Consider the following 45,561-nt stretch of genomic DNA (forward strand, 5'->3'; position numbering starts at 1 on the left):
AAAACTTATAGCTTTATAGCCATGCTTTTTGATTTTTATATTTTGAACTTTTGGGTGATAATGAATTCCTAAACTTCTACATAACCCGTATGCTATGCTTACGCACGCAATTAATTTTTTGAGCTTAGTAATTGATTGTAAATGTGTACTTTCCAAGTTAAATCCTCGTCCTTTAAACGACTGAGAAACAGTTTCTATCGTCCAGCGTTTTCGATAAAGTTGTCCCATAAATTCAGCGTTTACGGTTCCTATTAAAAACAACAAATGATACAACACTTGTAATTTCTTTGCTGAGCCGTTGGTTCATAGGAAGTGATGTGTTTTTAAAGTTTGGTCGCTACAAAAATCTCACTTCCTTTTATTTTTAACAATTTTAGCTGGGTCGAGTACCCATTACCTTTAATTATATTAATAAAGTTGATACAGTCTTAGTTAGATAGACCCTTCACATAAAAATATGTTTTTTACTTCGGTAATGGTAAGTAAACAGAGTCTTATGTTAAATGAAAAATAAAAATTTAATTTTCCCAACCTTAGGGTTTGTAGGAATATTGATCTTTAAATTTGTAATAGAGCCAATAGCTATAAAGTCTGCAAACGATACATTTATTAATGACTCCTATTTGTACCTACTTATTTCAAAGCCAAATGAAGATGAAGGAGACAAAGGGACTTATACATATCAATGTTTAGATTTAGACAAAAAATCACATTGGTATAAAAAAAGATTCGATCCCGAAATAAGTGGTAGAAAATTATATAATGCAGTAATAGTAGGAGATACCATCCAGAAGGACAAAGGGTCACCATTTATATTGCTTAAAAGAAAGAAATTAATATTAAACATACCTGCTGATGACTTTAATAGAGATGTAGATACAGTTTCGGTTAGATAGATACTGTAATGAAAGCCAGTACTAGCTGGGGGGAAGCTTACAATTCTATTGCTGGAATCGAGGATAAAATCCTTAGAAAATTTGAGTGCTGGCTTGGAAGCCAGCACTAGTGGGCAGGACAATACACTCGGAAATTTATCAGCACCGTAGGTGCGACAGTTTGGTAGCAAAGATTTAATAAGAGAGAATTAAAAAGCGCCGTAGGTGCGACAGAATATGGTTTGTTTTCTGTCGCACCTATGGCGCTTAAATGATTATAATTCATAACGATAATACTACCAAACTTTCGCTTCTGTGTCGCTTCATCAATATAAATTTATCCTAGTAAACTATTTTCAAATGATTTAATTTTTTGAAATTAGGATAGAATCCTTAGAAAATTTGAGTACTGGCTAGGAAGCCAGCACTAGCGAGGATAGATTACTAGTTCAAGACTTCGTCTTGAACTCATTTTTTTATACAGTTTGAAACTGAAGCAAAAGTTAGTCCGAGACTAAGTCTCGAACTAGTCAATAATGCAATCTTATTTTGTTTATCTGTCGTACCTTGGCGCTTTATCAATATAAATCCATCCTTGAGATTTATATGCAAATGATTCAACTTTGTGAAATTAGGATAGAATCCTTAGAAAATTGAGTACTGGCTTGGAAGCCAGCACTAGCGGGAATCCTTAGAAAATGTGAGTGCTAAGTTGGAAACAAATGATTGCAGCGGAAAACTATTCAATCAATTTATTCACTTTTTCAACAAGCTTATCTATTCTACCAAGTATGAAATTATCAAAATCCAAATCTAATGATGTTGCAGGGCATAATGCACTTTCCAATATATCGTCAATGGATGTCACCGGTAAAAGGTCTTTATACAAATTTGGAGCTTTGTCTTTTATACGTTGATTATCCGCGTTATTTAAAAAACAAAAGTTAGCTAAACAGTTTATTTTTTTTCGATCAACCCCTAATCTCTCCAAATATTTTTTCGGAAATATATGATGAAATTCATTTCTATTTACTGTTTTTAATACATCTCCTAATCTAACATTAGCTCCGGAAATAAATGACTTTGGATTGCTATTTGCCAACATTAATACAAAAGTTTTAGTATTTACAGTTCCAACATTAAAAATACTTTCAGAAAAATATTGTCTATCTATTATGCAACTAAACTCAGCAATCAAGGTATTTTCATCTCCTGCGAGAGCTTTCATTAGTGAAATATCTGTTTTATGCCTATCTTGAATAGCGGAATTATAACGTCTTGCAAAGTTTGACTTCCAAAACCATTTAATTAGCTGCTTTCTTTGAATATCATTGTAAGCCTTTCCACTTACTCTATCAGTAGCAAAAAATGTAGATAGAGACACAATCATTGATGGATACGGCAGCCAATCCAGTGATTCAACTTTTAATTGGTCTTTTAAAAATTCAATTGCACCTTTTATCCCACTTCTAATCCTTTCGAAATTAGCTCTAACTTCCTCTCCTGTTAAACTCATTATTACCGCAGGTGAAGTTTCACCACGAATTATTCCACTACAACATTTCAATTGCAAATCTTTATCTTGAGCTAAATTACCGAATCCATACGGTTTCAGTTCTTCAGCTAATTCAGAAAACTCCTCCTGTAAATCAAAGTTAGCACTCCAACTCCATGCAGTCAAAAGTTGATATGTGTTTAATGGTGTACCTGCTCTGTTTATTCTCTCAAACACAATTGCGATGCTTTCTTTACTATCTGTTTCAAATTCTTGTGCAGGTAACGAATACTCTTGAAACCTTTGCTGAACTCTCAAAATTATATCTCTTCTTGCTTGGTCAAGCTTACTTACTTCTCCGTAAAACTTTCCTGCATCAAAAATCACAGACATTGGAAAATGCTGATTTTCAACTACTTCAAAATTTGATAGGGCTACAAACTTACTTTCTTGTATATCATCGCTTGCGTCAAAATCAAAATAAATATCAAGCCATTCATAATTATTTGAAGGTAATAGCTCGGTTTGAAAGACACTAAACAATGATGTTAGTCTTTGTTGTCCATCTAAGACATAATACACAGGATGCTCTTTTCTTGGATCAGGAATTGTAAAATTGCCCAACTCTTTCTCCGATTCAAGTCTTGTACTTGTTTTCCATAAAAAAACTGTCCCAATTGGGAAATTCTTATAAATACTATCTAAAAGAAAACTAACTTGTTGTGGTGTCCATACCCAATCTCTTTGAAACGCAGGTATTCTAATTTCTCCAGAAATTACTCTGTCAATTACCCTTCTTATTGTTAATGATTCTGCCATTATACTTTAACTGTTATTGAACGAACATATTCTTATCCAAAAACTCATCTTTTATAAACCCAATCTACTCAATTATGTAGATTTTTCACAAAAAAAGTGCTACAAAATCTCCTTTCAAAAAACTGAAAGATTCCCGAAGGGAGATTCTATAGCACTTTAATTTATATTTAGCCAGAGGCTAAGGGTCGGTTACCGACTTCTTATTTCACTTCTTCAAATGGAACGTCTTCTGCTTGTGAAGAACCACCACCTGCATTAGCTGATTGACCTGCATCGCCAGTTGGTTGAGCTGCGTCACCACCTTGAGCGTACATTTCTTGAGATGCTGCCATCCAAGCGTTGTTCAATTTTTCTAATGAAGCATCGATAGAAGCAATATCACGTGAAGCGTGTGCTGTACGTAATTCTGCCAAAGCACCTTCAATTGCAGTTTTGTTACCTTCTGAAAGTTTTTCACCGTACTCTTTCAATTGTTTTTCTGTTTGGAAAATCAATGAGTCTGCTTGGTTAACTTTCTCGATTTTTTCTTTTTCTGCTTTATCTGCTGCCTCGTTTGCTTTCGCTTCTTGACGCATTCTTTCGATTTCTGCATCTGTCAAACCGCTTGATGCTTCGATACGGATATTGTTTTCTTTACCTGTACCTTTATCTTTCGCTGATACATGCAAGATACCGTTGGCATCGATATCGAAAATTACTTCGATTTGAGGAACACCACGTGGTGCTGGTGGAATACCGTCTAAGTGGAAACGACCTAATGAACGGTTGTTAGCTGCCATTGGACGCTCACCTTGTAAGATATTCAATTCCACAGATGGCTGGCTATCAGATGCCGTTGAGAATACCTCAGACTTACGAGTTGGGATTGTAGTGTTTGCTTCAATCAATTTAGTGAACACGCCACCCATAGTCTCGATACCTAATGACAAAGGAATAACGTCTAGCAACAATACATCTTTTACTTCACCTGTCAATACACCACCTTGTACTGCTGCACCGATTGCTACTGCTTCGTCAGGGTTAACGCCTTTAGATGCTTTCTTACCCCAGAATTTCTCTACTTCTTCAACTACACGTGGGATACGAGTCGAACCACCTACCAAGATAACTTCATCGATATCAGAGTTGCTGTAGCCAGAGTTTTTCATAGCACGACGGCAAGGCTCCAACATTCTTTGAATCAAAGTATCAGCCAATTGCTCAAATTTAGCACGTGACAATGAACGTACTAAGTGCTTAGGCATACCATTTACTGGGAAGATATATGGCAAGTTGATTTCTGTAGATGCTCCAGACGACAACTCGATTTTAGCTTTTTCAGCTGCTTCTTTCAAACGTTGCAATGCCATTGGGTCTTGACGCAAATCAACACCTTCGTCATTTTTAAATTCGTCTGCCAACCAGTTGATGATTACTTGGTCGAAGTCATCACCACCTAAGTGAGTATCACCGTCGGTTGATTTTACTTCGAATACACCGTCACCTAATTCCAAAATTGAAATATCGAAAGTACCACCACCAAGGTCAAATACTGCGATTTTCATATCTTTACCACCTTTGTCCAAACCGTAAGCCAAAGCAGCAGCAGTTGGTTCGTTGATGATACGTTTTACTTCCAAACCAGCGATTGCACCAGCTTCTTTTGTAGCCTGACGCTCAGCATCGTTGAAGTATGCAGGAACTGTAATAACCGCTTCAGTAACAGTTTGACCTAAATAATCTTCAGCAGTTTGCTTCATTTTAGTCAAAATCTGCGCTGAGATTTCTTGAGGCGTATATAAACGGTCACCGATACGTACACGTGGCGTATCGTTTGAACCTTGTTCTACTGTGTAAGCAATTGTTTTAAGCTCGCTACCTACTTCAGAATAGCGCTTACCCATAAAACGTTTGATAGATGAAATTGTGTTTGTTGGATTTGTAATTGCCTGACGTTTTGCTGGATCTCCTACTTTACGTTCTCCGTTTCCGTTATCCAAAAATGCTACGATTGAAGGTGTAGTACGACGACCTTCTGAGTTGGCGATTACGACTGGCTCGTTACCTTCCATAACTGCAACACAAGAGTTGGTTGTGCCTAAGTCAATACCGATAATTTTTCCCATTGCTAGAGTGAATTAATTATTGTTAAATATCTTGTTTTCTTTTTAGGTCAAATGTTAAGATTGGTTTATTCCACCGTTCGGACTGTGCCTTTCATATCTTTTTTTCATCTGACGACGTAAAGTATTTAACAATCTTAATGCCAACCGAAAATTTAGTTAATTTTGCTGACAATCTGTCAGTATGCCAAAATAGCCCATTTTTAATGTCTGACAAAAGATTAGGCACTATGACAGGAATGGCAGATTCTTCGGAGTGATGAGTTTTGAGTTTTGAGTAGGTTTAAAAAAATTCTGATTTGGGATTGCTGATTTCGGAGATAAAGAAAAATACCTTTGTTTTTACAAAAAGAAGAAGATTGCACTTCCGATATCTGAAATAAATGGTTTTTATAATCCTTTGTGCAATACAAATTTGGGATAGCTGTTTAACGATGTAGACGCAACCCTTGCGGTTGCCATTCCAAATGTAGCAACCGCAAGGGTTGCGTCTACATCCTCAAAAACAAAAAAGACACTCAAAGTGTATTTAATGAAATGTAGTTTTAGAACTAAAAGCTTGAAAGAATAATGATTTTTTTTAGTCGGTGAATAAATTCACCGACTAAAAAAAACGAATACGCCACTTTTTAAATAACAAATACACAAATAACATGTAACACATATAAAGACCGTTAAGTAGAATTCCACCTACTATATACTTTTGCGAAAAATAGATTTCATCGTATTTATGCTCAAATTATTATTAGTGTTAGCTTGAATATTCATTATAGCTGGAAAATATATCTATAAACTGTTTATATTCTTCTGATTGTAATTTTATACAGATAACTGAGTAATCGTGCAAAAAAATATTTAATCAATTGAAAATGTAAGATATTGATAATTAAAATTTTACATTCACAATTCATAACTCACAATTCAGCACTAATACTTGATATACTGTTAACATTTTACTTCCATTAACTTATCTCGAAATGAAAATTTATATCCACACTTTACTCAACGATGCTGAAAAGCAATTATTAATCAACGCTTTACCTCCAGAAAAAGGTTATCAACTCAGTTTTGGTGATACGCTATTACCCGAAAATCGTAAAGAGACATTCTTGGAGGCAAGCGTATGCATGGGTAATGTACCCTTAGACTGGGCAGAGGAAAGCACAAAACTACAATGGCTACAGCTGCATTCTGCTGGCTTGGACCCCTATCAGCAATTATCACATAGTCGTTTCCCAATCACTCATCTCAAAGGTTTTTTTGGTCAGTCAGTGGCCGAAACTGCAGTAGCTGGTATCATGGCAGTATATCGTGGTATCGACCGATTGTCTGTGCTACAACCGCAAAAACAGTGGGTGGGTGGTAGTATTCGCCCTTCTTTACATTTATTATTCAGAAAAAAGGTCGGAATTTTAGGCAATGGAGCGATTGGTCAAACAGTAGCAAAAATCTTAAATGGTTTTGACTGTGATATTAAAATCTTTTCAAGAACTGCCATCGAAGGACAAGTTTGGTCTTGGTCGGACATTGGAGCTTATTTGCCTGAATTAGATATTTTAGTCGCCTGTTTGCCAGAAACTACCGAAACAATCGGTTTGATAGATGAAGCTTTTCTAAATCAAATGAAAAAGGAAGCGTTGTTTGTCAACGTAGGTCGTGGCTCGGCAGTGAACGAACCAGTATTAATTGAAAAGTTACAAGCTGGCGCCATCGCAGGGGCAGTGTTAGATGTTACAGCGGTAGAGCCACTTCCTCTAAATCATGTCTTATGGAGTATGCCAAACGTGCTTTTGACACAACACTCATCAGGGGGCTGGGCAGAAGAAAACGCCGATAAAGTCAAGGTATTTTTAAAAAATCTGAAAAGATTCGAAAATAATGAACCCTTAGAAAATATCGCAGATTTGGCGAAAGGATACTAGGGAGTGATGAGTTTGGAGTGCGGAGTTATCCGCATTCCAAACCCTGTAGAGACGTAATATTTTACGTCTCCAAACCTCATAGCTAACACCCAATCAATTACAAATTGTGTAGAAATATCTAAATTACTAGTTCAAGACTTAGTCTTGGACTTATTTTTTTAAGCAGTTTATAAACTGTAGAAAATGCTAGTCCGAGACAAAGTCTCGAACTAGGTATTGAAATCAACATCATATTCCTAATTTGGACATCAATTTTGCTCCCATGCTGTTTTTGTTAGAAATATATCGCACACTCGCACCAATATATGGCGCAGTGCCAGGATGATACGTTTGTAGATTTTCAACCGCTGAATTAAAGATTTTGTCCTGTCTGAAAGTAACTATTCCACCTTCTAATGAAAAATTGAATACCTTCAGTACATGTGCATTGGCTGAAACTGTAAACTTTACTTGCTGATAATTTTCCTTTCGAGCTAGCTTTTCTCCTGTACCCAACTCCTGAAAACCTCCGCTATAGCCTCCTAAAGCAATATTTCCTCCCAAATTAAACCATTCTGTTATTTTACGAGTACCAGTCACTTGGAAAGGCAAAATCCCAGAAATACGCCAATCTTCATTAATCCGTTTGTTGAAACCAAAAATCGGAATAATTTTAAATTTTTGATTGAACACCACCGCTGTGCCGTACATAATTTGGGTGTTTAGCCCCAAAACTCGTACACGAGCTGCACCTCCCCATAAAAAAGGTTGGGGCGAAAAAAATGTCTCATTAGATTCCGTGATGCCTAATCCACCTCCGTATAACCAAAATTTGTCTCGCAAACTTGCCTTCAATTGGAAAACTCCAGCCGAAAGAGTTTTATAACCGCCTGACGGAGTTTCTTTTCCAGAAATAGTGGGGTTTATCTGACTTAAATTTGCGACTAAAAAGGTATGCTTCGCCTGAATATCAAACTTTTTTCCAAAACCAATACCTACGTTAAAATCCGTAGAAAGTGGCACAAAACCAAGTGTTGAGGTTCGAGTAAGTCCAAAGTCTTTTCCATCGCCCATATTAGCTGACGGAATTGCTTCGGTTTTGATCGTAATATTAGGGTAAAATATTTGAGAGATTGAGTTGTTTTGGGCTTGGGCATATAATCCTAGCGCCATAAGAGAAATTGTAAAGCTGAATCTTTTGAACATATTATCAAAGGTTATATGCGGTTTTAACGAAAATACACCAAAAATAGTATGATAGTGATGCAACCCCTACTCGCACTGCTACGTCTATACGAGTATCTCATAAATCTATTCATTTACTAAATATCTTCTTATCATGAAAATCATTACTTACACCCTAGTCCTGTTGGCGAGTATTGCCTTATTTAGTTCTTGCAACCACTTCTCCAAATGCGAAGGTTATGCTTGTGTCTCTCCTCCCCCAATTCCTAGGTTTTCTATTTTTAATGCTTCTGGAAAAAACATTACAGATTCTACTAGTTTTTATATTCGAAGCGCTGGCGATGACACCAAGTATAAAGGTACTGTGGTAGCCACGCCTACAGCAGTTATTTACTGGGATATATTATTTACCAAAGCTGGCAATGGTGTCAAAGATTTTGAGCTGTATATTAATGATACCAAGTTAGGAAACCTCCTCTATGAAACCTCGGTGGTAAAATCAGAATGCTGTTCTAATTCGGTGATTAAAACCTTGAATTTCAATGGCAATTCTATATTGGCTTCTCAAAATCAATTTGGCGTTTACGAATTGAAATTAAAATGATTCAAAGATTTTTTTAGCTTTTCAAAAGAACTTTTTCGAATATTCAAAGGGATAAGAATAGGAAGTAATTCAAGCACTTATTTTTGTGTGATTGGGTAAACTTAACTTCAAATTTACCACTGCTTGAAGCGATAATTTGGTTCAAGCCATCACAATTCATACTTATTTTTATCCCTTATGAAATATAAAATGTTGGTATTGGACATGGACGACACTTTGTTGACCGATGACCACCGTATCTCAGAAAAGAATAAATCTGCCATAGCTCAAGCACAAGAAGCAGGCGTAAAAGTGGTTTTAGCCTCTGGTAGACCCACTCCTGCCATGTTGAGCTACGCCAAAGAACTAGGCTTGCATCAAAATAACTCTTATATCTTGGCTTACAATGGAGCCGTGATATTGGATATGACCACAGAAGAGGTACTTTTTGAACAAAGTATTAGCAAAGAAGATATCCATGCCTTGTATGATTTTAGCCAAGAAAACGGCGTGCATATCATTACGTATTTAGATGGAAATATTATTGCCTCCTCAGAATCGCCTTATATCGATATTGAAACCCATATTACTGGAATGCCTCTTATCAAAGTGGATGATTTTAAAAAGGCGGTAGACCGTGATTCTGTAAAATGTATTATGCTTGATGAGCCAGAGCGTTTGGTTGAAGTGATGGCAAAACTCAAGGCGCAGGTAAATCACAAAAGTATTACTACGTCGAAACCTTTCTTCTTAGAAATCATGCAATTGGGTATCGACAAAGCTGCGAGTTTGGATAGATTAGCTCAAAAATTAGGTATTTCATCCGACGAAATTATTGCTGTTGGGAATGCGAGCAACGACCTATCGATGATTCAATACGCTGGTTTGGGTGTTTGGGTCGACAATGTGGAAGATGCCCTACGTCATCATGCAGATGTCGTTGTTGCTTCGAATAATGAAGATGGTGTTGCCGAGGTAATTGAAAGATTTATTTTGGAAGAAACATTGGTGTAAATAAGATTTATTCTAACAAATGTTCATCAAAAAAATGAGTCAGTCCGAGTTTTTAGGATTGGGATCATTCTCCAAGTTTTTATCAAATATGAGTCATCCCTAATTTAGTGATTTAGCGAGTGATTATGTAAAAATTTGTATTCCACCTCTTAAGACGCAATCATTGCGTCTTAAGAGGTGGAATTCTGAAAAATAATATCGAAGCTGTTTAAACTTGGTTATTTTGAGGAAAAAAAGATGCTTGTATTAAGGCTTAACAGGTATTCAGTGTTACAATTTAACTAGATGTCCAGCTATTGACTGAAGATTCCTATTAGTGGATGAATTTATTCACTCGTGACAAAAAGATAAAATACAATTTTTATAATAATCACTCATTCACTCAATCTCAATTCACTCAATTAGGAATGCCCCATGCTTCCTATGGCATTTTTTTGAAGCCTTCCCATTTCACCTTCCATTGTCCGTTAGTAGGAAATGAGGTTTTACCTGTGGGTAAATCGTCTCTGCTACACATCATGGCTATCGTGGCTAGCAAACCGCCATTTCCTGGCAAATACAAGCGCAAACGTTCGTCTTGAAAGTTGTGACCATTTGGCAAATAGGTATTGGTTCTGATATTCATCATCAAGCCATCAACCGCTTTTTCTGGACGTCCTAGTCGTGCGGCAGTCATAGCGACCATCGGAAAATCCCAGCCCCATGTATCATGCCATTGCCATACATCCCAAACCTTGTCGAAAGTTCGTTGCATCGTTGACATATCGACCATTGGTGTTGGTGGAAGCATACCCAAAGCTCCCAAAACTGATGGGTGGTCTGTCAAAAACTTGGGATTAGTATAAGAATCCTGAGCCGATTCTGTAGCTAGATATACACCATCTTTTACTGGCAGTTTTGATAAATTTTGAAGGATTTTATCATACTTTTCATTAGGTTTCAAGCCCATGGCTTTGCGCCAATCTTGCGCAACTTTCAATGCCCAATGCCAATACACTAATTCGTAGGTAGGATTGAAAGTTTCTTCTGGATTAAATCGTTCTTGCGCTGGAATAAGCCCTTTGCCAAGGATATAGCGCTTGTTTTCTTCATCCCAATGCGGGTAAGATGCCATGAAATCTGCGGTGGCAAATACCAACTTACTGTATTTTTGCAAGGTAGCCTTGGTTGGTTTTTGACGACGAACCAGCTCTGCAAAATAGATAAAATGAGGTTGTTGCCAAATCAAAAATGCTCCTACAGAAGAGGGTGATTCTTCCCCTGCTGGATCAGTCATTTTTTGCCATCTTGCACCTTCGTAGCCCTGTCGTTTGGCTATGCCAACGGCATTAGGATATACTTTTGCATACCAATCCAAGCTTTTTTCTAGTAAATCAACTCTTCCCCATAAGGCAAAATGTATTCCGTGCCACCAGTGCATTTCGAGGTGAGGTTTTCCATACCATGAGTTATACGTCAAACCTGTTTCTTGAGGAGGCTGTTCGTTGGCACATTGTATTTTTGTGAGATACTGAGAAAGTACAATTCTTCTTTCCAATTCTTTTGCACGGACATCTGTACTTCCTTCAAAGTCAATGGCGCCACCACTGTTCCAGAAGTTTTTCCAAGCTAACAAATTACGTTGATTGATTGCTGAAAAGTTGCTTGTAGTTACAGGATTTTTTTCTGAAAAATTAGCCGAAAATTCCCACGAACCATCTTCAATTTTTGGTGTCAGAATAAACTCATGAGTCTTATTTTGGATGATAGTACCCTTTTTACTCCAGTCAAATCTAACGAAATATTGGTCTGCATCTAACTGATGCTTGATAATCGCTGATTGAGTTTGAGAAGAAACAATGGCAGACTGATGCTGGTCTGGATTTTTGTAGTTAGTGCCGCTATCCAAAAATTGATTACTTGGAAATGGAAATTTCAAGAAAACCTGAATTTGCCCTGTTTTCAATAAATTTGATTGAATATTTACTGAAACAACATCTTGATTAGGGTCGCAAATAGTCACTACCGTTACGGGCTGACTTTCCAAAGAAAAACGACTGGTGATTTGTCCTGTGTATGGATTTAATTGCTGGTTTTGAACGACAATATCCGTGATTTGGGCAGTACTGCCGTCTTTTTTCTTGAAAATAAATCCAAGATTTCCAAGTTGTAAGCGATGTGGATTTTCTCTATAATAATCGATAGCTTCTTTACTTTTAGCATTTTTTGCACCTTGCACGCTATAAGTAACCTTTCGTCCATTGAGATTATATTCCTTTAATGTTTCCTCAAATTTGACATTTTCTTTATTTGGAAAAGAATGCCAACCCCAAACAGATTGCGTCCCGAGCGGTACACCGTTGGTATAATAATTGGGAAAACTCTGAAGACCTGTAGCGTCGACAGTAAAGGCAAATCGACCATTTCCGACTGATAGTGAGGCTAATGTGTCAAATGAAGCAACAGAAACCGTGTGTCGTTCGACAACAGCTTTGCGATTGATTTTCTGTGCATAAGAAGAGAGGTAAGTCATTCCTAGTAAACCTAGGAGTAATAATTGTTTTTTCATCATCCTTCAATATTAGATCTAGTTTTTCTCAAAAGAGCGTTTTACTAGATTTATACTGAAAGAGGGGTTAGGGGTGAGGGGGAGTTAAAAGATAATCTTAATAGAAAATATCGCCGAATGCCAATAGCTGATAGCCTAAACCCTAACCCCTGACCCCTCATAACCTATTTCGCTTCCTTATTTTTGACAAAATTATCAACCCATTTCATCAAAATAACAGAAATAATCATACTTGCGATTACGGTATATCCCAACCAATCATAGCGTTCTAAATGCCCATCTGGAGCTTTTACAACAATTGCACCTGCCAACAAGGAAGCCAAGCCACCCGAAATTTGCTGAATAGATGAGTTAACACTCATAAAAGCGCCCCTATCTTCAAGGTTTGGCACCGAAGTCATTAAGGCAGAAGCCGAAATCATACGAGAAGAAATCCCTGCGAACATAATCACATTGATAACCATAATGATTTGTAGGGGAGTTGTTCCAAGATTACAGAAAATACCCACTAATAATGAGCTGATTAATGAGCCAATGACAAACATATTGTATTTGCCAAAACGGTCGCTTAACTTACCAATCATTGGGCCGAAAAATAGTGCTGCAACGCCAGTAACTGCATATAATACAGGGAGTTGTTCGAGCGTAAGTCCTAGGTTTTTTGTGCTAAATGCACTACCAAATGGCATTAACATAAAGCCGCCTGTCGCTAGTAAAACGGTACTTGAAAAGGCTCTTAAATAATTAGGTTTTGATACCGTATGGAATAGGTGTACAAAAGGGTTGCCATCTTTTTGATAAGCTAAATGTTGTGTTAGAGGCTGCATTTTTAGCAAAATAATAATACCAACTAGAACGCCTACCATCACAATCATCCAAAAAGGAGCATGCCAATCAAACATATTAGCAAGTTGCAATCCAATAGGCAAACCTAATACCTGACTCGCCGCAAATGACATTTGCACAAATCCCATAACACGCCCACGAACTTCAGGTTTGAAAATATCAGAGATAACGGCAACCGATACGGAGCCAATTACACCGCCAAAAATACCTGTAAAAATACGAGCAGTCATCAATAACTCATACGTTGGAGCCATCGCACAAAAGGCAGTACCAATTAAAAAGCCAACGTAGAAAAATAAAAGAAACTTTTTACGGTCAAACTTATCGGCAAAACCCGCTGCTAACAACCCTGAAGCACCAGCGCTAAAGGCATAGGCCGAAACCACCAAACCAAATTGTTGAGGAGTAATATGAAGTTCTGGCATGAGGATAGCACCTAAAGGAGATAATACCATAAAGTCCAGAACGACAGTGAATTGAATAAAAGATAAAACCGCTATCATAAATTTTTGATAGGGTGTAAAGATTTGTGTTTGTTCCATGGAGATAGATAATTTTATAAAGAGAAATATTAGGGTTTAAGAGATTTGATGACTTGATTAAAAGTCATTCGCATGATTTCCTCCGTAAGCACGAATGGTTCGCCTGCCATATTATGACCATCTTGGGCAAAATGAATTAATTGATAGAGAGGAGCAAATGCCAATGTCCAGAAAACTTCTTTGGGTAAAGGGATTAATTCACCTTTTTCAATAGCTCTTTTCAAGAATTTGGTCATATTGTTTCTAAATTCTTGAAAGTACTCATCCCCAAGTTTTTTCTTGTAAGGTGAGTTTCTGAATTGCTCGATAAACGCGGCAGCTATTGGATTTTCAAGTACATATTTCGCACGATTTTTCCATTGCATCCATAGACCATCCTCAAAACTTGCTTCGTAATCAAATCCTTCAAAAGTAACCACATGAATCTTTAGACCGACTTCAATACCTAATTGTACAATTAGATCTTCCTTATTTTGGAAATAGATATACAATGTAGCGGGAGAGACATTGGCAGCCTTGGCAAGTTTGTGCATACTAAAACCATTAAAGCCTTCTTCAACCAATAGCTCAAGGGCTTTTGTTCTGACCAATTGTTCTTTTTGTTCATCTCTTAATCTCATAGTACAAATATAAATGAACATTTGTTTATTTATAAATTTAAATGACAAATTTTCATATACATCCTAACATCAGCTTCAAATTGCTCCCTTATTTTGATTAAAACCATTCCGTTCTAATAGATTTTTGTATTTTTCCTGCTCATTTTCATTTTATCGTAAATTCCTATTTAAATACATTTCTATGATTCATTCTTTGGTTGCTGGATGCTTTACTATATTGGCGTTTATAGTTCTTATAAATCCTCCTGCACACAATACAAAAGCAAAATATTGGTTTAGCGGATTTCTGCTATGTGTGGGTTTAGGCTTGGCAGAAAGAGATTTGTACCAACAAAATCCTGATTTTGTCGTTGTAAGTGAATGTAGTCGTTTCTTAATTGCCCCTTTTTTATACTTTAGCATTGTTTATTTCACCAAACCGAAATTCGTGTTTTCAATTTATAGTTCCCTTCATTTTATTCCATTTGTCATCTTTAGTTTTTTTGCCATTGTCTTTTTGATTCAACATGAATATCCTCTTAGTTTGCCTAAGCCAATAAGTAGATACTTTGGTCTTTTTCTATCACTTTCTCTAAAGCTTCAGATTTTAATTTATTGGGTTTATTCCTTCTTGTTATTAAAAAAACATAGAAAAAATGTTCAGTTGTTTTCTACTGAAACGAACCAAGTAAATCTCAATTGGCTAATGAATTTGTTGTATATAATTTTAGTCATTATTGTGATAGCTATATTAAGTGTAGGATTTAGCCATTTGCTCATATTTCCTTATCTACCAATCATTTACTGTTTATGCTCAGGATTTATCGCTTACTATATTATTCCTCAGAAAGAAATCTATCCATTTCCAGAAACGGTTAAAACCGAAATTCAAGAAATTATTGAAGTTACATCGTCCAAAAAAAGCCCGATAGCCCGTTTAAGTGAAGCTGAAATGGCATTTTTGAAAACGAAGTTGGAGTTAATAATGGAGCAAGATAAACCGTATCTCCAAAGTGATATTAACTTATTCCAACTAGCCGAATACCTTAATATTTCTACCCATGACCTATCTTTTTTACTCAATACAGGGTTATCCATCAATTTCAATGATTATATCAATAATTATAGAATCAATGAAGCTAAAAGGCTTTTGAAATCTCCTAAACATACCCATTTAAGTATTGAAGGTATTGGCTATGAATCGGGATTTAGTTCGAAATCATCGTTTTTTACTAGCTTCAAAAAGATTGTTGGGTTATCTCCTTTAGCATTCAAGAAAGTTGATATGCCATAAAAGTTTGATTTTTTGGTTCAAATGGATAATTCTGAACTCTGAGTTGAGGTGTTGTCGATAGTTTTGACAAACTAAACTTTTAAAGAATATGCATTTTATCCAAAAAATCATGCTATCTATTATTTCAGGATTGGTAGTAGCAAAAGTATTAAGTCGAATCGGACTAGCTTGTTTTAAATTTGTCCCATCTTCCATTATCATTTCTATAAGCATTATTTTTCTACTTTTTTATGTATTTTATTTCATTAGAAAGGCTAAAAAAGAGTTGGACTTCGGTAAGCTTTATAAGCTCCAACTCGCTATGCTGTGTGGTGCCGTTGCCTTTGACTTGATTACTTTTGGTTGGCAAAAAATTTATCATCTACAATTTATTGTTCCTTTGGGTATGCTAGACTTGCCCTTTACAGAAATCGATGATGTTTCATTGATGTGGGCATTTTTTGGACATTCATATCCCTTCACCGTTACGATTGGTCTTCTCCAAATGCTGGGCTCGTTTTTACTACTTTTTTCCAAAACCAGACTTCTCGGTGTTTTTATGCTGTTACCCATTCTTGTGACTATTTTAAATATTGACATTTTCTATCATCTAGACATGGGTGTAATTCTTCATGCCCTCATATTAATTATAGCATTGCTTTATTTGGGTTTTCAAGATTTTGAACAGCTACAAAATTTCTTTTTTAATCAAAAATTGAAAACATCTGATTTGCTAGAACTAAGACAGACTATCAAGACAGGGATTCGTGTGGGAATCCTATTTTTACCTTTGGTCTTCGTTTTATTGAGATTACCCATCGATAAAAATCCACAGTTGACTGGGAAATATCAAGTGCAAAAAATCAAAATGAATGATGTGAATACAACAGCAAAATCACCTTATGATAGCACTTTAACAAGAGTATATTTTGACATAGGAAATGATATTGTATTTGATTTTAATACAACAGAAAGAAGATATATAGGAACTTATCAATTGAAAAATAATCAGATAGAAGCCAAATGGCATTATCCTAGCAAGGACTTACCAATATTTAGAGGTAAAATTAGCTTAGCAAGTAATCAAATTCTACTGGTAGGAAAAATGGGAAAAGATTCATTAGAAATACACTTAAAACCTTTTAAACCTTAGGTGCATACTCCAGTTAGCATTTAAAAGCCCCCAAAACGTTGTTGAAAATCCATTTTCAACAATGTTTTGGGGGCTTCATGAATAATTTTGCCCTCCGCTTCTTACAATTTTTCCCTTTCATATTAATATTTCGAGTAAAAAATTACGGCTTGCTGGCTTTCATGATTAAAATCTCCCAAACATAATAATCCTATTTTAATCATGAATGAAAAAAAAGACAATGGAATGAGTCGCAGAGGCTTTCTCGACCTATCCATTAAATCAACCTTAGCAACTACTGCTGTCATTTCAGGCTTTCCGACAATTGTTCCCGCTTCTGTTTTTGGCAAAAATGCACCTAGCAATCGCATTACCATTGGTGCAATCGGTACTGGTCGTATCTCACGTGGACATGATATGCCTGGGGTTTGGAAGTTTGATAATGCACAAATTATTGCCGTTTGTGATGTAGATAGCAACCGTGCTAAACTCGCCAAAGATTTGGTGGTTGATACCTATTCAAAGAAAAATGGAAAACCTTACGATGGTGTAAATGTTTACACTGATTATCGTGAATTGCTCAATAACAAAGATATTGACGCTGTTTTGGTGAGTACGCCTGACCATTGGCATGCGCCAATCGTTATTAGTTCAGTGCGTGCAGGTAAAGATGTTTATATGCAAAAGCCTGCTTCCTTGACTATTGCAGAGGGTAGAGCCATGGCAGATGCCGTAAAACAAACCAAGAGAATTGTACAAGTAGGTAGCCAACAACGTTCGAGTTGGCAGTTTAGATACGCTGCCGAATTGGTAAGAAATGGCAGAATTGGCGAACTAAAAACCGTGTACGTTGGACTTCCTGGTGACCCAGGTGGAGAGGTGGAACCTCAAATGCCAATTCCAGTAAATCTAAATTATGATATGTGGTTGGGCACAACGCCAGACGTTTATTATACCGAAAAACGTGTGCATCCACAGGTAGGTTTTGACCGTCCGGGTTGGTTGCGTTGTGAGCAGTTTGGGGCTGGGATGATTACAGGATGGGGTTCACACCATATTGACTGCGCACACTGGGCTATGAATATGGAGCATTCTGGACCTGTAGAAGTATGGGGACGGGCTGATTTTCCGAAAAGCGGTTTGTGGGATGTTCACGGTATTTTTAGAACTGAAGCCATGTATGCGAATGGGGTGAAAATGGTAGTTACCAACGAAATCGCCAACGGTATTCGATTCGAGGGAACGGAAGGTTGGATTTTCGTCTCTCGTGGCGATGCCTCTGTAACTGCTTCAGATCCTATTGCCAAACAACAAGCTGCTAAAGCAATCGATGCGAGTAATCCAAAAATTTTGGAATCGGTGATTGGTCCAAATGAGATCCATTTGACAGAAAGTAAAGACCATCATGGCAACTGGTTGGAAAGTGTGATTTCAAGAAAAGACCCAATCGCTCCAGCTGAAATCGGTCACCGCTCATGTAGCGCTTGTTTGTTGCACCATGCAGCCATGAAACTCAAACGTCGTTTGTATTGGGATCCTAAAAAGGAGAAATTCCTTAACGACCCCGAGGCTAATACTTTATTGTCAAGACCTCAAAGAGCCGCTTACGCAGTGAGATAATGTAGGGACGCAGGGTTGCTGGAGATAACTCCAGCAACGGCGTAATCACTGAAAAACATTTATATAAAATTCTCAAAGATGAAAAAAAGATATTTGCTTGCCGCTTTTTTAATGGCTGGATTTTCTAAAACATTTGCGCAAAAAACAGAGCAGATCAAACTCATTACCCTCGACCCGGGTCATTTTCACGCAGCTTTGGTGCAAAAAAATATGTTTCCCAATGTTAGTTCTGAGGTGAAAGTTTATGCACCGCAAGGGAAAGACCTTGATATGCATTTGGCTCGTATCAACGGCTATAATACCCGTGCCCAAAACCCTACTGCTTGGAAGGAAATTCTTTATACTTCACCAGATTTTTTTGAAAAAATGGTTCAAGAAAAAGCGGGTAATGTGGTGGTAATGGCAGGAAATAACAAAAAGAAAACGGAGTATATCAAAAAAGCCATTGATGCAGGATTTAATGTTTTGGCGGATAAACCAATGGTAATCGACCCTCAAAACTTTGATATGTTGAAAGCCGCATTTGAGTCTGCCAAGAAACAGGGTGTGTTGCTATATGACATCATGACTGAGCGCTCAGAGATTACCACGATGCTTCAAAGAGAGTTTTCGATGGATGCTTCGGTTTTTGGAACGCTACAGAAAGGAACGCCTGATAATCCTGCGGTAACTAAAGAAAGTGTTCACCATTTTTGGAAATATGTTTCTGGAAGTGTGCTCACTCGTCCAGCTTGGTTTATGGATGTGGCGCAGCAGGGTGAAGGTATCGTGGATGTCAATACTCACTTGGTGGATTTGATTCAATGGGAATGTTTTCCTGAACAAATTATTGATTATAAAAAGGAAATTAAAGTGAATAGTGCCAAACGTTGGGCGACCGATATGACTTTAGCCCAGTTTAAGGACATTACTCAACTCGAACAGTTTCCTGATTATTTGAAAAAAGATGTAAAAGGAGATGTATTAAAGGTTTATTCAAACGGCGAAATCAATTACACCATCAGAGGAGTACATGCCAAAGCTTCTGTAACATGGGCTTACAAAGCACCTGAGGGCGGTGGCGATACGCATTACTCGATTATGAGAGGCACCAAATCAAATTTGGTGATTCGTCAGGGGGCTGAGCAAAAATATCAACCTGTTTTGTATATCGAGCCTGCGAAAAATGTCCCTGATTTTGAACAAAAATTGACAAAAGCGGTCGAAAAAGTTGCTCAAAAATTCCCAGGAATCAGTATCCAAAAAAATGAGAAAGGATGGGAGCTTGTCATTCCAGATAAATACAAAGATGGTCATGAAGCCCATTTCGGTTTGGTAGCACAACGCTATATGCAATACTTAAAGGACGGTAAATTGCCTGTTTGGGAAGTACCTAATATGTTAGCTAAATATTATACAACTACAGAGGCGTTGAAACTTGCCCAAAAATCTAAATAATTTTAGTAAAAATCCCCTAATAAATATCATAATCATGCAGAATAATAGAAGAGAATTTATAAGAAATACATTCGGTACAGCCGCTGGGATTGTGCTCGCAAATCAGGTTGCCACTGCAACAAATCCCTCAAGTGCTGAACCAACTTTCGCAGAACCAAGAATCAAGTTTGCGGTGATTGGGATGAATCATGGGCATATATATGGTCAAGTGGAGGCAGTTATCCGTGGAGGAGGACAGTTGGTGGCTTTCTATGCCAAAGAGGCAGATTTGTTAGCCGCTTTTGCCAAACGCTATCCTAACGCTAAACAGGCAAGTTCCGAAGCTGAGATTTTAAATGATAAGTCTATTCATTTGGTACTAAGCTCTGCAATTGCCAATGAGCGCGCACCTTTGGGGATTCGTGTCATGAAATCTGGGAAAGATTTTATGTCTGATAAGCCAGGTATTACGACCCTTGAGCAATTAGCGGAAGTTCGCAAAGTACAGAAAGAAACCAAAAGGATTTATTCGATTTTGTTTAGCGAACGTTTGGAAAATAAGGCAACTGTAAAAGCTGGCGAATTAGTAAAAGCAGGTGCTATTGGTCGTGTGATTCAAACTATTGGTATGGGTCCACACCGTATTAGCTTGTCAACTCGCCCTGCGTGGTTCTTCAATAAAGAACAATTTGGTGGAATTCTTTGTGATATTGCTTCACACCAATTTGACCAATTTTTATTCTTTACAGGTTCGACAAAAGCCGAAATTGTAACCTCACAAGTTGGCAATGTAAACCATCCTCAGTATCCTAACTTCGAAGATTTTGGTGATGTTATGGTAAAAGGCGATAAAGGAACAGGCTATGTTCGTGTAGACTGGTTTTCGCCAGATGGACTCAAAACTTGGGGTGATGGTCGCTTGACTATCCTAGGAACCGAAGGATATATTGAAATTCGTAAAAATATTGATATTGCTGGAAAAGAAGGTGGAAACCATTTGTTCTTGGTCAATAACAAAGAAACTGTACATATCGATTGCAACGATGTGGAATTACCTTATGGTCGTCTTTTGGTAGACGATGTGGTGAATCGTACTGAAACTGCCATGTCACAAGAACACTGTTTCTTGACTTCTGAGCTTGCTATAAAAGCACAGAAATATGCTAAACAGTTGAGTATTTAGTTGAAATAATAAAGGTTCAAAGGCACAAAGTGGTTAAGGGTTTTGGATAAAAACTCAATCATTTTGTGCCTTTTTTATTGCTATTTACTTTGAGACTTGGATAAATAATAAATACCTAGTTCAAGACTAAGTCTTGGACTCATTTTTTAACAGTTTTGAAACTGACGCAATAACTATTAAACTCAAGAATTAGTTATTGGGAAGTTTTCCAAATTATCAGCGTGTGTTACAATATTAAAGCTTAAAAAGTAAAATGTATTTTTCAAAGAATTAATAAAATAGTTTAAATATCGCTTCCTTGCCTTATCTTTGTGGCAATTCCCTCCAAATCATTCTTTTGCTTCAAGAAAATACACCTTTTTTAAGGATAAAATCACCTTCTTCTATTTAACTTGTGAAAAATGAAATATAAACTTTCAAAGAATATTTAAAATCAATTAGGGATTTTGCTGACTTGTTTGACTATACAGTAATATACCCTGAATCGAATCTATGAAATATAATAAGTTAACGGATGAACAATTGGTTAACCTCATTATCGAGGATAACAAGTATGCCTTTGAGGAGGTGTATCACCGTTATTGGTACAAGCTTTTTGGTGTAGCATATCACGAAATTGGAACTCGCGAAGAGGCCGAAGAACTCGTTCACGACTTATTCGAAAGCCTTTGGAATCGTCGGCATCAGCTCAACATCCGCATGTTGAGCGCCTATCTGGTTGTGTCCATCAAGCACCTGAGTACTAATTATATCAAGTCTCAAATTACCAACCGCAAGTTTCAAGAGTATCTTATTTTCAACGAAATAAGACAATCTCATGCAACAGAGGAAGTAGTTCATTTCTCCGAACTATCCGACGCTGTGGAGGAGGCAATGAAAAAGCTTCCAGAAAAAACTTGTGAGGTGTTTAGGATGAGTCGTTTCGAAAATCAATCTGTGAAGGAGATTGCAGTTCAATTGAATTTGTCAGAAAAGGCTGTAGAATATCATATTACAAAATCCCTCAAATTGTTGAGAGAAAACCTAAAAGCATATCAGCAAACATAATCTAAATCTGTTTGGAAGACACCTAGTGTTATTTCATAAGCCATTTACTATCATGAATCAATTTGAATTTGACCAATTACTCGAAAAATATCTGAACGGGGAATGCACCCCCGAGGAGATTGCTTTTGTAGAGCAATGGTCTGAAAATATGCTTTCGATAGCCTCTGCTCCCCTGAGCGCTAGCGAACAACAAAACCTAGAAAAACAACTTTGGGAGCGTATTCAGCAGTCTATCGGGATTAAACCTTTCAAGTGGAAAATCTGGGCTATGGCAGCGACCGTCCTGATTTGTGTCGGATTGGCACTGAAGTGGTATGCTTGGCAAGATAGTCCAGAACAGCTTATACGTCAGTCGATTGCAACTAGCAATTGGGGGGTGATTGACTTAACAAACCATTCTTCGACCGTACAAAAGGTTACGCTTGAGGACGGTAGTGTGGTGCAACTCAATCCTAATAGTACGATTTCATATCCTGAACATTTCGGACAAAAAACAAGGACTGTTTATCTGAAAGGAGAGGCTTTTTTCAACATCAAACGAAATCCAGCGAAACCTTTTGTAGTACACACAGGCGATTTGGTTACTGAAGTGCTTGGAACAAGTTTTACCATTAAGTCCTACGAAAATTCCAAATCTATTGAGGTATTGGTTCGTACGGGGAAAGTATCGGTTTATGAACGAAAAAATGTAGAAAAACAAAAACGCAATGGGGTCATTTTAACACCTAATCAAAAAGTAGTTTTTGTGAAAGATTCTCGAAAAATCATTCCAAGCTTAGTTGAAGAGCCTGTGGTGATTGTTCCACCTGTGCAATTGACACAATTTATTTTTGAAGAAACGCCCTTAGCTCAGGTGCTGCAACACCTAAAGCAAGCCTACATGATAGATTTTGAGGTAGAGAGCGACGCATTTGAGAATTGTGTTTTTACAGGCGACCTCAACGAACTGCCACTTCATACCCAACTCGACCTTGTTTGTAAAGCCGTAAATGCTAATTACGAACAAAGAGGAACTGTCATATTTCTCTACGGTACGGGTTGTAAATAAAGAAAAACCGACAGTGCAATAACACTGTCGGTCGCATACCTTGTTCGAACTGCAATTCGAACCCACTGCAATGGGTACCAAGGTGTGTTTTTATCCAGTCACAGTTAAAAACAATTAAAATTATGAAAAAAAACGTACTATTTAAAAAGATTCTCTCCGAAGCAATGCGAATCACTTTGACCCAGCTATTGCTGTCGTTTGTGTTTTGTGGGATTACCCTAGCAAACGATGCTTTTTCTCAAGAGGTACTCAACAAGAGTATTTCGCTGAAACCAGAAACAATCACAGTTAAAAGAGCTTTAACGCAAATCGAAAGACTTGCAGATGTAAAATTTATTTATAGTCCAAATTTGATACAGTCAGAAAGGAAAGTAAACCTTTCTTTTGATAATAATCGTCTTTCGACAGTTCTTAACGATTTTTTAACTCCGTTAAATATTTCTTATGAAGTCGTTGGAAATAGAATCGTGCTTAGTAAAAAGGAATTAGAAGTTGTTCCGCAAGTGACTAACACGAAAGAACTCCCAAACGTAATAAACGCCGATATAAACGTAACAGGACAAGTAACTGACGAAAAAGGTCAGCCATTGACTGGGGTATCGGTGTTGGTAAAAGGCAGCACAAGAGGAACAACATCGGATGCTAATGGTAATTTTAGAATTGCAGTACCAGACAACGATGCAGTGTTGATTTTCTCATTTGTTGGCTATAAAAAACAAGAAGTAAGTGTAGCAGGAAGAAGCAAAATTATGCTTTCGTTACAACCTGAAAACCAAAACTTAGAAGAGGTCGTAGTAGTAGGTTATGGTACTCAATCTCGTAAAAACTTGGTTTCTGCTGTAACGACCATTAAACCTGAAGAATTAAATAAAGGGGCTATTTCAGACGTAGGTCAATTATTACAAGGTAAAGTACCAGGTTTGAATATCACTCGTAGCGGTGACCCGAACCGTTCGGCGGCTATTATTTTACGTGGTGCCTCTACGCTTCGTGATGGTGCTCAATCGCCTCTATTTGTGATTGATGGAGTGCCTGGAGCAGATATTTCTTTGATTGCTCCTGACGATATTGCTTCAATGGATGTATTAAAAGATGCGGCTGCCACTGCGATTTATGGTAACCGTGCATCAAATGGGGTAATTATGGTAACAACTAAGCGTGCAGGTAAAGGGCAAATGCAAGTTTCGTATGGTGCGTATATGGCAGTTGATAAAGTTTCGAATAAATACGAAATGATGGATGCCAATCAGTTAAAATCCTTCTTGGCAGCTAATGGACAAGCTTTAACTCCTGCGGATGATCAAGGGGCAAATACCAATTGGCAAGATGCTGTACAACGCAAAGAGGCATTTTCTCAAAATCACAATTTGTCTTTCGGTGGAGGAACAGAGAGTACGGTTTATAATGCCAGTATCAACTATTTCAATCAACAGGGGATTCTTAAATCTTCTGGCTTAAGTCGTGTGGTAGCTCGTTTGTCAATTGAACAAAAAGCCATGAATGACAAGTTGAAGTTCGGTTTATCGGTAACAAACTCGATGAGTGATGCTGATTGGGTTCCTTACAGAAATACTGTTCTTGCACAAATGTTGACATATTTGCCAACCGCGCCTATCAAAAATGCCGATGGAACGTGGTATGACAACTTTGCTAAAAGTAATTATTACAACCCAGTTTCATTGATTGAAAATGGTACTGAAAAATTGAAGTACAAAAGCCTAGTGGGTACATTCTTTACACAAGCTAAGTTACCATTCGGTTTGACGTATGACTTAAAATTATCATATCAAAACTTCCAAACAAATTACGGAGCGTACTATAATAGTTATTATACCCAGTACTATAACAATATCCGTAGCACTCCAGAACCTCCTGGTAACCCATCTTTTATTACCTTGGTTGGAACGAATGGTTTTGCAACACGTAATGCTTATGAAAACCGTCAGAGTTTGTTAGAAACCTATTTGACTTGGGATAAACAATTGGGAGATCACTCTATCAACGCAGTGGTTGGGTATTCTTGGCAAGAAAGTATCAATGGCGATGGTTTTCAGTCAACAAGTACTAATTTTCCTGTGGACGCCGTAAGTTATAATAATTTAGGAATGGGTAACCCTTATGCAGTGGCGTCTTTTAGAGTGAATTATGGTGGTGATAATTATCAACAAATTCGTTTGATTTCTGATTTTGGACGTTTGAATTATAACTATAAAAACAAATACTTAGTCCAAGCATCTGTTCGTCGCGACGGTTCTTCTGTATTTGGAGCAAACAAACGTTGGGGATATTTCCCATCAGTAGGTTTGGCTTGGAGAGTTGATAATGAGCCATTCATGGAAAATCAAAAGATTTTTGATGAATTAAAACTTCGTGTAAGTTACGGTGTAACAGGTAACTCATTAGGCTTTAGCCCATATACGACTAAATTAATTTATGGTAATGTTGGTACATTCTACTACAATGGAAGCCAACAGTCAGCTATTGGGGCATTGCAAAATGAAAACCCAGATTTAGGTTGGGAAAAAACTGCTACTTCAAATATTGGGGTTGACTTTGCCGTGGCAAAAGGTCGTGTAAGTGGTACGTTGGAGGTTTATGACAAGACCACCTCAGACTTGATTTGGACGTACCCAGTAAGTACTGTACTTTATCCAAACGGTTCTTTGACGGCAAACGTAGGTAAAATGAGCAACAAAGGTGCAGAATTGACATTGAATTTTAGTGCGATAAAAACTAAAAACTTTTCTTGGAATACAACCTTGAACTTGGCTCATAACCGTAATAAAATCGAAAGTCTTTCAAACTCAACTTTGAAAACAGACTCAGTGAAAATTGTTCAACCAGATGGTGGTGGGCAAACAGGTGAAACTGTTCAGGTAATTGTTGCTGGTATGCCAATCGGACAATTCTATACGTACGAATACGCAGGAAAAGACGCAAACGGTGTTTCTCAATATTACAAAGCGAATGGAGAGTTGACTACTCGTCCTGAGATTGGTAAAGACTACCGTATGTTGGGTAATGCGCAGCCAAAATTGTTGTTAGGTTGGACAAACTCATTTACCTACAAAAACTTCGACTTAAATGTATTCTTCCGTTCGGTGCTTGGAAACAAAATCATGAATGTAACCCGCGCAGATTTGTATAGACCAAGTACTGCTCGATTTACAAACATTCCTGTAGAGGTGGCAAGTGAATCTGCGGCAGATTATAACTCATACCGTTACTCATCAAGATTCATTGAAGATGGTTCATATCTACGTTTAGATAATGCAACGTTGGCTTACACTTTCAAAAATTTAGGTAAAAATTTCAAAAGAGTACGTGTTTATACCTCTGTAAACAACCTTTTTGTAATTACCAGTTACAAAGGTATCGACCCAGAAATCAACCAAGGTGGCCTTGCACCAGGGGTAGACGCCAACAACTTCTATCCAAAAACTAGAACCTTTTTGTTTGGGGTAAATGCGTCTTTTTAATTTACCACTGAAAGATTTCTTGAAAAATGGTCATACATAGAGTTTTAGACTCAATTCAAATATTGAAAACAATGAAAAGATATTTTAATATATTCCTACTATTTTTTGGTGCTATCGGGCTGTATTCCTGCCATGATTTGGACGTGCCAGTAACAACACAACTTACTCCCGACGTATTTCCTCAAACTCCAGCACAATTTGTTCAAGCTGCAGGACCTACGTATAATAGTTTCCGCCAAAGTTTTGCTGTTGAATATTGGTTTCTTCAGTCATTGAGCACAGATGAGGCTATTTTACCTGCCCGTGGAGGTAACTGGTACGACGGTGGACGTTACGAACAACACCACAAACACACATGGAATCGTGATAACGCCCATGTTCAAGGGACTTGGAATTGGCTGACGTCTACAATCTCAATCAGTAATCAAAACATTTATTTGATTTCTAAAGCACCAGAATCAGATGCGAAAAAAACGTCTATTGCTGAACTACGTTCTATGCGTGCGTTATGCTATTTTATGATGATGGATTTATGGGGTAATGTGCCAGTAACTACTCAATTTGGAGATACTACCACGGCTCGTACCACAGCTCGTGCTGACGTTTTTAAGTTTATTGAGAAAGAGCTGAATGAAAGTATCCCAAATCTAAGTGAAGTAGTTGGACAAGAAACTTACGGTCGTCCTACGAAATTTACTGCTTATGCCATTTTAGCAAAAATGTATCTGAATGCTGAAGTTTACACTGGTACTGCACGTTGGAATGATGCTATCGCAGCATGTGATAAAATTATCAGTTCAGGTAAGTTTGCTTTAGAATCTGACTACAGAAAGATGTTCTTTATCAACAACGGACCACAAATCAAGGAGTTTATCTATGCAATACCTTATGACGCTTCTGCGCCAAATGGTTATATGTTTTATGCTCGCTATGCTCTCCCAAGATCTTTGCGTGCCAAATATAGTTTGCCATTTACGCCTAGTTCGGCATGTAGTACTTTACCCGAATTTTATGCTTATTTCAATGATTCAAAAGATCTAAGAAATCAACAGTGGATTACGGGTAAACAGTTTGACTACAAGGGTAATCCTGTAATGGTGAGTACAACCAAGCAAGGTTATGATGAAGATTATAAAGGTGCAGACGCCTCGGTAGCGCTAACCTATCAGGTAGATATTACGCCAAATGTTGTGATTAAAAATGCAGCTAGTTTTGATTTAGGAAATGACGAAAAAGCTTGGAATATGGGATATCGTAACAATAAGTTTTATTGCGATTCTACTTCAGCTACTCGTAACCAAAATAATGACGTACCTATTTTCCGTTATGCCGACGTATTGTTGATGAAAGCAGAAGCTATCTTGAGAGGCGGAACTGCTACAAACGGGCAAACTGCCTTGGGTTTAGTAAATGAATTGCGTTCAAAACGTACTACTTCGCCAGCGTGGACCACGGTAACATTACAAACCTTGTACGAAGAACGTTCTCGTGAGTTTACATGGGAAACTTGGCATAGAAATGATATGATTCGTTATGGAAAATACGAAGACAAATGGGGCGTAAAAACTGATAACGATGTACGAAAAAGATTATTCCCTATACCAACAAATGCGTTGCAGGTTAACCGACTATTAACGCAAAACCCAGGATACTAGGTATTAATGTAAAATTGTGAGTCGTTACTGGAATTGTAATGTCGGATTTAGGATTTCTGATTTCGGAACAATTGAATTAATAGGATTAACTAAGTCAGGTAATATATCCGACATCCACAGTCACAAACGGTTAACTCTCAATTCTACAATAAAACTTTACAAAATTTTCACATTGCCAAAGCCAAAAACTTTGGCAATGTGTGTAAATAGGGGTTGCGAGGTTTGATTGAGTAGATTTTAAAGAAAACTGTTTTTAACAGTATGGAATAATACTTTGATAAATCCCTTCTTTATGCAAAAAAAACGACTTGATTCATTAGATGCTTTGCGTGGGTTTGATATGTTCTTTATTATTGGTGGCGAAGCATTTATTCACACATGGGCAACGTATTCTAATTGGCCACCCATCGTTTGGATGTCCTCACAATTACACCATAGTGATTGGAATAGACTCACTTTTTATGATTGTATATTCCCTCTATTTATCTTCATTGCTGGGTTTTCGATGCCATTAAGTTTTGAAAGTCAAATTCAAAAACTGACGCAACTTTCACATCCTAATCCCCAATCAAAAATCTTATTTCATCTGCTAAAAAGAACGCTAATACTTATTTTATTGGGTGTTGTGGTAAATGGCTTTTTTAAGTTTCAAGGATATGAAAATACACGTATCGCCAGCGTATTAGGACGTATTGCATTGGCGTGCTTAGGTGCAGGAGTTTTGGTGCTTTACACCTCAGTTCGAACACAGATCATTGCTTTTGTGTCGATATTGGTGGGCTATTTTTTACTGGTAAGATTTTACCCTGTTCCAGGTTTTGGCGTATTTGATTTTACCAAAGAAGGAAATGTGACAGCGTATTTTGACCGACTTTTTTTACCAGGGAAATTGCATCGTAAAGTGTATGATCCAGAAGGAATTCTTTCCACGATTCCTGCTATATGCAATGCCTTGATGGGTGCATTTACGGCACGTTTTTTATTGAAAAATCCTCTAAAATTAGATTCTAATAGACTTTTAGGAGCAATGTTTTTTATTGGAGGAGGATTAATTGTAGCGGCTGAATTATGGGCATTGATATTCCCAATCAATAAAATAGTTTGGACATCCTCTTTCGTTTTGATAACAGGAGGTATCAGTATATGGTTTTTGACATTCTTCTATTGGTTTGTCGATGTAATGGGTTTCAAAAAGGTCGTTCAACCCTTTATTTGGATTGGTACTAACTCCATTACGATATATTTGGCGGTGCATAATATCATCAATTTTGAGTCTACGGCGCATTATTTTTTAGATGGAATGCTACAAAATTCTACGATTGATGCACAAAACTTCGGAATTGCTTCAGGTGTATTATGTTTGCAATTAGCTGGATTGTATTTTTTATATAGAAATAAATTATTCTTAAAAATATAGGTCATAAGTATTAATGTTGAATTGTGAGTGGAGAATTGTGAATGTAATATTCTCATTATTGAAGCTATTTAAACTTTTCAAAAAACAGATTTTATGGAGTAGTAAAGATTAGACAAATAGTCAAGCTGAGGTGAAGTTTTGCTATAAATTTTTGATTATGAGCACCTTCAAATAACGAATATACTATTAACTACTAACGTCTTCTTAATTACCCAATTTTAATTAACATAACATGAAAAGAGTATCTCTAACGTTGTTGGTAAGCTTGTTTTGTATTTTTCAATTATCGGCGCAAATCGATTTAGGAGAATCCAAAGCATTAATTAAACGAATTATTCCAACCAGAGCCAGTGCCTTTGAAGTCGGTTATCTTCCACAAGAAAACGGGAAAGATGTTTTTGAAATCAGTTCAAAAAAAGGCAAAATTATCCTTAAAGGAAGCACTGGGGTAAGTATTGCTTCGGCATTTAATTACTATCTGAATGAATATTGTCACTGCCAAATTACTTGGAATGGTTCAAACTTGGCATTACCTAAGGTACTGCCAGTCCTCAAAACTCCTGTAAAAAAGAACTCAGATTTTCTTTACAGATATTATCTCAATTACTGTACATTCAATTACAGTATGTCATGGTGGGATTGGAAACGTTGGGAAAAGGAAATTGACTGGATGGCACTTCATGGTATTAATATGCCTTTGGCGATTACGGGTGAAGAATACACTTGGTATGAAGTTTATAAGGAAATGGGCTTTAGCGATGATGATTTGAAAGGCTTTTTCTCAGGACCTGCGTATTTTTCATGGTTTTGGATGGGAAATCTTGACGGCTGGGGTGGACCACTTCCTTTAAGCTGGATGAAAAGTCATCATGAATTACAAAAGAAAATTATTAAAAGAGAACGTGCATTGGGAATGAAACCCGTTTTGCCAGCCTTCACAGGTCACGTACCAGAGGCTTTTAAAAAGTATTTTCCGAAAGCTAAACTCAAAGCGACTAACTGGACAAATGGTTTTGCTGATACCTATATTCTAGATGCTGAAGATCCGCTATTTGCTGAGTTAGGTAAAAAGTTCTTGCAAAAGCAAACGAAAATGTTTGGTACAGACCATTTTTACTCAGCTGACACTTTCAACGAAAACGAACCTCCATCGGATGAACCTGCATTTTTATCAAAACTGAGTGCTAAAGTCTATGAAGGTATGCAACAAGCCGACCCCAAAGCGGTTTGGGTAATGCAAGCATGGTTGTTTTATTCGGATCGAAAATTCTGGAAAGAGCCACAGGTAAAAGCTCTTTTGGAGGCAGTACCAAACGATAAAATGTTGTTGCTGGACTTGGCAACGGAAATTGAACCCGTTTGGAAACGTACGCAAGCCTATTATGGTAAACCTTGGGTTTGGAATATGTTGCATAATTTTGGAGGCAACGTCAATCTCTTTGGACGAATTGAAGGTGTAGCCAACGGACCTGTTCAAGCACTGAATGACCCTAACAAAGGAAATTTACAAGGCTTGGGTTTGACAATGGAGGCGATTGAGCAAAATCCAGTGCTTTATGCTTTGACAATGCGTCATGCTTGGGATAGCTCGCCATTGGACTTGGACAAGTGGTTGGATGGCTATATCCGTAATCGTTATGGAAAAGTGACGCCAGAAAACCGTGAAGTTTGGCAAATTCTCAAAAAAACTGCCTACAACGGAACAACAATTCGTGATGGTGCTGAGTCTATTTTGACAGGTCGACCAACCTTTGATTCGACGACTGTTTGGACAAGAACTAAATTGAATTATCCTCCCAAAGAGTTATTGCCAGCATGGCAATTGATGGTGAAGTCTATCGCAGTAAATGGAAGTAAAGAGGGTTTTCAGTATGATTTAGTCGATATTTCAAGACAGGTACTGGCAAATTATGCCTTGCCTTTGCAGAAAAAATGGGTGACAGCGTATCGTAAAAATGATTGGGAAAGCTTTCAAAAATATACGAAAGAATATCTGATATTGATGGATGATATGGACGAATTATTGGGAACTCGTCAGGATTTTTTACTAGGTAAATGGATCAAAGAAGCGCGTGCTTGTGGCTTTACACCTGCTGAAAAAGACTTGTACGAACAAAATGCCAGAGACCTAATAACACTTTGGGGAGATGCCAATTCGCCGTTACACGAATATTCAAATCGTCAATGGAATGGTTTAATGAAGGATTTCTATAAAGTTCGTTGGGAGAAATTCTTTGATGCCTTGACTACTGCTCATCAAAAAGGAGAAAAATATCAGCATGAGGCCTTCGAAAAGGAAATCAAGCAATGGGAATGGTCATGGGTAACCTCACATAAGGATTTTATGGCAACACCAAAGGGCAATCCAAATCAGATAGCCCAAAAGCTGTTTGATAAATATTATGTAAAAATCCAGCAGGCTTACGAATAATTACCATTTTCCCTTAAATCACATAGAGACGTTGCTTGCAACGTCTCTACTAATTTAATTCTATTGTGAAAAAAATCTTACTTATCTTATTACTATCGACGTCCCTTTTTGCACAGAAAAAACCGCTTGATTATGTCAATCCATTGATTGGATCGGCACCTAGTACTACGCCAAGTGCCAAAAAACATAGCGAGGCTGGTTCTGAATTAAAAGGACAAGTAGTTCCTATGATTGGTGTTCCACAAGGATTAACCACTTGGACACCTCAAACAAGAGCTACTGAACAAAAATGTATTCCACCATATTACTATAACGATGGAAAAATTCAAGGATTTCGTGCAAGTCATTGGATGAATGGAAGTTGTGTGCAAGATTATGGCACAATGACGCTTATGCCTCAAGTGGGAAAAGTCGAAATTAACCCCGAAAAAAGAGCAGAAGCTTACTCACGAAAAACTGAAATTGTACGTCCAGATTTGTATCAGGTAGATTTACAAAATTCTGGAATCAACGTTGCCATGACAGCACTTTGCAGAAGTGGATTTTTTAAAATTAAATATCCTAATCAGCAGGAGAACTATCTTATTATCGAGCCAAATTCCGACGAAGGTGTTGGGTTCGTACAAATTTTTCCAGAAAGAAAAGAAATAGTAGGTTATAACCCCGTACACCGAATTTATCAAGGTTGGGGACAACCTGCAGGATTCAGCGGCTATTTTGTCCTACAATTTGACTCCGATATTTCAGATTTTGGAACATGGCTCAAAAATGAAATAACCCCTAAACAGACTATCGCTCAAGGAAAAGCCGTAGGAGAAAATGTGGGAGCTTATGTTAGATTTGCGTCCAAAGTTGTAAACGTTCGAATAGGTACTTCATTTACAAGTATTGAAGGAGCTCGTAAAAATTTAAAGGCAGAAATTTCGCATTGGAATTTTGATTTAGTCAAACAAAGTGCTGCTAACCAGTGGAATATGGCGCTTGGTAAAATTCAGGTAAAAGGTTCTGATAATGACAAAACGCTATTTTACTCAGCGCTTTATCATGCCAAGCTGACACCAAGAGTTTTCTCAGATTTTGATGGAAAATATCCTCAATTTGCAGGTGGCAAAACCATAGAAACAGCCAAAGGATTTACCTATTATGAAGATTACAATCTCTGGGATACTTATCGTGCAGTTCACCCACTTCATACGATTTTAGAGCCAAAACGCACCGCCGATATGATGCAATCATTGATTGTAAAAGCAGAGCAAGGCGGTTGGTTACCTATTTTTCCGTGTTGGAATCAGTACACGGCTGCCATGATTGGCGACCATGCGATTTCAGTTATTGGCGATGCGTATATCAAAGGTATCAAAGGTTTTGACATCGAAAAAGGCTATCAGTATATGCGCAAAAATGCCTTCGAACCTAACCCAGATGCCAAGAGTTATGAGCAAGGACAAGGACGTAGAGCTTTATCAAGCTATCTCAAATACCATTATATTCCCCTAGAAGATTCTGTTTGGCAAGCATTCCATAAGCGAGAGCAGGTTTCGCGTACGCTAGAATATGCCTACGACGATTTTGTATTGGGAAAAGTAGCGGAAAAATTAGGAAAAAAAGCTGATGCTGAAATACTTGCACAACGTGCGCAAAACTACAAGAATGTCATTGACCCGCAAACAGGATGGGCAAGAGGAAGATATGCGGATGGTTCTTGGATTGCCCAATTTGATCCTTTTGCACAGCGTTCGAGTTTTATTACAGAAGGTTCTCCTGCTCAATACACATTCTATGTGCCGCAAGATATTCAAGGATTAATCGCTCAAGTAGGAGGGAAAGAGCGATTTATTCAAAAGTTAGATACCCTTTTTGAACAGGGATATTATTGGCATGGCAACGAACCCAATAATCAGATTGCGTATTTGTATCCTTATGCAGGTCAGGCGGAAAAAACTCAAAAATGGCTTCGCAAAATTATTAGGGAAGAATACGATACCAGTCCTGGAGGAATGAGCGGAAACGAAGATGGTGGTCAAATGTCATCTTGGCTAGTGTTTAGTATGATGGGCTTTTACCCAGTTTGCCCAGGGAATCCTAGCTACACTTTAGGAAGTCCTATGTTTGATGAAGTAAAAATTCAGACACCTTCGGGTAAGTATTTTACCATAAAAACATATAACCAATCGGACAATCATCCAATGATTGATAGAATGAAATTAAATGGTAAGCCCTTTTCAGCTATTGAAATTACACATCAAGAATTGTTAAAAGGCGGTCTTTTAGAAGTTTGGATGAAATAAAACCCTAAGAGTATGTTTGAAATTTTATTCGGTATTTGTAGAAGAAACAACATTTCCTATCGACACTCCTTACTTTTCTTGTCTTGACACAAGAAAAGTAACAAAAGAAAGTCAAGAAATCCTAAACTCGCCTGCGGCTCAAACAATAGGATTTCAGAAAATAAATACAGGCTTTTTTATTTTAATGAATTTAAACATGCTCTAAATTTTGGCTAGAGTGTGAGCTGGTTTACTTAAAAACTTTACGCTCTAGCCATATTTTTCATGCTAAAATTTTTATTTTGAATTTGCTTCTCTATCTTCACGACATAAAATTTATGATGTTTTAAAGTAAATAGTTCGTGAAAAGTAAATATTCTACCTTGTTCGTACTAGGAACACTGTTTCTGTGCGCCAAAACTTTCTACAAATACGCCAAAATTCCGCAACTTCTCTGGCTTGTCAAACCTGTTGCTTTTTGGATTTCTTCGATTACTAATACTTCAATGTATTGGGATGATTCAGCTGGCTATGTTTTTCCTAGTTTAGGTATTTGTATTGAAAAATCCTGTTCGGGTTTCAATTTTTTGCTGATATGTTCTGCAATGTTATCCTATTTAATTTTGCAGAATAATAAACAAATTTCTCCAAAATATGCCTTATCAATATTGCTGATTTCATATCTGAGTACGATTGTCAGCAACACTGCACGAATTTGTTTTTCCATTTTATTAAGTCAAGCATTTCCTCAGAATTGGATAGTACATCATTCTTTTGTTCATCAAGGAGTTGGGGTTCTCACCAATTTATTTTTTCTCATTTTCACGTATTTAGTTTTTCAATACCTATTCAAAACAAGTCTACAACATGAAAAGTCTTCTTAAACCCTTTTGGATTATCCTATCCAACACGCTGCCTCTTTCGGTACTACTTTTTTTACTCTTTATTGAATGGCAAACAATTCATACACTCTTGCGGGAGGACACCCAAAAGTACTGGTTTATAGTAGCTGGTATCGTGTTAGGATTGCTTGTAATACAAAGTATTTATGCTATAAGGCTCATTATACTTCGAAAAACTATACCGCTGGTCTACGGAGTGATAACCTTGATTGTACATTTATTATGCTTAATTATTTATGTGACCTACAGTGATGAAATTGTACCAAGGGAAGTACCCGCATGGATGATTGATGGTAATAAATACGTCTACATATTCACGTTTATGATGCCAAGTTTGCTTTATGCCATGATTGTACTAATCCTTGAATCTACTCCCGATGTATCCAAGGTTAGTTTTTCTAAAAATCTTGCACTTTCGTTGGCAATTCCGATTGGGTTTTATTTTTTCTTTTTCATGATGGGCTCCGTCTATCATCCAAATCAAATATCTGATTATTTAGAGATTTTCCTCTGGATTTTGATAGTTGGTGTTATGGTTAGCTTTTTTTATTTTGCTACAAGGGCGCTTTATATTTTAATATTCATTAAAAGTCTACTCAAAAAGATACCAGCCATTTTATGGAAAATTATCATTGCATTGATCTTTCCAATTCTTGGGTTAGGTCTGTACGCTACTTTGATGCCTATAGGAGGAATTTTCGGCGACTTCTCAAACAAATGGTTTTTTATTTTGGCCATTATCAATGGTATTATTGTTTGTGTACCGAGAAGTCTTAACCCTACAATTAACCTCTGTCTGTGGATATTAAGAGCAAGTACCTTTAGTTTTACCTGCTATTTCTTTTTGGTATTTTTGCCGTATACACCCCTTTCTTTTATTTTGCTTTTTACGGTAGTTTTTGGCGTGTTAATGCTTACACCAAGTGCACTTTTTATAGTTCACAGTGCGGAATTGTATCAAGACTTTCAGGATTTAAAGCAAAGTTTTAACGCTTACTATTTGATAATTAGTGGGTTATTGTCATTTGCGTTCATTCCCACTATAATTATTATTGATTTTTGGAATGCCAGAAACGATTTACACACAACGCTCGAGTACGTTTACAGCCCCAATTATGAAAAAGAGCCTCAAACGACTTCGGTGAATCTTAAAAAACTATTGAAATATGTAAAATCCACCAAGCAGAGCCGCCCCGCTACTTTTAGCTGGACTCCTTATATTGATACTTTTTATTCATGGATGGTATTGGATAATTTGAGTTTGTCCAATCGAAAAATTAGTGATTTAGAACAAATCTATCTTGGGAAAGCCTCACAAATTCTTGTAGAAACCACCCCCAATCAAATTGCAGGTCTGCAAGATATTAGAACTGAGAGTATGTATGATAGTAGCACTCAAACTTGGAAATCTTGGGTACATTTAGCTATCAGGAATGGTAAAAATCAAAATGCTGAATATCATGAAAAATTCAATCTGCCAGTAGGGACATTTGTCACCAATTATTATTTAGATATTGCAGGCAAAAGAGAATTGGGAATTTTGGCGGAGAAGAAAACAGCAAAATGGGTGTATCGAAATATCGTAAATGAAAGCATAGTAAAAGACCCTGGTTTATTGTATTTTTCTGATGAGAATAAAGTTGAATTGCATGTGTATCCTTTTGCGCCAAACGAATTAAGAACTACTGGTTTTCAGTTGATTCACAGAGAGCCTATTGAGCTAATAATCGGAAACAAAATAGCCAAATTAGGAGCAGATAAACACCCTAATGTAATACAGAATACGCCACATTTTATCTTTATACCCAATAAGGAAAAAGCAAAATTATCTGAATCCTATCGGAAACCCTATTTTCATTTTATTTTGGATGTTGCCCATGGAAACTCCTTTCAGAGATATACATATCAATTACAAAAGTTAAAGAAAGATTACCCTGCTTATTTCCCAAAAGCCAAGATAAGCTTGGTTAATTCTTATGTTAAAACTGTCGATTATACAGATAATTGGATGGATGAATTATCGGAAGACGGTATAGCAGGTGGCTTTTTTCTAGAAAGGGGAATTCAACAAATTGCTTATCAAGAGACAAAAAATCAATCTAGTTTTTACCCGATTATAGTCGTACTAAGTGATTCGATCGCTAATGGTGTATTTCCTGAGAATAAATTATCACATTGGTGTTTTGCTTTTCCAGAAGGAGCTAATTTTCTATTGTTAGACAGTCAGAATATACTCACTAATCACACTTTAGAAAACCCAATAAAGGGATATTCAGCAAAATTAGATTCTATTTTGTATCCTAAAAAAGTGCGTCTATTCGTATCAGAAGGGAAGAAGTATTTTCTTGCAGATGATGATAAAACAACTGTTATCTTCAAGTCGAATGCTTTAGAGGAGCCACTTACGTTTTCGAAAGAATCATGGCAGTCAGGTATGTTGTTAGAAAGCCAGAGAAGACAACTTTTGCTGCATCCCGAACAACAGGAAAAATATTGGCGAACTTTAGTGAAAAATAGTTTTGAGAGCAATATCCTTAGTGAATACACCTCGTACATAGCACTTGAAAACGAAGCACAAAAAGCAGTTTTGAAGAGAAAACAACGTGAAGTTTTGAATGCGAATTCCAATCTTGACTTGGTACAAGATTTGGAGCGCATGAGTGAACCTGAACTTTGGTTTATGATCGCTATAGTAGGTTTATTGGGAGTTTATCGCGAGCGAAAAAGAATTGTCTCCCGATTTTTCTCTTGATTTTTTCTGCTTAAGGTAGCAAGCAAAATAAAAATTATTTTATTCGCTTTAAGCTCTAGGCTTTATGCAGTAGGCTAAAAGTTAAATCGTATTTCTCATGAAGTAATAGAAACTTTTTTGCCTATTGCCCTACAGCTTACTGCATAAAGCGTATTAATGCAACTTTATTTTGCATTAATACTTAAGAATTTAAACATAACTAGATAGAGTCTACTTTTGAATATACACCCGTTTTATCCAGTAACTCACTAAGTGATAACTGAATCGAGCGAATGTCTTTCCAGTCTTTTAGGATAACTCCTAGTGTAGATTCAATGATGTTTTTGTCCAAAGCAGAAAAATGTAACGTTGCCAAGGCGGTTGCCCAGTCCAAGGTTTCGGCAATTCCTGGAGTTTTTTCTAGCTTTTGAGCTCTTAAAATCTGCATAAAGCTACAGATTTGTTGGGCAAGTTTGGCATCAATATTAGGTAAATGATTTCTGACAATCATTAACTCTTTTTCAAAATCGGGATAATCAATCCACAGATATAAACAACGTCGTCGCAAGGCCTCTGAAAGCTCTCGAACACGGTTTCCCGTTACAATTACTTGTGGAATGGAAGTGGCTTTGATGGTTCCAATTTCAGGAATGGTAATTTGCCAATCAGATAATACCTCCAACAGAAAACTTTCAAATTCTTCATCAGCTCGGTCAACTTCGTCAATTAAAAGCACACATTTTTGTGGTGACTGAATGGCTTGAAGTAAGGGACGTTTTAGTAAAAACTTTTCATCGAATAGCCCCTTTTCTTTTTCTTCTAGGCTGATTCCTGATTCCTCTGTAGCCTTCAAATGTAATAGTTGTCGTTGATAATTCCATTCATACAGAGCTTGTGAGGCGTCCAAACCTTCATAACATTGCAATCGAATCAGCTCAGTTGCCAATATCTGCGTCATGACTTTTGCAATCTCAGTTTTTCCAACCCCAGCTGGACCTTCAATGAGTAATGGTTTTTGAAGTTTGAGCGATAAAAACAACGCCATTTCAATTGAATGGTCGGTAATATATCCTCTTTCAAATAACAAGCCTCGTATAGATTCAAGCGTGATTTCTGACATAGTTTTCTTGTTGTAGTATAAAGAGACAAAGGCACAAAATGAAATACTGAAATAAGAATGCCAGCAAAAAATAATCAATAAACTACCGTATTCCCAACTCAAATCACTTTGTGCCTTTGCTCCTCTGTGCCTGTTTAACTAACTTCCACTAAAGCCCTTCTAGCATAAACCTTGGCCAAATGTTTACGATAATCCTCAGAGGCATAGTGGTCTGACATAATACTTACCCCTTCAGCGGCTTTAGAAGCAGCTTCTTCTGCTGAGGCGCCTGAACTTGAAGCACTTTCGACAGCTTCGTCTCTAAAAGCATAATCGGATACACCTGCAAAAGCAACTCTGGTAGCTCCAGAAGGCTCTTTTACTGCGGCACAGCCAACAATAGCAAAGCGAGAAGCTGGTTGGACAAATTTCTGATAAGTTGACTTTGTTCCTTCAGGAGGAATAGGAATTCTGATTTGAGTAATAATATCAGACTCTTCGAGTATGGTAGAGAAAAATCCTGTGAAGAAATCCTGAGCAGCTACAGTTTTAGTGCCGTCAGCACCTTGAATGACAATGCTGGCATCTGCTGCCAATAACAACGCTGGCCAATCGGCAGAAGGATCGGCGTGAGCTATACTTCCACCAATAGTTCCTTTGTTACGAACTTGCACATCACCAATAGCACTGGCTCCTTTAGCCAAAAAAGAGAGGGTATTGTGTACATCAGCAGAGGTGGCTATTTCATGATGCGTATTGGCTGCTCCAATAACCAAGGTTCCGTCCTCGATAGCAATGCCTTTTAGCGACTCGATTCGGGTAACATCTACTAAAGTTTCTGGTGCATTGAGACGCAATTTTAGCGCTGGAACTAAGCTATGTCCTCCTCCAAGTACTTTAGCATAGCTTCCATTTTGTAATATTTCGATGGCTTCTTCCACGGAAGATGCTCGTTTATAATCAAATGAATGAGGTATCATTTTGGTGAAATTTTGATGGTTGATTTTCCAGAAAATAAAATGTTTCCAGAAATAGGAACGCTTTAACTGTTCATCGCACGCCAAACTCGTTCTGGCGTTGTTGGCATAAGAATATCCTTCACGTGTCCAAAGCCTCCACTCCAGAGTGCATCCAATACAGCATTTACAACTGCTGGGGTCGAACCAATACAACCTGCCTCACCAGCGCCTTTTACGCCAAGTGGGTTGTGTGGACAAGGTGTTTCAGTGCGATCAAGTTCAAACATTGGTAAATCGTCGGCTCTTGGCATACAATAATCCATGTACGAACCGTTTATGAGCTGTCCATTTTCATCGAAGATTGCTCCTTCTAATAATGCCTGACCGATACCTTGCGCCAAACCACCATGAATTTGTCCATCTACAATCATTGGATTAATGACATTACCAACGTCATCAACTGCTATAAAGCGTTTCAGACTTACTTTACCTGTTTCTTTATCTACTTCTACCACAGCTATATGACAGCCATAAGGATAGGTAAAATTGGCTGGATCGTAAAAACTAGAGAAGTCTAAACCTGGTTCTAATCCTGCTGGATAATTGTGAGGAACATAAGCAGTAAGTGCAACATCACCAAAAGCTACGGATTTATCAGTTCCATTTACGGTGTATTTCCCATCTGCAAACGTAAGGTCATCCACATTCGCTTCGAGCTTATGGGCGGCGATTTTTGCCCCTTTTTCAATGATTTTTTCTAAGCTTTTTACAATAGCACTACCACCAACTGCCAAAGAACGAGAACCATAAGTACCCATACCGAAAGCTACAGTTTCGGTGTCTCCATGATGAATTTCGACATCCTCCAAAGGAATACCGAGCTTGTCGGCTACCACTTGAGCAAAGGTGGTCTCATGTCCTTGACCATGTGAGTGTGCACCTGTGTACACACTCACTTTACCTGTGGGCTGCACACGAACTTGCCCGACTTCGTATAAGCCTGCTCGAGCACCTAACGCACCAACTACCGCCGAAGGTGCAATACCACAAGCCTCAATGTAAGTTGAAAAACCTACCCCCAATAGTTTATTAGATTGAGCTGCTTCAGCTTGTGCTTTTCTGAATTCTTCATAGCCAAGCATAGCAACGCCTCTTCTCAATACTTCATGGTAATTACCTGAATCGTATTGTAAGGCTACTTGCGTTTGATAACCGGGCTGGTTTACCCCATCAAAAGGAGGAATAAAGTTTTTCAAACGTAGTTCCACTGGATCTACACCCATTTCATGTGCTGCCAAATCCATGAGACGCTCCAACAAATAGGTAGCTTCTGGACGACCCGCACCACGGTAAGCATCTACAGCATTGGTATGCGTAAAGGCACAAGTCATATCCAAATGAATTTTAGGAGTGGTGTACAAACCTTGCAAAAGAGTACCATGCAAATAGGTTGGTACAGCAGGAGCAAAGGTCGAAAGATAGGCACCAAGGTTCGCAAATGTTTTGATACGAAGTGCTGTAACATTCCCATCTTTATCAAAACCCATTTCGGCATGAGTTACATGGTCACGACCATGGGCATCTGTAATAAATGCTTCCGAGCGCTCAGAAGTCCATTTTACAGGTCTTTCAATTTGTTTTGAACACCATGTAACCAAGGCTTCTTCGGTGTAGTGGAATATTTTTGACCCAAATCCACCACCGACATCTGGACCCACTACACGTACTTTATGTTCTGGAATTCCCAACACAAAAGCACACATCAATAAGCGAATCAAATGAGGGTTTTGTGTACTGGTATAAAGCGTATATCTGTCTGAAGAAGGCTCATAAAGCCCAATCGCCGAGCGTGGTTCGATAGGATTTGGCACCATCCGCTGATTGACAAATTCCAATGAAGTCACATGATGTGAGTTGGCGATGGCCTCATCAACTTCAGCTTTGGGGTTGCCTATTTCCCAGTCAAATGCAATATTATTAGGTGCTGATTCATGCACTAAGGGTGCTCCGTCTTTTACAGCATCAGCGGGATTGACTACAGCATCAAAAACCTCATAATCTATTTCTACTAACTCAGCAGCATCGGCGGCAATTTCTTTGGATTCAGCAATAACTACTGCCACCGCATCGCCTACGTGCTTTACAGTACTTCCTGTTCCAACCAATAAGGGGTGAGGAGGTTCTTTCATAATGTCTCCATTTTTGAAATTGACCTGCCAACCTGCTGGTACGCCATTGATGCCAGATTGGGCTATGTCATCGCCTGTAAACACTGCTACAACTCCCTCGGCTGTGAGCGCCTGACTGATGTCTATACTCTTGATTTTGGCGTGGGCATACGGACTGCGGATGATATATGCGTAGGTTTGTCCCGGCAAAATCATATCATCGGTATATTTGCCTTTGCCTGTAATAAAACGCTTGTCTTCAACACGTTTTACGGCTTTACCAATATATTTATTACTCATGATTTCTGAATGAATGTTAAGAATGATTAATCGGTGATACGTTTAGGCGCTTACTTCGTTACCCATTTTCTCGGCAGCATATTGCACTGCTTTTACGATATTGTGATAACCAGTGCATCGGCAAAAATTACCTTCTAAACCATGGCGAATTTCCGATTCGCTGGGACATGGATTTTTAGCCAATAAATCTGCCGCAGTCATAATCATTCCTGGCGTACAAAAACCGCATTGTAAACCATGACATTCTTTAAATCCTTCTTGCAAAGGGTGTAGTTCTGCTCCTTGAGCCAAACCTTCAATCGTTGTAATCGAACTTCCGTCGGCTTGAACAGCTAGCATGGTACAAGATTTTACAGCAATACCATCGACATGAATCGTGCAGGCGCCACAACTACTGGTATCACAGCCAATGTGCGTGCCTGTCAATCGAAGAGTATCTCGCAAGAAGTGTACAAGAAGGGTGCGAGGCTCCACTTCTCGGACATAATCCTTACCGTTTACATTTACTGAAATTTTAATTTCCATTTTCGATAGTTGTTATTTAAAGGTTTGTATTTGTTTGATTATGAAGAGTATAAGTCTATTTTAGGAGACAATTTCTTCTTCGAAATTGCTAAAAAACTGCTTCGTCAATGTGTTGGCGACACCGCTCAGTACTCGTTGACCTGTGCGAGCCAACAAGCCAGATAGTTTAGCATCTCCATCAAAGCTGATTTCCGTTTGCTGAGCGTCCACTGATACTAAATTGATTTTGATGGAGGCATCTGCATTGCCGATTTTACTATTTTGACTAACATTGAGCGTAAAAGTTGATGGTTCTATAATGTCAGATAAGGTAAGACCACCAGAGAATTTGCCACTCACAGGACCCAATTTGATTTCAGAAATAGCTTCAAATTGGTTTTCGCCAGTTTTTTCAAGTCTCGAAACTCCTGGGACAATCTTGGCAAGGATGTCGGTATCCATCAGCATTTGCCAGACTTTCTCAATGGGAGCAGCCAAAGTATGTGAACCTGTTAATTGCATATTTTCGTTAAGTTAAATTGATAAAGAGTGACAAAAATCATCTATAATTCAATTGTATTTTTCTAATTTAATATTAAGGAATTACCAAATGTTAATTAGTTTTTGACAATTTTAAATTGAATTATTTCTCTATTTTATAAAACATTTTTTATCTTTCAAAGTAAAACTTGTATTTAATCAAGTTCTTATAAAATAGTACAATTTTTAGAGTTTTTTGTCTTGAAAAAATATAATAAATTTTATTCCTAGGCTAAAAATTTAACAATATGATTCATGCTTTTTTACCGACTTTTAGGTTTACGATGAAAATTATTGAATCACATGTCCTTCAGGCAAGAAATATTGTTAGTAGAAGTAAAATAGATGTTGGTCGAAAAAAGAGGTTGGCTTGGAATAAAAATGAGGAGGTATATGTTGAGATTTCGTAAAATTGTTAAATGAGTACGATAGGTTAGAAAACTACCAAATATTAATATTGAATTTTGAGTTATGAAAGAGATAAAGGCGATAATTGACGCATATCAGAAGATAGATTTTGAAACACACTCTGCTGCCTTGGCTACAGTCGTGCGTGTAGAAGGTTCTTCGTACAGACGAGCAGGAGCACGCATGTTGGTGAGTGATTCAGGAGAGTGGATTGGAGGTATTAGTGGGGGGTGCTTGGAAGGAGATGCGCTCAAAAGAGCTCGTTTGGCAATGGCTCAAGGTAAGGCCACCATTGTAACATACGATACCACCGACGATGACCCGTATCAAATTGGAGTCGGTTTGGGCTGTAATGGCATTATTGATGTCCTACTAACGCCCATTGATCCAAAGGATGACAATAATCCTGTCGCTATTTTGTCGGATATTATTGATAAACGTGTTCCAACGGTAGTCATAACGGTTACTGCTACAGATATACCTGAGCAATTACCGCTGGGTAGTGTTTATAAGTACGGAAACGGTCAATTTGCCACTGATTTCCCCCTAAGCGAAATTCAGGAAGAAGTTACCAAAGCAGCAGATGGGGCTTTGTTTTCGGAAAAATCAAGCTCATATCATTTTACGCTAGATAGTGGTGAAGAAGTAAGCATTTTCGTAGAAGTGATTTTGCCTGCGACTCATATTTTGATTTATGGAGGCAATTATGATATATATCCAATGGTACAATTAAGCAAAGAGGTAGGTTGGAAAGTTTCTGTAATTTGTAACCCTCTAAAAGTGCACAAAAGGCTATTTGATTGGGCCGATAACGTTATTGCTAAGGAAGACGCAGATACTGTTCAAATTGATGCCTACACCGTTGCAATTTTGATGGCGCATGATTACGAAACAGATTTCAAGAATATGCGTGCGCTCATTCAGACTCCAATCAAATATATCGGAATGCTTGGACCCAAAAAAAGAACCGATAAAATGTTTACTAAAATGGAGGAGGAGGGAAACCCCGTAGCATTCCAAGATTTGGAGAGAATTGCTACACCTGTAGGATTAGACATTGGAGCAAATACGCCTGAGGAAATTGCCATATCAATCATAGCCGAAATTCGTGCCATGTTTGCTGGTCGTTCGGGACAACGTTTGAGACTAAGAGATAAGCCAATTTACGAGAGCTAGCTGCTATTATTTAGTGATTGAGCGGTTGAGTGATTGAGTGATTTTTTTAAATTGGAGGCTAGTGGTAGAAACGCAAAGATTGCGTCTTTCAGAATGGTAACATCAAACATGAGTCATCCCGAGTTTTTAGGATTAGGATTATGCTCCAAATTTTTATCAAAAACATGAGTCATCCCGAATTTTTCGGGAGAACTTTTAAAAACGAAACCTCCTTGTTTATTTTGTGAATCACGACAAACACAAACAAACAGGAGGTTTCTATGCATAAAGCATTTCTACAAAATAATGACATAAAAT

At 37.7% G+C, this 45,561-nt stretch carries 30 protein-coding genes and 1 pseudogene; 19 read left to right on the top strand and 12 right to left on the bottom strand.

Features of this window, described 5'->3' with window-relative positions; genetic code table 11:
• Window positions 1-228, bottom strand: a pseudogene (locus tag GVN22_RS22515) (IS4 family transposase); the annotation flags it as partial.
• Window positions 229-503: 275 nt separating this feature from the next.
• On the opposite strand from GVN22_RS22515, the gene GVN22_RS22520 reads away from it, so the two are divergent.
• Complete coding sequence (locus tag GVN22_RS22520; protein WP_166553266.1) at window positions 504-896, top strand: hypothetical protein; 393 nt, start codon at window positions 504-506, stop codon at window positions 894-896.
• A 718-nt stretch (window positions 897-1,614) separates the two neighbouring features.
• Here GVN22_RS22520 and GVN22_RS22525 read toward each other — a convergent pair.
• A complete protein-coding gene (locus tag GVN22_RS22525; RefSeq protein ID WP_166553267.1) occupies window positions 1,615-3,189 on the bottom strand; it encodes a DUF262 domain-containing protein in 1,575 nt (524 codons plus the stop codon).
• Window positions 3,190-3,389: 200 nt separating this feature from the next.
• Window positions 3,390-5,294, bottom strand: coding sequence for a molecular chaperone DnaK (dnaK, locus tag GVN22_RS22530; protein ID WP_166553268.1), 1,905 nt, complete (start codon window positions 5,292-5,294; stop codon window positions 3,390-3,392).
• Between the two features lie 974 nt (window positions 5,295-6,268).
• Here dnaK and GVN22_RS22535 point away from each other — a divergent pair.
• Complete coding sequence (locus tag GVN22_RS22535; protein WP_166553269.1) at window positions 6,269-7,213, top strand: D-2-hydroxyacid dehydrogenase; 945 nt, start codon at window positions 6,269-6,271, stop codon at window positions 7,211-7,213.
• Window positions 7,214-7,441: 228 nt separating this feature from the next.
• On the opposite strand, the gene GVN22_RS22540 is transcribed toward GVN22_RS22535, so the two are convergent.
• A complete protein-coding gene (locus tag GVN22_RS22540) occupies window positions 7,442-8,398 on the bottom strand; it encodes a hypothetical protein (RefSeq protein ID WP_166553270.1) in 957 nt (318 codons plus the stop codon).
• Window positions 8,399-8,531: 133 nt separating this feature from the next.
• On the opposite strand from GVN22_RS22540, the gene GVN22_RS22545 reads away from it, so the two are divergent.
• Both GVN22_RS22545 and GVN22_RS22550 read left to right on the top strand, forming a co-directional pair.
• Window positions 8,532-8,981 (top strand): hypothetical protein, encoded by a 450-nt coding sequence (locus GVN22_RS22545; RefSeq protein WP_166553271.1) that lies wholly within the window; start codon window positions 8,532-8,534, stop codon window positions 8,979-8,981.
• Window positions 8,982-9,158: 177 nt separating this feature from the next.
• Window positions 9,159-9,974 (top strand): Cof-type HAD-IIB family hydrolase, encoded by an 816-nt coding sequence (locus tag GVN22_RS22550; protein ID WP_166553272.1) that lies wholly within the window; start codon window positions 9,159-9,161, stop codon window positions 9,972-9,974.
• A 421-nt stretch (window positions 9,975-10,395) separates the two neighbouring features.
• Here the strand turns inward: GVN22_RS22550 and GVN22_RS22555 are convergent, their stop codons facing one another.
• The 3 genes from GVN22_RS22555 to GVN22_RS22565 all read right to left on the bottom strand — a co-directional run bounded on the left by GVN22_RS22555 (window position 10,396) and on the right by GVN22_RS22565 (window position 14,530).
• Window positions 10,396-12,525, bottom strand: a complete 2,130-nt coding sequence (locus GVN22_RS22555) for a hypothetical protein (RefSeq protein ID WP_166553273.1) — start codon at window positions 12,523-12,525, stop codon at window positions 10,396-10,398.
• A gap of 161 nt (window positions 12,526-12,686) precedes the next feature.
• A complete protein-coding gene (locus tag GVN22_RS22560; protein ID WP_166553274.1) occupies window positions 12,687-13,910 on the bottom strand; it encodes an MFS transporter in 1,224 nt (407 codons plus the stop codon).
• Between the two features lie 29 nt (window positions 13,911-13,939).
• Window positions 13,940-14,530, bottom strand: coding sequence for a TetR/AcrR family transcriptional regulator (locus GVN22_RS22565; protein ID WP_166553275.1), 591 nt, complete (start codon window positions 14,528-14,530; stop codon window positions 13,940-13,942).
• A 181-nt stretch (window positions 14,531-14,711) separates the two neighbouring features.
• Here GVN22_RS22565 and GVN22_RS22570 point away from each other — a divergent pair, with 181 nt between their 5' ends.
• From GVN22_RS22570 to GVN22_RS22635, 14 genes are all read left to right on the top strand, one after another.
• A complete protein-coding gene (locus GVN22_RS22570) occupies window positions 14,712-15,803 on the top strand; it encodes a helix-turn-helix domain-containing protein (RefSeq protein ID WP_166553276.1) in 1,092 nt (363 codons plus the stop codon).
• Between the two features lie 88 nt (window positions 15,804-15,891).
• The gene (locus GVN22_RS22575) at window positions 15,892-16,935 is read left to right on the top strand and encodes a hypothetical protein (RefSeq protein WP_166553277.1); all 1,044 of its coding nucleotides are present in this window, start codon (window positions 15,892-15,894) and stop codon (window positions 16,933-16,935) included.
• 201 nt (window positions 16,936-17,136) lie between these two features.
• Window positions 17,137-18,534, top strand: a complete 1,398-nt coding sequence (locus tag GVN22_RS22580; protein ID WP_166553278.1) for a Gfo/Idh/MocA family protein — start codon at window positions 17,137-17,139, stop codon at window positions 18,532-18,534.
• A 78-nt stretch (window positions 18,535-18,612) separates the two neighbouring features.
• On the top strand, window positions 18,613-19,971 hold the full coding sequence (locus GVN22_RS22585) for a putative oxidoreductase C-terminal domain-containing protein (protein ID WP_166553279.1): 1,359 nt from the start codon (window positions 18,613-18,615) through the stop codon (window positions 19,969-19,971).
• A 34-nt stretch (window positions 19,972-20,005) separates the two neighbouring features.
• A complete protein-coding gene (locus tag GVN22_RS22590; RefSeq protein WP_166553280.1) occupies window positions 20,006-21,133 on the top strand; it encodes a Gfo/Idh/MocA family protein in 1,128 nt (375 codons plus the stop codon).
• A gap of 492 nt (window positions 21,134-21,625) precedes the next feature.
• Complete coding sequence (locus GVN22_RS22595; RefSeq protein WP_166553281.1) at window positions 21,626-22,180, top strand: RNA polymerase sigma-70 factor; 555 nt, start codon at window positions 21,626-21,628, stop codon at window positions 22,178-22,180.
• Between the two features lie 52 nt (window positions 22,181-22,232).
• Entirely contained in the window at window positions 22,233-23,228 is a 996-nt protein-coding gene (locus GVN22_RS22600) for a FecR family protein (RefSeq protein WP_166553282.1), read from the top strand.
• A gap of 122 nt (window positions 23,229-23,350) precedes the next feature.
• The gene (locus GVN22_RS22605; RefSeq protein ID WP_166553283.1) at window positions 23,351-26,707 is read left to right on the top strand and encodes a TonB-dependent receptor; all 3,357 of its coding nucleotides are present in this window, start codon (window positions 23,351-23,353) and stop codon (window positions 26,705-26,707) included.
• A gap of 71 nt (window positions 26,708-26,778) precedes the next feature.
• Complete coding sequence (locus GVN22_RS22610; RefSeq protein WP_166553284.1) at window positions 26,779-28,362, top strand: RagB/SusD family nutrient uptake outer membrane protein; 1,584 nt, start codon at window positions 26,779-26,781, stop codon at window positions 28,360-28,362.
• A gap of 292 nt (window positions 28,363-28,654) precedes the next feature.
• A complete protein-coding gene (locus GVN22_RS22615; RefSeq protein WP_166553285.1) occupies window positions 28,655-29,779 on the top strand; it encodes an acyltransferase family protein in 1,125 nt (374 codons plus the stop codon).
• A gap of 232 nt (window positions 29,780-30,011) precedes the next feature.
• Window positions 30,012-32,210 carry an alpha-N-acetylglucosaminidase gene (locus GVN22_RS22620; protein ID WP_166553286.1) on the top strand — a complete coding sequence of 733 codons (2,199 nt, stop codon included), beginning with the start codon at window positions 30,012-30,014 and terminating at the stop codon, window positions 32,208-32,210.
• Window positions 32,211-32,275: 65 nt separating this feature from the next.
• Window positions 32,276-34,498, top strand: coding sequence for a GH92 family glycosyl hydrolase (locus tag GVN22_RS22625; RefSeq protein ID WP_205691009.1), 2,223 nt, complete (start codon window positions 32,276-32,278; stop codon window positions 34,496-34,498).
• Between the two features lie 341 nt (window positions 34,499-34,839).
• Window positions 34,840-35,361, top strand: coding sequence for an exosortase K (gene xrtK / locus GVN22_RS28480; protein ID WP_166553287.1), 522 nt, complete (start codon window positions 34,840-34,842; stop codon window positions 35,359-35,361).
• Window positions 35,345-38,131 (top strand): MSEP-CTERM sorting domain-containing protein, encoded by a 2,787-nt coding sequence (locus GVN22_RS22635; RefSeq protein ID WP_166553288.1) that lies wholly within the window; start codon window positions 35,345-35,347, stop codon window positions 38,129-38,131. The genes xrtK and GVN22_RS22635 overlap by 17 nt, the downstream gene beginning before the upstream one ends.
• 199 nt (window positions 38,132-38,330) lie before the next feature.
• On the opposite strand, the gene GVN22_RS22640 is transcribed toward GVN22_RS22635, so the two are convergent.
• The 5 genes from GVN22_RS22640 to GVN22_RS22660 form a co-directional block, all read right to left on the bottom strand.
• Window positions 38,331-39,230 carry a MoxR family ATPase gene (locus GVN22_RS22640; protein ID WP_166553289.1) on the bottom strand — a complete coding sequence of 300 codons (900 nt, stop codon included), beginning with the start codon at window positions 39,228-39,230 and terminating at the stop codon, window positions 38,331-38,333.
• Window positions 39,231-39,364: 134 nt separating this feature from the next.
• The gene (locus tag GVN22_RS22645) at window positions 39,365-40,189 is read right to left on the bottom strand and encodes a xanthine dehydrogenase family protein subunit M (RefSeq protein WP_166553290.1); all 825 of its coding nucleotides are present in this window, start codon (window positions 40,187-40,189) and stop codon (window positions 39,365-39,367) included.
• 62 nt (window positions 40,190-40,251) lie between these two features.
• Window positions 40,252-42,636 carry a xanthine dehydrogenase family protein molybdopterin-binding subunit gene (locus GVN22_RS22650; RefSeq protein WP_205691010.1) on the bottom strand — a complete coding sequence of 795 codons (2,385 nt, stop codon included), beginning with the start codon at window positions 42,634-42,636 and terminating at the stop codon, window positions 40,252-40,254.
• 42 nt (window positions 42,637-42,678) lie between these two features.
• On the bottom strand, window positions 42,679-43,155 hold the full coding sequence (locus tag GVN22_RS22655; protein WP_370520468.1) for a (2Fe-2S)-binding protein: 477 nt from the start codon (window positions 43,153-43,155) through the stop codon (window positions 42,679-42,681).
• Between the two features lie 66 nt (window positions 43,156-43,221).
• Window positions 43,222-43,662, bottom strand: a complete 441-nt coding sequence (locus tag GVN22_RS22660) for a CoxG family protein (protein WP_166553292.1) — start codon at window positions 43,660-43,662, stop codon at window positions 43,222-43,224.
• Between the two features lie 489 nt (window positions 43,663-44,151).
• Here GVN22_RS22660 and GVN22_RS22665 point away from each other — a divergent pair, with 489 nt between their 5' ends.
• On the top strand, window positions 44,152-45,264 hold the full coding sequence (locus GVN22_RS22665; protein WP_166553293.1) for an XdhC family protein: 1,113 nt from the start codon (window positions 44,152-44,154) through the stop codon (window positions 45,262-45,264).
• The last annotated feature ends 297 nt before the right edge of the window (window positions 45,265-45,561 follow it).

The sequence above is a fragment of the Cellulophaga sp. BC115SP genome (assembly GCF_009905545.1).
Classification (GTDB): domain Bacteria; phylum Bacteroidota; class Bacteroidia; order Cytophagales; family Spirosomataceae; genus Flectobacillus; species Flectobacillus rivi.

Coding starts and splice junctions, on each gene's coding strand:
- GVN22_RS22555 (WP_166553273.1), bottom strand. CDS start 12,525: ATGATGAAAAAACAATTATTACTCCTAGGTTTACTAGGAATGACTTAC.
- GVN22_RS22650 (WP_205691010.1), bottom strand. CDS start 42,636: ATGAGTAATAAATATATTGGTAAAGCCGTAAAACGTGTTGAAGACAAG.
- GVN22_RS22580 (WP_166553278.1), top strand. CDS start 17,137: ATGAATGAAAAAAAAGACAATGGAATGAGTCGCAGAGGCTTTCTCGAC.
- GVN22_RS22560 (WP_166553274.1), bottom strand. CDS start 13,910: ATGGAACAAACACAAATCTTTACACCCTATCAAAAATTTATGATAGCG.
- GVN22_RS22595 (WP_166553281.1), top strand. CDS start 21,626: ATGAAATATAATAAGTTAACGGATGAACAATTGGTTAACCTCATTATC.
- GVN22_RS22575 (WP_166553277.1), top strand. CDS start 15,892: ATGCATTTTATCCAAAAAATCATGCTATCTATTATTTCAGGATTGGTA.
- GVN22_RS22610 (WP_166553284.1), top strand. CDS start 26,779: ATGAAAAGATATTTTAATATATTCCTACTATTTTTTGGTGCTATCGGG.
- GVN22_RS22535 (WP_166553269.1), top strand. CDS start 6,269: ATGAAAATTTATATCCACACTTTACTCAACGATGCTGAAAAGCAATTA.
- GVN22_RS22640 (WP_166553289.1), bottom strand. CDS start 39,230: ATGTCAGAAATCACGCTTGAATCTATACGAGGCTTGTTATTTGAAAGA.
- GVN22_RS22645 (WP_166553290.1), bottom strand. CDS start 40,189: ATGATACCTCATTCATTTGATTATAAACGAGCATCTTCCGTGGAAGAA.
- GVN22_RS22540 (WP_166553270.1), bottom strand. CDS start 8,398: ATGTTCAAAAGATTCAGCTTTACAATTTCTCTTATGGCGCTAGGATTA.
- GVN22_RS22665 (WP_166553293.1), top strand. CDS start 44,152: ATGAAAGAGATAAAGGCGATAATTGACGCATATCAGAAGATAGATTTT.
- GVN22_RS22635 (WP_166553288.1), top strand. CDS start 35,345: ATGAAAAGTCTTCTTAAACCCTTTTGGATTATCCTATCCAACACGCTG.
- GVN22_RS22520 (WP_166553266.1), top strand. CDS start 504: ATGAAAAATAAAAATTTAATTTTCCCAACCTTAGGGTTTGTAGGAATA.
- dnaK (WP_166553268.1), bottom strand. CDS start 5,294: ATGGGAAAAATTATCGGTATTGACTTAGGCACAACCAACTCTTGTGTT.
- GVN22_RS22615 (WP_166553285.1), top strand. CDS start 28,655: ATGCAAAAAAAACGACTTGATTCATTAGATGCTTTGCGTGGGTTTGAT.
- GVN22_RS22605 (WP_166553283.1), top strand. CDS start 23,351: ATGAAAAAAAACGTACTATTTAAAAAGATTCTCTCCGAAGCAATGCGA.
- GVN22_RS22550 (WP_166553272.1), top strand. CDS start 9,159: ATGAAATATAAAATGTTGGTATTGGACATGGACGACACTTTGTTGACC.
- GVN22_RS22620 (WP_166553286.1), top strand. CDS start 30,012: ATGAAAAGAGTATCTCTAACGTTGTTGGTAAGCTTGTTTTGTATTTTT.
- GVN22_RS22590 (WP_166553280.1), top strand. CDS start 20,006: ATGCAGAATAATAGAAGAGAATTTATAAGAAATACATTCGGTACAGCC.
- GVN22_RS22660 (WP_166553292.1), bottom strand. CDS start 43,662: ATGCAATTAACAGGTTCACATACTTTGGCTGCTCCCATTGAGAAAGTC.
- GVN22_RS22525 (WP_166553267.1), bottom strand. CDS start 3,189: ATGGCAGAATCATTAACAATAAGAAGGGTAATTGACAGAGTAATTTCT.
- GVN22_RS22570 (WP_166553276.1), top strand. CDS start 14,712: ATGATTCATTCTTTGGTTGCTGGATGCTTTACTATATTGGCGTTTATA.
- GVN22_RS22565 (WP_166553275.1), bottom strand. CDS start 14,530: ATGAGATTAAGAGATGAACAAAAAGAACAATTGGTCAGAACAAAAGCC.
- GVN22_RS22600 (WP_166553282.1), top strand. CDS start 22,233: ATGAATCAATTTGAATTTGACCAATTACTCGAAAAATATCTGAACGGG.
- GVN22_RS22545 (WP_166553271.1), top strand. CDS start 8,532: ATGAAAATCATTACTTACACCCTAGTCCTGTTGGCGAGTATTGCCTTA.
- GVN22_RS22585 (WP_166553279.1), top strand. CDS start 18,613: ATGAAAAAAAGATATTTGCTTGCCGCTTTTTTAATGGCTGGATTTTCT.